Annotated in this window: 43 protein-coding genes (1 of these 43 running past the window's edge); 7 read left to right on the top strand and 36 right to left on the bottom strand. The window is 63.6% G+C overall.

What is annotated here, in order from left to right; translation table 11 throughout:
• Positions 1-743: the 3' portion of a hypothetical protein gene (locus FY258_RS05970; RefSeq protein WP_118104139.1), read on the top strand. The gene continues 304 nt to the left of window position 1, outside the view; the window shows 743 of its 1,047 coding nt (coding positions 305-1,047); its start codon lies beyond the left edge, outside the window; its stop codon occupies positions 741-743.
• An 87-nt stretch (positions 744-830) separates the two neighbouring features.
• Here FY258_RS05970 and FY258_RS05965 read toward each other — a convergent pair whose 3' ends face one another.
• Positions 831-1,295: a helix-turn-helix domain-containing protein gene (locus FY258_RS05965; RefSeq protein ID WP_118104137.1), complete on the bottom strand. Its 465-nt coding sequence runs from the start codon at positions 1,293-1,295 to the stop codon at positions 831-833.
• A 350-nt stretch (positions 1,296-1,645) separates the two neighbouring features.
• Positions 1,646-4,387: a ribonucleoside-diphosphate reductase subunit alpha gene (locus FY258_RS05960; protein ID WP_118104135.1), complete on the bottom strand. Its 2,742-nt coding sequence runs from the start codon at positions 4,385-4,387 to the stop codon at positions 1,646-1,648.
• A gap of 172 nt (positions 4,388-4,559) precedes the next feature.
• On the opposite strand from FY258_RS05960, the gene FY258_RS05955 reads away from it, so the two are divergent.
• Positions 4,560-5,618, top strand: a complete 1,059-nt coding sequence (locus FY258_RS05955) for a ribonucleotide-diphosphate reductase subunit beta (protein WP_118104133.1) — start codon at positions 4,560-4,562, stop codon at positions 5,616-5,618.
• A gap of 9 nt (positions 5,619-5,627) precedes the next feature.
• On the opposite strand, the gene FY258_RS05950 is transcribed toward FY258_RS05955, so the two are convergent.
• The 7 genes from FY258_RS05950 to FY258_RS05920 all read right to left on the bottom strand — a co-directional run bounded on the left by FY258_RS05950 (position 5,628) and on the right by FY258_RS05920 (position 17,454).
• On the bottom strand, positions 5,628-6,668 hold the full coding sequence (locus tag FY258_RS05950) for a hypothetical protein (protein ID WP_147350721.1): 1,041 nt from the start codon (positions 6,666-6,668) through the stop codon (positions 5,628-5,630).
• Between the two features lie 509 nt (positions 6,669-7,177).
• Positions 7,178-9,829: a metallophosphoesterase family protein gene (locus FY258_RS05945; protein ID WP_182279455.1), complete on the bottom strand. Its 2,652-nt coding sequence runs from the start codon at positions 9,827-9,829 to the stop codon at positions 7,178-7,180.
• A gap of 244 nt (positions 9,830-10,073) precedes the next feature.
• A complete protein-coding gene (locus FY258_RS05940) occupies positions 10,074-12,140 on the bottom strand; it encodes an elongation factor G (RefSeq protein ID WP_118104127.1) in 2,067 nt (688 codons plus the stop codon).
• A gap of 292 nt (positions 12,141-12,432) precedes the next feature.
• Positions 12,433-14,817: a tetratricopeptide repeat protein gene (locus FY258_RS05935; RefSeq protein ID WP_118104125.1), complete on the bottom strand. Its 2,385-nt coding sequence runs from the start codon at positions 14,815-14,817 to the stop codon at positions 12,433-12,435.
• A 116-nt stretch (positions 14,818-14,933) separates the two neighbouring features.
• Entirely contained in the window at positions 14,934-15,698 is a 765-nt protein-coding gene (locus tag FY258_RS05930) for an amino acid ABC transporter ATP-binding protein (protein WP_118104123.1), read from the bottom strand.
• 67 nt (positions 15,699-15,765) lie between these two features.
• Positions 15,766-16,419 carry an amino acid ABC transporter permease gene (locus FY258_RS05925; protein WP_118104121.1) on the bottom strand — a complete coding sequence of 218 codons (654 nt, stop codon included), beginning with the start codon at positions 16,417-16,419 and terminating at the stop codon, positions 15,766-15,768.
• Between the two features lie 90 nt (positions 16,420-16,509).
• Positions 16,510-17,454: an amino acid ABC transporter substrate-binding protein gene (locus FY258_RS05920; protein WP_310592058.1), complete on the bottom strand. Its 945-nt coding sequence runs from the start codon at positions 17,452-17,454 to the stop codon at positions 16,510-16,512.
• A gap of 239 nt (positions 17,455-17,693) precedes the next feature.
• On the opposite strand from FY258_RS05920, the gene rlmD reads away from it, so the two are divergent.
• Positions 17,694-18,959: a 23S rRNA (uracil(1939)-C(5))-methyltransferase RlmD gene (gene rlmD / locus FY258_RS05915; protein WP_118104119.1), complete on the top strand. Its 1,266-nt coding sequence runs from the start codon at positions 17,694-17,696 to the stop codon at positions 18,957-18,959.
• A 4-nt stretch (positions 18,960-18,963) separates the two neighbouring features.
• Here the strand turns inward: rlmD and FY258_RS05910 are convergent, their stop codons facing one another.
• The 5 genes from FY258_RS05910 to tilS form a co-directional block, all read right to left on the bottom strand.
• Positions 18,964-20,322: a lipase family protein gene (locus tag FY258_RS05910; protein WP_259324473.1), complete on the bottom strand. Its 1,359-nt coding sequence runs from the start codon at positions 20,320-20,322 to the stop codon at positions 18,964-18,966.
• Between the two features lie 141 nt (positions 20,323-20,463).
• On the bottom strand, positions 20,464-21,267 hold the full coding sequence (locus tag FY258_RS05905; protein WP_118104115.1) for a phosphatase: 804 nt from the start codon (positions 21,265-21,267) through the stop codon (positions 20,464-20,466).
• A gap of 291 nt (positions 21,268-21,558) precedes the next feature.
• The gene (ftsH, locus tag FY258_RS05900) at positions 21,559-23,817 is read right to left on the bottom strand and encodes an ATP-dependent zinc metalloprotease FtsH (RefSeq protein WP_118104113.1); all 2,259 of its coding nucleotides are present in this window, start codon (positions 23,815-23,817) and stop codon (positions 21,559-21,561) included.
• Between the two features lies 1 nt (position 23,818).
• Positions 23,819-24,367 (bottom strand): hypoxanthine phosphoribosyltransferase, encoded by a 549-nt coding sequence (hpt, locus tag FY258_RS05895; RefSeq protein WP_118104102.1) that lies wholly within the window; start codon positions 24,365-24,367, stop codon positions 23,819-23,821.
• A 57-nt stretch (positions 24,368-24,424) separates the two neighbouring features.
• Positions 24,425-25,990, bottom strand: a complete 1,566-nt coding sequence (tilS, locus tag FY258_RS05890; RefSeq protein WP_395858344.1) for a tRNA lysidine(34) synthetase TilS — start codon at positions 25,988-25,990, stop codon at positions 24,425-24,427.
• A gap of 112 nt (positions 25,991-26,102) precedes the next feature.
• Between tilS and FY258_RS05885 the strand changes: the two genes are divergently transcribed.
• A complete protein-coding gene (locus tag FY258_RS05885) occupies positions 26,103-26,987 on the top strand; it encodes an MBL fold metallo-hydrolase (protein WP_182279454.1) in 885 nt (294 codons plus the stop codon).
• Between the two features lie 48 nt (positions 26,988-27,035).
• On the opposite strand, the gene FY258_RS05880 is transcribed toward FY258_RS05885, so the two are convergent.
• Positions 27,036-28,649, bottom strand: a complete 1,614-nt coding sequence (locus tag FY258_RS05880) for an MFS transporter (RefSeq protein WP_259324472.1) — start codon at positions 28,647-28,649, stop codon at positions 27,036-27,038.
• A 163-nt stretch (positions 28,650-28,812) separates the two neighbouring features.
• Between FY258_RS05880 and FY258_RS05875 the strand changes: the two genes are divergently transcribed.
• Positions 28,813-30,648, top strand: a complete 1,836-nt coding sequence (locus FY258_RS05875; RefSeq protein ID WP_118104094.1) for a BglG family transcription antiterminator — start codon at positions 28,813-28,815, stop codon at positions 30,646-30,648.
• Between the two features lie 98 nt (positions 30,649-30,746).
• Here FY258_RS05875 and FY258_RS05870 read toward each other — a convergent pair whose 3' ends face one another.
• The 9 genes from FY258_RS05870 to FY258_RS05830 all read right to left on the bottom strand — a co-directional run bounded on the left by FY258_RS05870 (position 30,747) and on the right by FY258_RS05830 (position 39,638).
• Positions 30,747-32,360, bottom strand: coding sequence for an amidohydrolase (locus FY258_RS05870; RefSeq protein WP_118104092.1), 1,614 nt, complete (start codon positions 32,358-32,360; stop codon positions 30,747-30,749).
• A 6-nt stretch (positions 32,361-32,366) separates the two neighbouring features.
• Positions 32,367-33,977 (bottom strand): MFS transporter, encoded by a 1,611-nt coding sequence (locus FY258_RS05865; protein ID WP_118104090.1) that lies wholly within the window; start codon positions 33,975-33,977, stop codon positions 32,367-32,369.
• A gap of 393 nt (positions 33,978-34,370) precedes the next feature.
• Positions 34,371-34,868, bottom strand: a complete 498-nt coding sequence (locus tag FY258_RS05860) for a hypothetical protein (RefSeq protein ID WP_259324471.1) — start codon at positions 34,866-34,868, stop codon at positions 34,371-34,373.
• Positions 34,869-35,114: 246 nt separating this feature from the next.
• Positions 35,115-35,546, bottom strand: a complete 432-nt coding sequence (locus tag FY258_RS05855) for an Hsp20/alpha crystallin family protein (RefSeq protein WP_118104086.1) — start codon at positions 35,544-35,546, stop codon at positions 35,115-35,117.
• Positions 35,547-35,737: 191 nt separating this feature from the next.
• The gene (locus tag FY258_RS05850; protein WP_118104084.1) at positions 35,738-36,448 is read right to left on the bottom strand and encodes a cytidylate kinase-like family protein; all 711 of its coding nucleotides are present in this window, start codon (positions 36,446-36,448) and stop codon (positions 35,738-35,740) included.
• A 118-nt stretch (positions 36,449-36,566) separates the two neighbouring features.
• Positions 36,567-37,205: an amino acid ABC transporter permease gene (locus FY258_RS05845; protein WP_118104082.1), complete on the bottom strand. Its 639-nt coding sequence runs from the start codon at positions 37,203-37,205 to the stop codon at positions 36,567-36,569.
• A 3-nt stretch (positions 37,206-37,208) separates the two neighbouring features.
• A complete protein-coding gene (locus tag FY258_RS05840; protein ID WP_118104080.1) occupies positions 37,209-37,994 on the bottom strand; it encodes an amino acid ABC transporter permease in 786 nt (261 codons plus the stop codon).
• Positions 37,995-38,891, bottom strand: coding sequence for a transporter substrate-binding domain-containing protein (locus FY258_RS05835; protein WP_182279453.1), 897 nt, complete (start codon positions 38,889-38,891; stop codon positions 37,995-37,997).
• Between the two features lie 15 nt (positions 38,892-38,906).
• Entirely contained in the window at positions 38,907-39,638 is a 732-nt protein-coding gene (locus tag FY258_RS05830) for an amino acid ABC transporter ATP-binding protein (RefSeq protein ID WP_118104078.1), read from the bottom strand.
• Positions 39,639-39,795: 157 nt separating this feature from the next.
• Here FY258_RS05830 and FY258_RS05825 point away from each other — a divergent pair, with 157 nt between their 5' ends.
• The gene (locus tag FY258_RS05825) at positions 39,796-40,740 is read left to right on the top strand and encodes a zinc dependent phospholipase C family protein (RefSeq protein ID WP_118104076.1); all 945 of its coding nucleotides are present in this window, start codon (positions 39,796-39,798) and stop codon (positions 40,738-40,740) included.
• Positions 40,741-41,291: 551 nt separating this feature from the next.
• Here the strand turns inward: FY258_RS05825 and FY258_RS05820 are convergent.
• The 5 genes from FY258_RS05820 to serS all read right to left on the bottom strand — a co-directional run bounded on the left by FY258_RS05820 (position 41,292) and on the right by serS (position 48,519).
• Positions 41,292-42,356 (bottom strand): type IV toxin-antitoxin system AbiEi family antitoxin domain-containing protein, encoded by a 1,065-nt coding sequence (locus tag FY258_RS05820; RefSeq protein WP_118104074.1) that lies wholly within the window; start codon positions 42,354-42,356, stop codon positions 41,292-41,294.
• Between the two features lie 487 nt (positions 42,357-42,843).
• Positions 42,844-44,076: a DUF362 domain-containing protein gene (locus FY258_RS05815; RefSeq protein ID WP_182279452.1), complete on the bottom strand. Its 1,233-nt coding sequence runs from the start codon at positions 44,074-44,076 to the stop codon at positions 42,844-42,846.
• 105 nt (positions 44,077-44,181) lie between these two features.
• Complete coding sequence (locus FY258_RS05810; protein ID WP_118104072.1) at positions 44,182-45,738, bottom strand: Mur ligase family protein; 1,557 nt, start codon at positions 45,736-45,738, stop codon at positions 44,182-44,184.
• 152 nt (positions 45,739-45,890) lie between these two features.
• Positions 45,891-47,075, bottom strand: a complete 1,185-nt coding sequence (locus FY258_RS05805) for an FprA family A-type flavoprotein (protein ID WP_006723865.1) — start codon at positions 47,073-47,075, stop codon at positions 45,891-45,893.
• Positions 47,076-47,226: 151 nt separating this feature from the next.
• Complete coding sequence (serS, locus tag FY258_RS05800; protein ID WP_118104070.1) at positions 47,227-48,519, bottom strand: serine--tRNA ligase; 1,293 nt, start codon at positions 48,517-48,519, stop codon at positions 47,227-47,229.
• Between the two features lie 172 nt (positions 48,520-48,691).
• Between serS and FY258_RS05795 the strand changes: the two genes are divergently transcribed.
• Positions 48,692-48,862 carry a DUF6724 family protein gene (locus FY258_RS05795; RefSeq protein ID WP_182279451.1) on the top strand — a complete coding sequence of 57 codons (171 nt, stop codon included), beginning with the start codon at positions 48,692-48,694 and terminating at the stop codon, positions 48,860-48,862.
• A 113-nt stretch (positions 48,863-48,975) separates the two neighbouring features.
• On the opposite strand, the gene FY258_RS05790 is transcribed toward FY258_RS05795, so the two are convergent.
• From FY258_RS05790 to acpS, 7 genes are all read right to left on the bottom strand, one after another.
• Positions 48,976-50,349, bottom strand: coding sequence for an IS3 family transposase (locus FY258_RS05790; protein ID WP_220396018.1), 1,374 nt, complete (start codon positions 50,347-50,349; stop codon positions 48,976-48,978).
• A gap of 103 nt (positions 50,350-50,452) precedes the next feature.
• A complete protein-coding gene (gene tsaD / locus FY258_RS05785; RefSeq protein ID WP_118104068.1) occupies positions 50,453-52,888 on the bottom strand; it encodes a tRNA (adenosine(37)-N6)-threonylcarbamoyltransferase complex transferase subunit TsaD in 2,436 nt (811 codons plus the stop codon).
• 54 nt (positions 52,889-52,942) lie between these two features.
• On the bottom strand, positions 52,943-53,452 hold the full coding sequence (gene tsaE / locus FY258_RS05780) for a tRNA (adenosine(37)-N6)-threonylcarbamoyltransferase complex ATPase subunit type 1 TsaE (RefSeq protein ID WP_118104066.1): 510 nt from the start codon (positions 53,450-53,452) through the stop codon (positions 52,943-52,945).
• Between the two features lie 2 nt (positions 53,453-53,454).
• Positions 53,455-54,135, bottom strand: a complete 681-nt coding sequence (locus tag FY258_RS05775; RefSeq protein ID WP_118104064.1) for a uracil-DNA glycosylase — start codon at positions 54,133-54,135, stop codon at positions 53,455-53,457.
• Between the two features lie 48 nt (positions 54,136-54,183).
• Positions 54,184-55,335: an alanine racemase gene (gene alr, locus FY258_RS05770; protein ID WP_118104062.1), complete on the bottom strand. Its 1,152-nt coding sequence runs from the start codon at positions 55,333-55,335 to the stop codon at positions 54,184-54,186.
• The gene (locus FY258_RS05765; protein WP_118104060.1) at positions 55,335-56,942 is read right to left on the bottom strand and encodes an NAD(P)H-hydrate dehydratase; all 1,608 of its coding nucleotides are present in this window, start codon (positions 56,940-56,942) and stop codon (positions 55,335-55,337) included. The genes alr and FY258_RS05765 overlap by 1 nt, the downstream gene beginning before the upstream one ends.
• A gap of 5 nt (positions 56,943-56,947) precedes the next feature.
• Entirely contained in the window at positions 56,948-57,508 is a 561-nt protein-coding gene (gene acpS / locus FY258_RS05760) for a holo-ACP synthase (protein ID WP_118104058.1), read from the bottom strand.
• Positions 57,509-57,671 lie beyond the last annotated feature (163 nt).

Below are 57,671 nucleotides of genomic sequence, written 5' to 3'. Positions count from 1 at the left end.
CACCCAAAGACAAACGGGGACCTTCACCGTTGGGCAAGACCGTGCGGGCAATTGTCATCTTCGTCGTCTTGGCGAACTTGCTGCCCGCCTTGCTCTACGGCATAGGCGGCCTCTTCTCGAACCTGACATCCGAGACGGATTCCCCCGAACTCATCGAGCCGGAAGAGCCCTCGTACGACGGTCACGACCCGAGCCCCGGAATCGACATGGACTCCCTGGATGACGATGAGCGTGCTTGCGTGCAGATCTGCGATGCCTACCTGCAGGCCATCGCCAGCGAGCAGAGCCCCGAGCGCACGGCGATCATCGATGGCCTTAACCAGAGCATGGTGGAAACCACCGGCTACACCTGCGATGAACTTGGCATCGACGCGAACGCCTATGCGGATTGGGCGCTCTCCAATTTCAGCTACCGGATCGACTCCTGCTACGCACACACCGACGAGGGCACCGCGAGCCTGTACCTCTACACTTGGGGACCCGACCTCCTCGACATGCGCGCCACGCTGCGGCAGAGCGTCTACAGCTATATCAGCGAGCTGGACACTGACGAGGCGGGGACCAAGCGGCCCCTCGCCGAGAACGAGCAGGCGCATGTGCGCGAGCTGTTCGCCGAGGCAATCGAGAACGCCGAGATGGACTCCGAATCCTTCCTCGGGTTCCAGCTGGCCTTTGAAGACGGCACCTGGGTCCTCGACCTCGATCAGGCGCAATACCAACTTGGCATCCCCTTGGGGTACTAGAACCGGCGCACATGAAAAAGGGCGAGCACCCCAAAGGATGCCCGCCCTTGAAATCTGGCGTATCCAGACCGTCTCCGGCCCCTCGACCTACTCCTCGGCCTGACCGCCCTGAGCCCGTTCGCGCTCGACACGCTCGGCCTCGGCGCGCTCGCGCTCCAACTGCTCGCGCACATGACGCGGCTTGACGCCGCGCGGCTTGTTGACCAGAGCTTCCTCACCATGGGCACGGTACTGACGACACCAGGTCTTAACCGACGACTCGCTGGGGATGCCGTGCTTGATCATCACTTCACGCACGCTCATGCCGTTCTCCAAACGGTCCTTGACCGCAGAAAGCTTGAGCTCGAACGGATACACGCGATGCGTGGCCCCCGCGTTCATCACCGCGACCTTGCCACCGGCCGCATAGGAGCGTGCCCACTGACGTGCCGTGGCATCGGGGATACCGAGCTTCGATGCAAGGGCACGATGCCCCGCACCGGTTGCAAGAACCTTTACCGCCTGTCGGCGTACCTTGGCGTCATACGCGCGTCCTGTTTTCTGCTCGGCCACGAATCTCACCTCTCGACGTGCTCACAACCTCGGCACAGCTCTTAACCACAGCCCTGCTCGGCAATCTCGCACAGTATAGCCGTTAGAACAAAAATCCCACCTGTAAAACAGGTATATCGAAAACCGCACATAGTTAGTACGGGCGTCTTTTTATAGACGCATGTTACCCATTTCCGATTGACACGCATACGGAAACTTGACAAACACACACTTGATATCTACCCCGGTACGTGCTGGGCCGTGCACGCCACCGCTCGCTCAATATAAACCCCCTATCGATACGCGCAACCCCCGCGGGGCCGGATATGGGTCCGCGGGGGTCGAGCGCGCTCATGCGATACATGGAGGCTTTATGCCGAACAGGACTCGCACTCCTCCACTTCCAGGGATTTGCTGCGCACGTAATAAATCGTCTTCACGCCGCGACGCCATGCCTCGAGGTAGAGATTGAGCACCTGACGCAACGTGTAGTCATTCGTAATGTAGAGGTTCATCGACTGCGCTTGGTCGATATGGCGCTGACGCACGCCCGCGGCGCGCACGCTCCATGTCTGCTCGATATAGTGCGCCGGCTTGTAGTACCAATACGTACGCGGCGAAAGCTCCGGCGCCACGCGCGGCAGCATCGAGCCTTTCTTCTCCTCCAAGAAGAACTTGCGCATGATCGGGTCGATGCCCGGCGTGGTTCCCGAGAGAATCGAGGTCGAGCTCGTAGGCGCAATCGCCAGAAGATAGGCGTTGCGCACGCCATTGCGCGCCACCGCCTCGGCCAGCTCGCCCCAATGCTCGGCGCCCATCGCGCCCTCGCGCACCCCGGCAACCTCACCAGACAAGGAACAGTACCCGCGCTTGGCAAAATATGCACCCGTCTGCCAATCGCTACCCTCGAACAGCCCGTAGGCCCCACGCTCCTCCGCCAGGCGCTCGCTAGCACGAATCGCATGGTAGTTGATGCGTTCAAACACCTCGTCGGCAAAGGCCAGGTGCTCTTCGCTCTCCCACGAGATCCCGCGACGGGCAAGCATGTGGTGATAACCCGAAACGCCCAGGCCGATCGAGCGATAGCGATGGTTGGTGATGCGCGCATAGGGCAGCGCATAGAAATTCAGGTCGATGACATTGTCCAGCGCACGGACCGCGGTCTCGATCACGCGGCCCATGGTTTCGTCATCCTCGACGGGAAGGCGGCCGAGCGAGAGGCTCGCGAGGTTGCACACCACAAAATCGCCCGGGCGCGTGGTAGTCACCACGACCGTATCGCCGTCCTCGGTCACAACCTCGCGCGCCACCTCCTCGATCGCGCTTGTATTCTGCGCGATCTCGGTGCAGAGGTTCGAGCAGTAGATCACGCCCTCATGCCCATTGGGGTTCGCGCGATTCACGGCGTCACGCATGAAAGCGAACGGGGTGCCGGTCTCCACGGCGCTCTTGAGAATGAGGCGCACCAGGTCCTTGATAAGAATGCGGCGCTTGGAGATGCGAGGGTCGGCCACGCAATCGCGGTAGCGGCGCTCCCACTCATCGCCATAGAAATCTTCGAGCGCATAACCCTTGACCTGCAGGATGTCATGCGGGCACATGAGGTGCCAGTCCTGGTCGAGGCTCTCCTCGGCCATGCGCCAAAACAGGTCCGGATAGCACACGGCTGGAAAGACATCGTGCGCCTTCATGCGGTCGTCGCCGTTGTTCGTTCGCAAATTCAGAAACTCGGGCAGATCACGGTGCCAGGCATCCAGATACACCGCCACGGCGCCCTGGCGCATACCCAGCTGATCGACCGCCACGGCGGTGTCGTTGATCACGCGGATCCAGCGGATCACGCCGCCCGCAACGCCCTCGAAGCCGCGGATGGACCCGCCGGTTGCGCGCACCTTGCCCAGGTACACGCCCATGCCGCCGCCGTATTTGCTCACCTGGGCAAAATTGTCGATGCTGCGATAGATACCCACGAGGCTGTCCGGCACCGTGTCGATAAAACAGCTCGAGAGCTGATGATCGGGCTTACGGGCATTGCTCAGCGTGGGCGTGGCCATGGTCACCTCAAGCTTGCTGAGCATATCGTAGAACCGCTTGACCCACGCAAGGCGCTGCGTCGGCTCCTCGTTCATGGCGAGATGCAACGCGATACCGAGGAACATCTCCTGTGGGCTCTCCAGGGGCGTATGGTCGTGCGCGCGGATTACGTAACGGTTGATAAGCAGGTCGAGGCCTGAATATGCGAACAGCTCATCGCGCTCGGGCACCATGAAGGCCGCCGCCTCCTCAAGTTCCGAGACGGAATAGGAGGCAAGGATGTAATCGCCGTACAGACCGCGCTCGGTGAGGTGGCGCACCAGCTCCCCGAACGATACGATGCCCAGCTCGCGACGCGTGACGGTAAGACGACGCATAAACGAAAGGTCCAGGAGGCGCGCGGCGATCATCTCCCAACGTGGGGCCTCCTGACTGGTGAGTTCAACGGCCGCACGGATGAGCGCGCCGAGGCGCGCGTCGGCATCCTGGCCGGCACCCGTGAGGGCGCGGAATCGAGCAGAGAGCATGGCCAGGTCGTAGGCAGGATCGTCAAAGTCGCGCTGGATACGGGTGAGGGTGCGGTCGAGGTCCTCGGCAAGGTGGTCCTTCGGCGCGGCAGCAGCGTCGTCATCCGCGGCGGATGGGGCGCCGGCCGGCACGAGGCCATCTTCGTATGCGATTCCCCCGCCTAAACCGGCAACGGCACGCGCGAGCTCGACACGAACCGCGCGCTTTTCGGCCCGCTCATGGCGGTAGAGGATGTAACTTTTCGCCACCTCGAAATGGCCGCGCTCCATGAGCGCGCGCTCAACCAGGTCTTGAACCCCCTCGACGCAATCGACGGCATCACGAGCCATGGCCTGTTCAATGCTGGCGAGAAGTGCCTCCAGCTCGTCGATAGACACCGCCGGCGCAGATGCCCCATGCCCTGCAATCAGGCCCCGGGCAGCGGTCTGCTCGTCAGCCACGTCTTCAAAGGCACGCCTCATCGCCTCGACGATCTTCGCCCCGTCGAAGCGCTCGCTGCGGCCGTCCCGCTTCTTTATGAACCCCACATCCGGGGTGCCGGTCTCCGTCATTGCCTCTCCCTGCTATCTGTGTGCGCAAACGCAATATCTGGTGTTTCTCTCGGCTTCGATGCCGATATGTTGATGGTTAGCATAGCCTAACTGTTTCTTGTTTTGTATCGTATACTAAAAGCCCAAAGGCACGCATGCAGACCAATCCATCCCGTCCTGAAAGGGCGATACCATGACCCTCACCGACAACCAAGCCCTCGTCAAAAAGCCCCTCTTCAACCCCAACGGCGACCTCGACGTGCGCGACCGCCGCATGATCGGCGGCAACACCACGAACCTCAACGACTTCAACAACATGAAATACCCCTGGGTGTCCAGCTGGTACCGCCAGGCCATGAACAACTTTTGGATCCCCGAGGAAATCAATCTCACCCAAGACGTCAAGGACTACCCGCGCCTGAGCGAAGCCGAGCGCGCCGCGTACGACAAGATCCTCTCCTTCCTGGTGTTTCTCGACTCGCTGCAGTCGGCCAACCTGCCCAACATCGCCGAGTACATCACCGCAAACGAGGTGAACCTCTGCCTGTCCATCCAGGCGTTCCAGGAAAGCGTGCACTCACAGAGCTACTCCTACATGCTCGACACCATCTGCGACCCGGCCAAGCGCAACGAGATCCTCTACCAGTGGAAAACCGACGAGCATCTGCTCGCGCGCAACACGTTCATCGGCAACTTGTACAACGAGTTTCAAGAGCACCGCGATGCCCGCACGTTCCTGCGCGTCCTCATGGCGAACTACATTCTCGAGGGCGTGTACTTCTACTCCGGCTTCATGTTCTTCTACAACCTCGCGCGCATGGGCAAGATGCCCGGCAGCGCGCAGGAGATCCGTTACATCAACCGTGACGAGAACACGCACCTGTGGCTGTTCCGCAGCATCATCCTGGAGCTGCAAAAAGAAGAACCGCAGCTGTTTTCCAACGAGAATGTGGCGATGCTGCGCGAGATGCTCGAGGAGGGCGTACGCCAGGAAATCGCCTGGGGCAGGTACGTGCTGGGAGACGCGATTCCCGGCCTCACGGGCGACATGGTTGAAGGCTATATCAAGTACCTGGGCAATCTTCGTTGGAGCTCTTTGGGATTCGGCCAGCTCTACGAGGGGTATCGCACTGAACCCGCGGACATGGCATGGGTGAGCCAGTACTCGAACGCCAACATGGTGAAGACCGACTTCTTCGAAGCGAAGAGCACCGCCTACGCCAAAAGCACCGCACTGGTGGACGACCTGTAAGGGCGGAGCTCAAGCCATCTCCCCGAGCGCGCAAGCCTCGTCATCCGCGACTCCGCTTTCGGCCAAATACCTCCTGAGCACGAACCGCCGCAGCTCCTCCTGCCGCTTCAAGAAGTCCGAGTCCACGCGCACCTGCCGATGCCCCGACCTGCGCTCGATAGCCCTCATCAGTCTTCCAAAGGCCTCCCCATCAAAAAATGACTGACGAGTGATCGTCATCATTCGATACCCCATCGCCTCCAGAGCGTTCGCCCTCTCGACATCAACTGCGATTTGGCCCTCCTCCTCATGCAGAATTCCGTTGTATTCCAAATCAACCTTCGCTTGCGGAAGATACGCGTCGCATTCGAAGTGCGAACGCCTTGTCAGCAGGCGCGCCTCCCCCGCCACCTCGATGCGAAAAGCCATCTCAAGACTCTCAATCCCCTCACCTCCAAACCTCCTGGGAAACAGGAGCATCAGAAAAAACGCCGTCTCCATCGGGGAACGCGCCCCATCACGCACAAATCTGAGCGTCCGCCGCAGGTTGTTCACACCCCGTTGACCCACGGCCTCCGCGCAAAGCCGGCGCACATCGTCGACGCAGACGAGTGGCTCACGCGAAACCATGGCACCACCATTCGGCGGCACCGCGTAGCGCCCACACGCCTCCATCAGGCATTCGGCGAGCTCGCGCCTGGGAATCGACCCTGCCAACTGCTGCAAGCACAGCAACGGCGAAACGACAAAGATCCCCTTATCGAGCCGGAGCAACCCGCCGGGCGGTATCGGATACGGCCAAACATGCGCTGAGACGCCATGACCGGACCTTCGATCACACGCGCGAAGAACCGAGACGTCCATCCTGTCCAGATGCTCGTACGGGATACCGCGCGCGACGAGAAGCCTTCGCGCCCGCTCAACCAGGCACATATCGACCGGCCCCGGTGCCAATGTCTGGAACTCAGCAGGCAGCGAGCCACGTACATCACGCGGGTTCAGTGGCGTCTGATGCAGCGCCCAAGCAGTTCTATGTGACAACACGAGGCTCATGTCTGCATCTTCGATCACGAGCCTCGCATCGTTGGAGACAATTTTGAAAAGTGCCGCGTGACCTGTGCTTGCAGCTGTTCTCAATCTGTCCAGCGCGGGCAGACGGAGACCAGATTCAGATCAGTTCCAGGTAAGGCCCGTGGATGATAGGCCGTGCAAGGCTGGAGGCGTGCGCGGCAGACCCGTGGATGATGAGCCGCGTGCGGTTGGAGGCTATGCACGATTGGAACTTATGCACGGTTTCGAAATTTGGGGTGTTAGCGGTCCGTCATTTCCGCAGGTAGAAGCGTCGACAAAATGGAGCTTGTGAACGAATCGTTCACAAGCTCCTACAGCGGCAGATAAATCGTGCACAGCCTCCAATCGCGCATAAACTCAACGCTGGCCCAGGTTCCTCGGTGTCCGGGCTAAGCCGATTGCGGAGCACATCTCGCAACTCACCGGACCAAACTCCTCGGCATTCGAGATAAGCCCCTTGCCGCGGAAACCGAAATGGATAACGGAGCTTGCACCCGTGCACGCTTTGCCTAAAGCTCCTCGGCGTCCCTGGAATCAGTCGCCTCGTCACGCGAGCCGATATGGAACGCGGCGGCGAGGGCGCCGAGACCCATCAGGGCAGCCGTGGCGAAGCTGTTGGGGTCGCCGGTTTGGGGGAGCTTGCCTGCAGCAGGCCTGCTGCTTCCGGCTCCGGAGCCGGTAGAGCCACTATTGCTGCTACCGCCATTGGAGCCGCTGCCAGCAGCACCGCCACCAGTTGAGCCGCCGTTACTGGAGCCGCTGCCGCCAGTGGAGCCACCATTACCGCTACCGTTGCCGGAGCCGCCACCAGCGGAGCCGCCGTTACCGCTGCCGTTGCCGGAGCCGCCGTTACCGCTGCCGTTGCCGGAGCCATTGCCGCCGCCGTTGCCAGAACCGCTGCCATCGCCATCGCCGTCACCGCCGCCGTTGCCGCCGCCGGGCTTCCAGTCGGGATCGACCAGGCCGGTCGCCAGCGTATTCACGCGGTCACCGAGCTGGTTCTCATCGTGCGTGAGGGAGTACAGCGCGCCGTGCGCCAACTCGGCAAGCGTCGGGATATTGGGGATCATGTTGCCAGGGGTCTCTCCCAGCAGGCCAAAGATCGCACTGAGGTCCTTGATGGTGCCGAGCGCGATATCGATCGCGATGTTGCCCTTCTCCTTGACCAGCAGGTCCTTGAGGTTGATCTTGATCCCCTTCAGCAGCGCGTTGAGCTTATCCAGGACCGCCCTGTCGTTGATGGTGGCGCACAGGAAGCTCGTGAGCGAGCCGTCGGCGACCGGAGCACCCTCGGCATCGTCACCGGTGAGCTTGATCTGGGCGGTCGCGGTCTCGACCCACGCGGGGCAGGTCTCGTCGCCGTGCAGGTGGTCGCCGTAGGCGAACTTGATGAGGTCGAAGAGGCTGTTGGCCCCGTCGGCGACCTTCTGGTTGACCAGGGTCTCAACCAGAGTGCGCAGCAGATCGAGGACCTGATCTTTGCCGCCGGAAACCAGCAGAGAGTCGAGGCCCGCGTAGACGGGGGTGAGGAACTTGGCGAGCGACTCGGCGCTGATGTAGTAGGACCAGCCTGCGGCAGCTGCCATGGGCTCGCTCACGAGAGCGCTCTGGACGGCAGCCATGGTGGCGGCGTCGAGCGTGAGCACATAAGGCTCCACGCCGGCCGTCGCCTCCATCTTCTGGACCATAACGCGCTGGTTCTCGGGATTCGCCCAAATGCCCGCACTCCCGAGAATCGGGATCTCGATGATGAACGCCTCCTCGGCGCTCTGGGGCAGCATGCCAAAAACGGCGCCGAACAGCGCGCCATCAAGTGCGGCAGCGGTGCCGTCACCGATACCGAGGCCACCGGCGAGCTGGGCCAAGAGCGGTTTCACGCCACCGTTGGCCGCGGCCTGATCGAGCATCGGGGCAACCAGGGCGTCGGCGATCATGGTCTTAACCACGTCGACCGTCAGCAGGCGCTCATGGCCGTACTCCTCGATGTTGGGAATGCGGGTCACGGAGCCGCTGTCGAAGTCGGTGTAATCGACGGAACCAAGCGAATGGCTCTCGAGCGCAAGCGTGGCTCGCACGTTCGCGGTGCCCTTCTCACGCTCCCAACCGAGCGTCGCGAAGCGGATGTCGCTCGGATAGGTCACGGTGGCGCAGGTCTCGATGTCGAAGAGGGTGTTGCCTGCCTCGGTGGTGATGCTGGCGATGTCGTTGGCGTGCATATGGCCGGTGAACACCGCAGAGACGCCGGCATCGGCGTAGCGGCGCTGGCACTCCTCGTAATTGTCGACCAGATACTCGCCCATGAGCGTCGGCTCCATGGAGAAGTGCGGGACCACGCCGTGGTGCTGGGTCACGAACACGATGTCGCCGGCGGCACGAGCCTGTTTGGCCTGACTCTCGATCCACTGCAGGAGCTTCTCGCCCACCACGCCCGACGTGACATGCTCGTCCACATCAAGGCCGTTCTGGTCGGTTGAGTACTTGCAGGAGTCGACGGCAATGAGGGTCACGCCCTTGGCGGGACGGACCACGTAAGAGAGGCTGCCGCCCTTGGAGCCGCCCTGATCGAACATGGCGATGGCGTCGTCGTAACCGCAATCGGCGTAGAGCTCCTTGAATGCGAGGGGGTCGACCAGGTCGGTGTGCTCGGCAGACCCGCCGGAGAAGTCGCGGCCGTTCAGATCGTTGTTGATGTCGTGGTTGCCGTTGATGACGGCGAATTGAGCCTCCTTACCCGCGGCCTTGAGCCGCTTTTTGGCGTCGGAGAGCATCGCGTGAATGTCCTGATGGCAGGCGAGCTCACCGTCCTTGGTGAGGTCGCCGGAAAGAATCACCAGGTCGGGCTGGTACGCCACGATCTCATCCATGGCCTTTTTGATGATGCCGCCGGACTCACGGAACATCTTGCGGTCGGAGTGCTCGGCGATCGTGAAGTCCGGGCAGTCCGAGTACAGGCGCTTGGAGAAGAAGTGCGTATCGGAGAGGTGGGCGATCTTGATCTGGTTCGGGTAATCCGCAACCACGGGCGCCAAGGCGGGCTCGTCGGCGTAGGCGGCCTCGGGCGCGACCATAGCGGCGGCGGTCACACCCGCGCCGGCGATCGAGAGGGTCACGAACCCGCGGCGCGAGATTCCAGTGCGGTCGGCGCTGTGAGAATGCGGCATGCTGCTCCATCCATTCGTGTACATATGCCCCATTAATCCTCGAGCCCACGTATCAGAGGGCCGCAACGACCGCGTTAGACTCATACGAAACCGTGTAAGGAACTGAATAGGCGGACAACAAACAACCGCCCTGCATGTAAAGGACCGGTATGCCTTTCGACATACCGGTCCTTACGCATCAAACTTCGGGCGAACTGCGCCCAGTGCGAAAGGCGGAGCGCGATCCGCTCGCTCCGAACGTGATCTACCTACCCTGAGCGCGGTTGTGCTCGAAAATCTCGACGAGCTTTTGCTGCACGTCATAGGGAACCTGCTCGTAGCCGGCCGGCTCCATCGTAAAGTCACCGGTGCCACGTGTGAGCGAACGCAGACGCGTGGCGTAGTCCACGAGCTCGGCGTAGGGCACCGTGGCGGTTACCACGGTCTCACCGCGGTCATTGGAATCCATGCCGGTCACGCGGCCGCGGCTGGCGGACACATCGCCCATCACCGCACCGGCGTAACTCTCGGGAATCGTCACCGTGATGTTCTCCATGGGCTCGAGCACCACGGGATCGGCGTCCTCGCACGCCTTCTTGAGGCCGATGCGCGCGGCCGTGCGGAAGGCCATCTCGTTGGAATCGACCGGATGATAGGAGCCGTCATAGCAAGCCACGCGAATGCCGGTGAGCGGGTAACCCGCGATCACGCCGTCCTTCATGGTCTCCTGAACGCCCTTGTCCACGGCGGGGATGAGCGCGCGCGGGATGCGACCGCCCACGACCTCGTCGACGAACTCGTACTCGGTACCGTCGAGCAGCGGCTCGACACGCAGGTAGCAGTCGCCGAACTGCCCTGCGCCGCCGGTTTGCTTCTTATGACGGCCCTGGGCGGAGGCCACGCGACGGATGGTCTCACGATACGGAATGCGCAGCGGAACGATGTGCGCAGCGACCTTGGTGCGATCCTCAAGACGGTTGAGCAGCACGGACACCTGAGCCTCACCAACAGCCGAGATCACGGTCTGGGCCGTCTCCTCATCGCGATCGATGCTCATGGTCGGGTCAGCCTCGCAAGCCTTCTCGATGAAGGTGAACAGCTTGTCCTCGTCGGAGCGATTCTCGGCCTCGATGGCGATGCGGTACTGGGAGTTGGGGAACTTGAACGCAGCGGCCTCGACCTTGCCGGTCACGGAGAGGGTATCGCCCGTCTCGGCGGCCATCTTGGGAACGACCACGATATCGCCCGCATAGGCGTGACCGACCTCGGTCATCTCGCGGCCGCACATCACGTACAGGTGCGCCAGGCGCTCGCCCTTGCGGGTACGGGCGTTGACGAGTTCCATGCCCGGCTCGATGGTGCCGGTGAGCACCTTGAGGAAGGACAGGCGGCCCTGCTGGGCGTCGTTCAGGGTCTTGAAGTCGAAGACCACGGGGCGATCGTCCTCGGAGGAGATCTTCAAGGTGTCACCGTCGATGAGCGGCATCTCGCCGTAGTCGGTGGGCGCGGGGAAGTAGGTGGCGACATCGTCCATGAGGGAGTTCACGCCTTGCTCCTTCACGCAGGAACCGGCGAACACGGGGACGAACAGACGGTGCGCGATGGCCTTGGCGAGCAGGCCCTCGACCTCCTCCTGGGTGAGGGACTCGCCCTCGAGGTACTTCTCCATGAGCTCGTCGTCGGCCTCGGCCACGAGTTCGCAAAGCGTCTCATGCGCGGCCTCGGCGGCAGCGCGGAACTCCTCGGGGATCTCGGTCTCGGTCTGCTTGGTGCCGTCGCAATGACGGGCCTTCATGCGGACGAGGTCGATGATGCCGTTGAAATCCTCGCCGATGCCCCAAGGCAGCGTGACGGCGCCCAAGCGCATGCCAAAGCGTTCGCGCAGCATGTCGAGGCACATATCGAAGTCGGCGTTCTCCTTGTCCACGCGATTCACGAACACGGCGCGGGCGAGGCGCAGGTCCTCGGCGGCGTACCAAAGCTTGACGGTGGTGGGCTGCGGGCCCTCAGCGGCGTCGACCACGAACAACGCGGTCTCGCACACGCTCATGGCCGCGTAGGCATCGCCGATGAAATCGGGATAGCAGGGGGCGTCGAGCACGTTGATGCGCGCGCCCTTCCAGTCGATCGGGGCGATGGCAGTTGAGATCGAGAACTCGCGCTTGACCTCTTCGGCGTCGTAGTCGAGCGTGGGCTTGGTGCCGTCATGGCCGCCCAGGCGGGCGGTCTTGCCGGAAAGGTGGAGCATGGCCTCCGCGAGCGAGGTCTTGCCCACCCCGCCTTGGCCTACGAGCACCACGTTCCTCACATTGCCAGTCTTGGGTGCACCCATGGGACACCTCCCTTTCCCAGCGCGAGATATTCGCGCCGAAAATGCGTGCGAGGTGCCTTGTGCATCCCCGCACGACAGCCGTATGGCCTGAGCCTACCCCCGCGCGGGGATGCAATTGCACGCCCATCGGCAAGCGTGGGCACGGGCGCCGCGGGCGGCTTGCGTGGAAACGTCTCACTTGGGGACAGACGCGAATTACGCCCACCAACAACATGACGCCGGCCGCCCCTCATCTGGGCGGCCGGCGTTGCCGTGGCGAAATGACTCAATTTGTACCTGTCCCCAATTGGGGCTATTGCACGAGGGAGCGGCGGACCGAGGCGAGCACGTCGAAGCTGTTGGGCGCGACGTCCAAACTCGAGAGGAAGTGCACGAGCGAATGCGCCGCGTCGAACATGCCGGCATCGACCAGGGCGATACCCGCCTTGGCGGCCATCTCTCCCAGCTGCGGCACGGGCGCCACCGGGACGCCGTCGGCACGCAGGAGGGCCCGAGCCTCGTCAAGGTCCGGACGACGGCTCAGGTGGCTCTGCTGCATGAGCTCCTGCATCTCGGACTGCGCCTCGCCGTAGAAATACGTGCCAGGCTTCACCATGGTGTAGCAGGCCAAGCCGAGTGAGGGATCGCCGCCCTGCCAGAAGTAGAAGCCCAGGCGGTAATACGCGCAGGCGATATCGGTGGGGTCGGCGGCGACGGTCAGGCCATCCAGGAGCGCGCGCACCGCGTCCTCCATGCGATCGGCCTCGCGCAGGGCGAGGGCCAGCGAATGGTAAGCCGTGAAGGAGGTCGGGGCAAGGTGGACGAGTTCCTCGCCCAGGCGAATCGCGTCTTCGAGGTTGCCCTGCTCGCGATAGATGCGGCACAGCATCGAACGCGCGTCGAACATGGTGTCGGGAATCTTGCGGAAACGCGTCTGCGGGCCGTCGTCGTGCTCGCTCACGATAATGCGCGAGATCATGTTCACGCAATACAGCGGCCGGGCCGCGCTCTCCTCGAGCATCTCGGCGGCATCGTAAGCGGCGATCAGGTCGGCCAGCTCGCTGGCAACGGGCGCCTCCTCCTCGGGTGCCGAGGCCTCGCGGATACGGTCGGAGATCTCGCGATAGCGGTCGCGCAGAGGATCGTCGCCCGTGTCGAAGATATCGAGATCGCACACGAGGTCCGCACGCAGGGGCTCGACCAGGGAGGCCGGCAACGGGCGCGCGTCCTCGGCCATCTTGACCAAGCGGTCGGGCAGGGGTGCCTCAATCGGCTCGATGGGCAGCAGCGCGCCCAGCTCGCCCGTCTCCATGTGCAGCGTACGAGGCGAGAAGGCCTCGATAAGCTCCCCCGGCGAAAGCGAAGCGTCGAGAATAGCGCCGGACTGCAGGGCGGGCACAAGCTGCATGGTGAACAATTGGCGGCTGAACCCGAGTGAAACGATCGCGGGCCCGTCGATGCTGCGCTCGCGCACCGTCACGACCGCGCGCACCACCCCGACGCCCGCTCCGAAGGCTACCGCCGCAAGCGTCATGGCAAGACGCAGTGAATACGCGGCGCGTGCGTCGTTGCGCTCCGCTTCGCTTTGGAAGGGGAACGCCCCGGCCACGGGAACGGTCGCCTGAACCGCGAACACGCCGGAAGCGGCATCGCAGGTGAACACGTAATCGAAATTGAAGGGCGCACGCAGGCCCTCTGCCGCCGCCGCGAAGCGCGTGCGCAGGTCCCACTCGCCGCCACGGCTCGCCTGGGCACCGGCGAGCTCCATATAGTCGCTCTTGCGGTCGCACCCGCGCATCAGACGCTCCGCAACCGATGCAAACGAGTGCAGCGACGAGAGTGCGGCACGCTCGCACGCGCCCTCGGTCAGGCCTCCCACCATCGGCGACGAATCTTCGCCCAGGTAATGCTCCGCGAACACCAGGCGGTTGAGCGCACCTTCCACGGCTTGGATGGTATCGATCTGCTCATCGGTGAGCTCGCGTTTGTCACATCCCGTCCAGAACAGCCCCGTCGAGCTCAGACGGCGAATATCGATGTCGTGCGTCGCCGCGATAGGGCGTACGAACTCGGCACCGGCCTGTGCCAGGGAGCGCGAGGCATACCGCTCGAAACCGCTCGCGCCCTCCTTGCCCCCACGATAGACCAGGGCGTCGAGCGCATCGGGATAGGAGGATTCGAGCAAGGTGTCCAGGATATCGGCGACGGTCAGGGTCGGCATCGATTCGCCGTGCTCACGCGGGAGCATCCACTGCGTCAGATAGCAGGCAGCACCCATCACGTCGATGTCGTGTACCCCCGTTCCATAGGGCCCAAGGTCGTTCATGCAGCTGGAAACGGTCAGGCGCCCGTCCTTCTCGCGCTGCGTGAAATGGGCGGCCTTCACGGGCCTGCCCTCGGCGCGGACAAAAAAGAAGATGTCGCCGGTATCGTCCTTGGACATACCGGCGTCGGGGTTGCGCTCGGGCCGCTCCTCGATCGGCTCGTCACACGTGAAGATGGCGCCGCCAATGGCGAGCCATGCATGGATTCTCACCTGGCGACCACTCACCTGTTCGACCAGGTAACCCATGCTCTTCTCAGGCTGGGGCTTGATCGCCTCGGTGATCATGAACACGCGCCTGGCATCCTCACCGGGTATGGACTGGAGCTGCTGCGTCTTGGCGAAGAGGGGCAACTTGAAAAGCTTGTCCGACATGGTCCACACTCCCAATCTCCCGCCGCTCGGGCGGGCTTTTCGGCTTTCCCCATGCTACCAAAGCGCACGGACCCAACCATCCACTCCCGTGAGCGGACCGGAGCGATCGGCTTTCGTCACTTCTCGATGCGAGCGAGAAATGCGCGGGTGCGGCCCTCCCGCGGATTGTCGAGCACCTGCTCCGCCGGCCCCTCCTCAACGATCACACCGCCGTCCATGAACACCACGCGGTCGGCGACCTCACGCGCGAAGTCCATCTCATGTGTGACGACGACCATCGTCATGTCCTCGGCCGCGAGCCCGCGGATCACCCGCAGCACCCCGGCAGTGAGTTCAGGGTCGAGCGCGCTGGTGGGCTCGTCGAAGAAGATGACCTCGGGGTCCATGGCCAAGGCTCGAGCAATTGCCACGCGCTGTTGCTGCCCGCCGGAGAGCTGGCAGGGCACCTTGTCCTCACAGCCCGCAAGGCCCATGCGCTCGATCAGCTCCCAAGCCCGCCGCTCCACCTCGGCGCGGTCGCGACGCTGGACGCGAATCGGCGCGTCCACGATATTGCGCATCACCGTAAAATGCGGAAACAGGTTGTAGTTCTGAAACACCAGGCCGAACCTGCCCCGGGCGCGCTTGAGCACGTCGCCCTTTGCGTACACACTCGTGCCGCCCTCCCCCGGCACGGCCACATCCACCTCGCCGTACGACAGCCCACCGGCGTCGAGCGTCTCGAGCAGCGTCATGCAGCGCAGAAGCGTCGACTTACCACCGCCCGACGGCCCGATGACCGCGACGACCTCGCCACAAGCGACCTCCAGAGAGATGCCGCGCAGGACCTCAACCGCCCCAAAGGATTTACGCGCGCTTTTGATTGAAACGACAGCGGGCATGAGAGCCACCCTTCAAATAGATGCACGGAGCCGCATGCTGCGGTGAACAGGAATTACGGGTTCCCCACTAATCGCGATAGTAGGCGAGGCGCCTCTCGATGGAGCCGAGCACGAGCTCCACTGCGAAGTTGAACGTCCAGTAGATGGCAGCCGCGATGGCGAACGGAACCATGCTCACCTGCGAGGCGACAAGCGCCTTTGCCGTGGAGAACATCTCCCCGACACCGATGGCAAACGCGAGCGACGTGTCCTTGACCAGCGTGATCACCTCGTTGCCGATGGCCGGCATGATTCGTTTGACCACCTGCGGCACGACGATATGCACGAGCGTCTGGAATTTGGAATACCCCAAGACCTCGGCGGCCTCGTACTGCCCGCGTGGGATGGATTGCAGGCCGGAGCGGTAAATCTCGGCGAAGTACGCGGCGTAGTTCACGATGAACGCGAAAATTGCCGCCTGCCACTTCGACGACGGCGTGAGCTGGACGCCAAAGACGTAGAACGGCATGAAATAGATGGCGAACATCTGGAGCATGAGGGGCGTGCCTCGCATCACCGAGATGTAGGCCCGCGCGATGAGGCGCACCGGCGCGAATCGGCACATGCGCAGCGCCACCACCACGACGCCGAGCGGCAAGGCGCCGACGAGCGTGAGCGCGAAGATCTGCAAGCTGGTGATGAAACCCTCGCCCAGCATCTGCATCATGGTCGTGATATCCACCTGAATATCGTCCTTTCCCAACGGACCCGGTACGCACACAAAAGGCGCGCCCGGGCACGTGCACCTCGAGCGCGTCATGCTGAGCACCACTTACTTGATCTGCCAGTTGTCCATGGTCAGACCCTGATCGGCGTACTTGGCGGCGATCTGCTCAACCGTGCCGTCCTCGTACAGTTTCTTCAGCGCCTCGGTCACCTTCTTGGCCGTAGCGGTGTCGCCCTTCTTGAAGCCGACGGCGTAGTTCTCCTCGGAGAGATACTCGTCGAGCATGAGATATGCATCGGGCTTTGCGGACATCTGATAACGGGCAATGGACAAATCGCAGGCCACGGCATCCACGGCGCCCGACTCGAGCTGCATGAAAGCCGTGTTGTACTCGCCGATGGTCTCGAGCGAGGCGAACGTGGCAGCAAGGTCGGCGGCGTCCTTGGACAGCACCTTCTCGGCAGCCGAATCAGCCTGGGTCACCACGGTCTTTCCAGCCAGGCCGGCGCGATCGGAGATCCCGCTGTCGGCACGGACAACGACGACCTGGGCGTTCAGCATGTACGGATCGGAGAAGGTGTAGTCGTCCTCGCGGCCCTCCATGGTAAAGCCGTTCCAAATGCAGTTGATGGCGCCCGACTTGAGCAGGGCGTCCTTGGCATCCCAGTCGATGGGCTCGAGCTGGAGCCCCCAATCGAGTCGATCGGCGACCGCCTGGGCGAGGTCGAGGTCGAACCCGGTGTACTCGCCATCATCGCCCACGTATCCGTAGGGCGGGTAGGCCTGGTCGAAGCCGACAATCAACGTGCCGGTCGCGCTGGCCGAGGTATCCGCTTGCACCTCGGGGGCAGAATCGCCTCCCGCATCACCCGCAGGGGCCCCACCGCAGCCGGCCAACAGCGCAAGTGCCATGGCGGCAGACGCGAACGCCGCCGCTAGCGAGCGGCGTGTCACACCGGGGCCGCGCGCAACCTCGAGGTCCCCCGCGCGAATGGGCTCGGCAACGGAATCGGCGACGGTGTTCTCAAAACGCTTCCCAATCTTCTTCATGATTCTTCCCTTCTGTAGCACTTTACTTAACTAAAGTGGCTTGCGCGACGGTTGGAAGGGTAACACTTTACTGTGATGGAGTACAAGTGGGAACGCGATTATTCATCTTCCCAAAGATGCGGACGCGATAGCGTTGGCGGGCGCATCCGTGCCGGCGAAGCCATCGCGCCCGTACACGCACTTCGCGGCGGGGCTTGGTACTATACCGTGCAGAAGAACGACGACCGAATGGACCAGCCATGGCGAAGAAACCCGCTGCAAAGCACACCGATGCCGGAGCCCCGTGCCCCATCATGCACAGCTGCGGCGGTTGCGCATGGCTCGGCCTGCCCTACCGCAAGCAACTTGCGCGCAAGCATACGGCCATGCGCGAGCTCTTCGAACCGCTTATCGCGCAATTCGACTGGGATGCGCAGGTCGAGCCGGTGCTCGGCATGGGAGCTTCGCGCGAAAGCGGACCCGTGACCGTAGCCGACGCCCCGCTCGCCTCACCGCGGGCGCTCCGCCACAAGGCAGCCACCCCCTTCGCACCCGCCGCGGACGGCTCGGTGCGCGGAGGGTTTTTCGCCCGCGGTACGCACGATATCGTCGACTGCCCCGCATGCGCCGTCGAGGCGCCCGGGGCGCGCGAACTGCTCAACGACGTGGCGCATCTTGCCACCGAACTCGGCATCCCCGCATATGACGAAGACCGCCGCTGCGGGCAGCTGCGTTACGCCGTGCTCCGCTGCGGCTGGCGCACGGACGAATCGATGCTCACGATCGTCACGCGCAGCCTCGAGGTCGAACGCCTCGACGAACTTGCGCACCGCCTGATCGAATCCCATCCCGAACTCGTGACCGTGGCGCAAAACGTCAACCCCCGCGTCACCAACGCCATCCTCGGCGGTCAGACGCGCATCCTTGCGGGCCGCGAGCGCATGACCGATCGCCTCCTCGATTGCACGTTCGAAATCTCACCCGTCTCGTTTTACCAGGTCAACCCGCAGCAGACCGAGGTGCTCTACCAGCTCGCAATCGACGGCATGGACCTCGCCGGCTCCGACGCCGTCCTCGACACCTATTGCGGCAGCGGCACCATCGGCCTTGCAGCGGCGGCAGCGGCGCGCAAGCAGGGGTTCGACATCGCCCTGACCGGCGTCGAGCGCAACCCCGAGGGCGTACGGGACGCCGTGCGCAATGCCGAGCTCAACGACCTGGATGGAACCTCGTCTTTCATCGCCCGGGACGCCACGGAATACATGCTCGAGGCGGCTCGTCGAGGCGACCATGTCGACGTGCTGGTGATGGACCCGCCGCGCGCCGGGTCGACGCCCGAGTTCCTCGACGCGTCATCCTCCCTCGCACCGCGCCGCATCGTCTACATCAGCTGCAACCCCCACACGCAGGTGCGCGATCTTAAGCATCTCGGACGCGCCGGCTATCGCCTTGAGCGCCTGACGCCCGTGGACCTGTTCCCCCACACCGAGCACGTCGAAACCGTCGCCGTCCTCACACGCCCCTGATGTCTCAATTTGTGCCTGTCCCCAATTGAGACTCGTTGGTGACGGACATCCATGCGATGTACGTGCTGGGATAATGGCTGTAGAGGATCCGCACGGGATCGACGTGCGTTGCCAGCAACCGGAATGTCGTGAGCGCGCCAACGGGAGTGACGAGTTCTTCGGCAGAACCCACCGCCGCGGCAATATTGTCGCAAACCGTACGGGCAATGAGCACGTCGGCGGCATCGGCGGAGCATTCCACCCCAACCGACTCGCGATACACCGCGCGCATCTCGTCCTCGAGGCGATCGAAATCCGCACAGCCAGCACTCGGAAGTTCAAGATCGACGCCGTAACGCTCGTATCCCCAGGCCGACAGCGGCAGGTAGGGCATGATGTCCGAAGGGTTGGCGATATTGAAGATGTTGCCGTAGCGCTCCGAGCGCGCATCTGAAGCGAGGGTGGTCGCCGGGGCGGCGAACGTGTAGGCATACACGGGACCGAAGGGCGCTGCGTCACCCGCCTGCGCACGGAGGTCGTCGAGCTCGGCAGCTACGAGGTTCGCGATAGCACCGCCACGGCTATGACCCACCAGCAGAACCGACACCTCTGCACCGAGCGCGCGCGACTCCTCGGCCCAGGAGACGACCTCCGCCCCGATTTCACGCGCAGCGCGCACGTAGCCGCCATGGTCGCCGGTCTCGTCGCGAGACAGATCGAGGTTGCTCAGCCATTCCGACCCGTAGCTGCCCCGCGCACTCACCAGGATGAGGTCGCGCGCAGGGCCGTCGTGCCCGGAACCCAGACGCTTGCGGGCAATCGTGTACGCAGCACCATCGGCATCACCCGTCGCCAGATCAAGCACCTCGTCGACAACTTTGCTGCGATAGCGGTACGACTCGGTGGAAACCTCGCCAAACCCCAGTGAGGCAAGGGCGTTCTCCATATACGGCGGATGGTTCTCACGCGCCTGGTAATAGCCCGACTCCGCGTAGGCGAGCGCGGCAAGTACCGACGATGTTTGGGCGAGCTCATGGTTATAGTCGCCCTCATCGGCGGAAAACCATGCATCGTCCCACGTCACGCGGGCGACCGCCGAACCGTCACCTGGGGCATCAAGACTCGTGTAGGTGAGATTGGTCGCGAAGCGCGCGGGATGCGCGGCCTCGGCCTCGGATGCCGAGCCCTCACTCCCCTGCGCATACGCAGCATCCAAACCGGGCTGCTCCACGGCGCCGCGCCCCGTGAGCTCTTGCGCGCGCCGGGTGGCAAGGACCCCGGCAGACCCGAGCGTCGCCGTCAGGCCCAAGGCAAGCAGGGCGCACGGCAGCCGCCGCAGCATACGCCGCAACACCGACCCACGGCAATCTCTCCGTCCATCCATACGCACCCCTCCTCTCCTCGGGCGAATCGTTCGCCCAAGAATACCAACGGAGCGCGATGCGCATGTGACGAAACCCTTACGTTTCTGTGATGGAAGCATCGAAACGGACCGGCGATCAAAGCCGCGCACAAGCCCCCTGCGTTACCTCAAATCGCGCACACCGGCGGCGGCCAGCTCGCGCAGGAACGGCTCGCGGCCACGGTTCATGATGAGCTCCTCGGGGAAGTGAATCTCCTCGAGCATGCGCTCGACCGTGGGAAACTGTCCGATGCGCGGAGCCACGTGCGCATCACTCGACACCGCCACGCCCACGCCGAGCTCAGCGCAACGCTCCGCGATGGACCGGCACACGCCGTGATAGCGATCGCCCGCCTCGAGAGAATGCTCATTTATCTCGATGAGCTTGTGGCGCTCCTTGGCGCAGGTCAGCACCGTGTCGATATCGTAGGGCAGGCCCGAGCGGCCCGTGTGGCCGAGGATGAACACCTTCTCTTGCTCCAGAGCGGCGACGTACATATCGGTCACCTGGGACACCGACGCCCCCTCGGCGAACGACCCGTCGTGCACGCTCGCAATCACGTAATCCGCATCGCCTGTGGCGCGGTCAAACAGCGTGCGCTCCACGCCCAGGTCACGCCCCGTGATATCGCAATGCACCACGATATCCTGACCGAACAGCGACCCGTCGAGGCCCACCACGTCGGCCTCGCAGCCATGCAGGACCGTGACCCCGTGCCAGGTGCGCGGCCACACGCCCATGTTGATCAAGTACTGGAAGTTGCGCAGGTGCTGCTCGGGATAGAGCATGCCGCTGAAGTGATCGGCCGAGCCGAGGATCTCCAAACCTGCCTCGGCAGCGGCGCGGACGTTCTCCTCGATCGTCGAATAGGCGTGGCGCGAGTACAGCGTATGCGTATGCACATCGCCCATAATCGTATAACCCATCACGGTCCCCTCTCTCAACTCCGGTATTCGTCCATCAGCGACTGCCCGGCAGGCAGCGAATCCACTCTCTCGTTTGAAACATTATCCATGGACCAGGGCATTTGCCTATGCTTGTCTTCTTTTTGACACCCGCCATGTGTCGGATTCCCATAAGCAATTTAGGCCGGCCATAGAGAAAGCCGGTGCAGCCGCAGGCGGTGCGGGTGCACATGTGGGAATTTGGGCCCAGGAAAAAGCAATGTGCTGGCGGGCACATATCGCACCGCCAGCACATTGTGTCACATCGATAAATTACGAATCGCTCCGGGGGCATTCGGCGCCCCCGTCGGGCTCGACATCCGCACCGCACTCGACACCCTCGTCGGGCTCGAGATTTCGATCCCCCGCGACGGCAGCCTGCGCGAACGCGGCGGCCTCTGCGGCGATTTCCTCGTCGCTCTGGCGCGGCTTGGCGCGACGGGCGCGCTCGGCATCCACCACGGCCGGATCGGCACCGTTGGCGGCCGCGTCGTTGCGGGCCTCCTTGGCGGCGACGATATCGCCCTCGCGTTCGAGGTAGGCATCCCACTCATTGTCGAGCAGGGCGGTCACGGCATCGCCCTCGACCGTCTCGCGCTCGAGCAGGACGCGGGCCATGAGGTCCATCTGCTCGCGACGGGCGGAGATGATCTCCACCGCGCGCTCGTGGGCCTCGCGCATGATGCGCTGGACCTCGGCGTCGATGCGGCGCGCCGTCTCCTCGGAGTAATCCTGATGGTCGGCGTAATCGCGACCCAAAAACACCTGGTGCTGCGCCTCGCCGAACACCTGCGTGCCGAGCTCATCACTCATCCCTAAGCGCGTGACCATCTCGCGAGCCATCTTGGTGGCGCGCTCCAGGTCGTTGCTCGCACCGGAGGTGATGTCGTCGCACATGAGCTCCTCGGCAACACGGCCGCCCAGGAACACGGCGAGGTCGTCGAGCATCTCACGGCGAGACTTGAGGAAGTGGTCCTCGGCGGGCAGCTGCATCGTGTACCCGAGCGCCTGGCCGCGGCTGATGATCGAGATCTTGTGCACCGGATCGGAGTTCTCGAGCACATGACCAACCAGGGCGTGACCGCTCTCGTGGTAGGCGATGATGCGGCGCTCGGCCTCGGTCATCACGCGGCTCTTGCGCTGCGGGCCCGCCATGACGCGCTCCATGGACTCCTCGATCTCGTCCATCGAGATGAGGGAGCGGTTGCGACGGGCGGTAAGTAGCGCGGCCTCGTTGAGGAGGTTCGCCAGGTCGGCGCCGGCAAAGCCCACGGTAAGCTGGGCGAGCTTCTCAAAGCTGACATCAGTGTCGAGCGGCTTGTTCGCGGCATGCACGCGCAGGATCTGCTCGCGACCGCGGACATCGGGACGGTCCACCGTGATCTGACGGTCGAAACGGCCCGGGCGCAGCAGCGCCGGGTCGAGGACGTCGGGACGGTTGGTGGCGGCGATGAGGATCACGCTCTCGTTCTCCTCGAAGCCGTCCATCTCGACGAGCAGCTGGTTGAGCGTCTGCTCGCGCTCGTCGTGGCCGCCGCCCAGGCCGGCACCGCGCTGGCGGCCGACCGCATCGATCTCGTCGATGAAGATGATCGAGGGCGACTGCTCCTTGGCGTTCTTGAAAAGGTCGCGCACGCGCGAGGCACCCACGCCCACGAACATCTCAACGAACTCGGAGCCGGAGATGGTGAAGAACGGCACGCCCGCCTCACCGGCGACGGCCTTGGCCAGCAGGGTCTTACCGGTGCCGGGAGGACCGACCAGCAGCACGCCGCGCGGGATCTTGGCGCCGAGCTTGCGGAACCGCTCGGGGTCGGCCAAAAAGTCACGGACCTCCTCGAGTTCCTCAACCGCCTCGTCGATGCCGGCGACGTCCTTGAACTTGACGTTGGGACGCGTGGCCTCGGTCGTCTTGGCGTTCGTCTTGCCGAACTGCATCGCCTTGTTGTTGGCACCGGTCATCTGGCGCATGAAGTAGAACATGACGAAGATGAGCAGGCCGGTGGGCAGAATCGCCACCAGCAGGTTCATCAGCATGTCGGGGTCCTCGGTGTCCACTTTGTACGTGGTCTTGGGGTGGGCGGCCATGAGCTCTGCCAGGGCATCGGAACCCACATAGGTGGAGGAGAAGCGCTCGAGGTTGCCCTCGGTCTTCTTCTCGCCCTCGGGCCAATAGGTGCCCTCGACCGTGCCGTCGAGCACCGTGTAGGTCGCCTCGTCGACGCGGTTGGCCTCCACGGCGGCCACGAACTCGCTCGTGGCGAGCTCGGCGGGCTTGCCGCCCTGACCCGCCCCGCGGCCCAGGTTCCAGAAGAGGGACCCCATGAGGATGCAGGCGATGGCGAGGTAGATGTAGTTGGTGCGGCTCGGGCCGGTCGGGCGGTTGGGACCGCTGGCAGCGGGGCCGCCGGCGGCCGGACCCCCGTTCACGCCACCGGGAGGCGTAGGGCCCCCGCCGTTCGAACCGGCGCCGTCGCCCCCGGCCATGAGGGCGACGGCGCCAGAGGAGCGCTCGTCGTTGCGGTCGGTCATGCTACGCGTAGACCTCCGGCTTGAGGATGCCCACATAGGGAAGATTACGGTAGTGCTCGGCATAATCGAGGCCGTATCCCACCACGAACTCGTCGGGGCAGTGGGTGCCCACGTACTTGGGGTCGATGGCGGCCTGCTTGCCCTCGACGTCCTTCCACAGGAAGGTGCAAACCTCCAGCGAGGCAGGGCCGCGGCTGACGAGATTGGCCATGAGGTACTTGAGGGTGAGGCCGGAGTCGAGGATGTCCTCGACGATCAGGACGTCGCGGTCCTTGATATCGATGTCGAGGTCCTTGATGATGCGGACGGTACCGGAGGACTTGGTGCCGTTGCCGTAGCTGGACACGGCCATGAAGTCGATGGCCAGGTCGGTGTCGATGGCGCGCATCAGGTCGCCCATGAACACGACGGCGCCGCGCAGGACGGCGATGAGGACCAGGTCCTTACCCTTGTAATCCTCGGAGATCTGAGCGCCCAGGCGCTTGACCATATTCGCGATGTCCTCCTCGGAGAACAGGACCTTCTCGACATCAGGATGCATCGTTTCCATGACTTCCCTTTCGCATGCATGTACAAGATGGTTGAAGCATACCCGCATTCGGGGACGCTACACGTCGCCAATGGGACGAATCGTTAATTTTACCAGCATAGAGCTAGTAGGGGTGCACTTGAAGCGCTCGTCCGCACGAACTCCCGCGACCCACGCGATCGCGCCCCCCGGAGAGCTGCGCACAACCGGGACGCCCGCGCGCTCGGCGAGCGGGACGCGGGCCTCGTTGATGAGGTCGGAGAGCTTCTTGCTGCGCCCCTGCATCCCCAGGGGGCACATCACATCGCCCGCCGCCGGGCCGTCCACCCACAGGCGGACGCCGTCCGCCCCTCCCTGGGCGGCCGAAGCCCCCCAGCGCTGGTCCTCGGCGAGTCGCTGCAGGTCGCGCGATGCATATCCCAGCGCCGCAGCGTCGATCACGGCCACCGTTCCGCCACCCGCCTCGGCGCTGAGCCCGCGGGCAAGGCTGACGGCGTCGTGCCCCTCGGGAACGCGGACGAACGCGCTCTCAAGCACCCGACCACCCGCGACGGCCATGGAGCCGGGGACGGGCAGCCAGCCGGTCGCCGCGCGCTCGCGCTCGGTGGGGGTGCGGAAGGAGAGCGTGCCGAACTCGATGCGTGCATCGACGCCCTCGGGCAGGGCGACCGAACCCTCCCCCGCCGCCACGCAGGCGAGCACCGCCTCGACATGGCGCATCTCCAAACGGGCCTCCGGCGCGATCCTTTTCACCGCCAGGCGCACCATGCGGCGGGCGATGGCAACTTCTGCCGCGGCGAGGCGGGCGGCGTCCAGCACAACGAGGCCCGACCCTTCGCGCCGCGTGCAGCTTCGCAGCGCGGTCGCCGCAAGCTGGGACATGAAAGCGTCCTCATCGCCCAGGATGTCGCAGGCCGCGCCCACGCTGCGCGCCACGCCAGGATTGCGCTCGGCGGCGAGCGGCATCAGGCGATGGCGCACGAAGTTGCGCAGGTAGCTCGTATCTCGATTGCTCTCATCCTCGCGCCAGGGCTGACCGGCGACCTGCAGATAGCGCACGAGCTCGCCGTGCGTGCGGTCCATCAGGGGGCGGACGATGATGTTGCGGCGACGCGGAATGCTCGAAAGGCCCGCGGCGCCCGAACCCTTGATGGCGTTCATGAAGAACGTCTCCGCGCGATCGCTCGCCGTGTGCGCGGTGAGGATGCGCGCCGCGGTGCGGGGTGTGCCGGATTGCCGCGAGAGCTCGCGCACGTAGCGGCGCGCCGCGGCGTAGCGCACATCACGCGCGGCCGCCTCGAGGTTGCGCCCGTCCAAATCGGCGAAGTGGGCGTGCTCCACGCACAGGGGCAGCCCCAGGCGCTCGCACAAATCGCGCACAAAGGCCTCGTCGCCGTCGGAGGCTTCGCCGCGAAGATGATGGTTCACATGCAGCACGTGCAGCCGCTCGCGGGCAATGCGGGCGCAGCCGCGCCCGTCGTCGATGTCGAGCTCTCCGGTGCAGGCCATCAAGGTCAACGCCGTTGAGTCCGCACCTCCTGATACCATGAGGACCACCGGCGCCGCGAGGGCTTGCCCCCGTTCGCCCGCTGTGCGCGCATGCGGCGCGTGCCCGGACCCGTATCTTTGTGAAACCGTTGGCATGTATCGCCTTTCGCGACGGGCGGCGGCGATTCTGCCCGTCATTTCCACGCGTGCGGCATCCCGTGCGGCACGCCCATCTCATCCGCCTTGTATTGTACTGATTGGACCAGACATGACCCACTCCGCAAGCGCATCCCCAGCCGAACAGCGTACGCCGGGCGCAGACGCCAAAAACGAGCGTCGGCACGCCTTGCGCCTGCACATCCTCGGCAGCGGCTCGCGCGGGAACTGTGCGCTGGTGGAGGGGCCCGAGGGGTTCATCATGATCGACAACGGCTTTGCGCGCTGCAAGGTCCTCGACCGCATGCACGAGCTGGGGCTCGACGAGCGCGATGTGCGGGCGCTCATCCTCACGCACGAGCACACCGACCATGTGAGCGGCATATCCGTGTGGGTCAAGATTTTCAACGGCCCCCTGTTTGCCAGCGAGGGCACGGTGGATGAACGCAAATACCTCAGCTGCCTCGATTTTGAGACCTTCACGCCCGGGGATGCCCTTGAGGTCGCAGGCGTGCGCATCGAGACCTTCCCCACCTCGCACGACGTGGTGAACCCGGTGGGATTCCGCTTCTCATGCGCGGGCGACGCGATCGGCTACGCCACCGATACGGGCATGCTGCCGCCGCGCGCCATGGAGCTGCTGGCGGATGCGCGCATCCTCGCGCTCGAGAGCAATCACGACACGCAGATGCTCCGCTGCGGCCCCTATCCGCGCCATCTGCAGGACCGCATCGCCTCCGACCGCGGGCACCTCTCCAACGCGCAGGCCGCCGAGGCCCTGCCCGCCCTCGTGAGCGAGCGCACGGAACATGTGGTGGCCATGCACATCTCCCAGGAGAACAACCGGCCGAGCCTGGCGGTGCGAGCACTCGCCGCGGCCCTGGGAGCCGAACTCGACAACGAGCTCGGCTCGAGCGCCACGCTCAAGCGCCCGGGCGATACCGCCGACCTTCACATCCGCCCCGCCGGTCAGAATCGCCCCTTCTCCGTCCTGTAGCACCCGAGGGCGACGGGTCGCCCATAACGGCGCGGCGCGCGGCGGCAGTTACTCTCCCGCCGCGTCCTTGGATCTTTTAGGAAACGTGGTGAACAGGGCGAGCCCCGCGAGCGCGGCGACAGTCGACATCGCGATGGCGCCGGCGTTGGCGCGAACCTCGCGGTTGGCCGCGATCAGCTCACCGGCGACGGGATCGGAAACGCCCATGCCGTCCATGCGGGCGGAGAAGGCCAAGTCGCCCTCATAGGTGTAGACCGTCTGCTCGAGCGCCGTGCGGACGGGCTCGTCGAGGACGGCCGTCGATTCGACGCGCGCATCGAGACCCATGTTCACCGCGATGAGCATGACCGAGCCCATGGCGGCCGAGCCGAGCGCGAGACCGAGGTTTCGCGCCGCGCCCTGGATGCCGCCCGATTGCTGCGCGTCATGCGCGGGGACGGCGGAGGCGACGAGGTTGTTCGACTGCGAGTTCACCATACCAACGCCGATTCCGCCCAACAACGTGCCGAGCACCATTATGGAAGTCAACTCGGAGCCCCGCACGCCAAAGGCCGCCATAATCGCACCGAGGGCGATGGCGATGTAACCGCATCGCACCACGAGCCAGGAATTCACCTGGGGGAACTTGCGGGGGATGCCCATGGCGAGCACGAGCATCGGCACGCCCGAAACGATGCCCAAAAGCGCCGTGCTGGTGCCGCCGAGGCCGACCACGAGTTGGTAGAAGGACGTGGCCACCAGGCCTTGTGCGCCCATGTAGAAAAACGGCAGCGCAATCGCCACGACACCGGAACGAACCTGCGCGCTCTTGATGAAGCTGGAGGGCAGGATGGCGACGTCGTGCTCGCGCTCCATCCACGACTCGACCGGAATGAGCACAATAAGCAGCGCCACGCCCGCGATGACGATGAACGGCGCCGGCGAGAGACCGAAGATGGTGAACGGGGCAGTGGGCAGCGGATCGGCTACGCCCCAGGCGGAGATGCGTGACAAGCCGAACATCACAGCGAACAGCCCCATCGAGGCGAGGGCCGCCCCCACAAGATCGAACTTCTTAGATGCGCGCGGTTGGGAAGCCGGCAGCGCCAGGCTCGCGGCGACGAGCGCACCGAACGTGAAACGGAAGCCGAAATTGTCCACGAGCATGCCAAGCGGGATGGGAACGATGGTCGCCAGGGCAGCGGAGCCCGCGATGACGCCGTAGGCCTGCTTGCGCTTATCCCCCTCAAACAACAGCGGCACCATGCCGAGAACCGAGGGGATCACCAGGCTCGCGCCGACGCCGACCGCAAGGCGACCGCCCCAGATGAGCAGCTCGACCACGGGGGCGAGGGCGGTGACGATCTCGCCGATGACCATGAGTACCATGCCGCCCACGAACGTGCGGCGCCACCCCACCATCAGGCCGAGCAGGCCGCTGGCCAGCATGAAGGTGCCGGCCATGAGGGCATACACAGTATTTGCCAGCTGCACGTCGGCGACCGAGCACCCAAAGACGCTCATCATCTCGGACATCGCGACCGAAAACGCCCCGTTGTCGGCGGAAACGCCCAGCTGCGCCAACGCCAGGACCGCCAGGGAGATCGTGGCCTTGGAGCCGACGGAACCGCCCTGCCCCCGCGCCACCTCGACCCGTTCCTTGCACGCGCACGTGGAACTCATGTCCATCACCATCCAACGGCGCTTTATTCACGCCATAACGAAAAAGTAGGTATCTTCATCATATGAATATCGCTACCATCTATGTGCAGCGAGTTTGCCTGATATGCGGCAAATTCCGCGACATTGGAAACCACCGTCGCGACCATCGGGGGACGCACAAGCCATGAGCATCAATCGCCGGCAGGCAAACCTTCTCAAGACCCTCGTGTCCACCACGAGCTATATACCCACCGCGACCCTCGCCGGAGAGCTCTCGTGCTCAGAGCGGACCGTGCGCAACGACGTCGCGGCCATCAACGCCTTCCTCGAGCAAAACGGCCTCGCCGCCCACACCGCCTCCAAGCGCGGCACGGGTATCCAGCTCAACCCGAGCCCCGCGGAGCGCGAGCGCATCCTCGGCCTCGTCAAAGAGCGCGCACTCGCCATGGACCCAGCGCTCGACCGGTTTTACCGCGGCATCCTTCTACTCATTTGCGACTACAACGGCGATTACACGGTCGAGTCCCTCGCCCGCGCCATCCTCACCAACAAACAGCAGGCCCAGGAGGACATCCGCTCCTGGAACGATATGCTCTACCCCTATGGCGCCCGAATCGAGCGTGGGCATCGCCTCACCGTGGTGGGGCCCGAAGAGCACATCCGCTTCTTCGTCACGCACAGCCTGTTCGAGCTCGCCCCCACCGCCATGAAGCGTCGCGTCGAGCCCCAGCTTTTCGGCGAGGACCGCCAGTTCCTCTTCGACGAGATCGAGGCCGTGGAACGCACCCTCGACTGCCCCTTCACCGATAACGCCCGCCACGAACTGGCCATCTACCTGCAAGTCATGACGCTGCGCATCCGCAAGGGCAAGAGCGTCCCCGCGCGCGCCACCGCCATCCCGCCTGCGTTCGCCGCCATGCTCGGCCGCATCGAAAAGCACTACGGCATAACCTTGGGATCCGGCGAGAAGGCCGTCGTCATCGAGCTGTTCTCGGTCGCCGCGCGCCGCTGGACACCCGACTTCCAAGACACCTACACCCCCGACCGCGAGTCGGCCCACCTCGCCGACGACCTCTTCCGCGCGCTCTCCGACCGATACGGGACGCGCCCGGCATCCCATCTGCGCAAACCCCTCGCCATGCTCTTCGAGGCGGGCATCACGCATCGCAAGCTCGATCGAGCGATCGCCCTGCCGCCCGAGATCTCATGGACCGTGAGGTTCGAGAACATGACGCTGTTCATGCGCCTCGCGCAGCTCATGCGCGACACGCCGAGCCTTTCTTCGGTCGACCTGTACGAAACCGACCTCACGCGCATCGCCATGCTGCTGCTCGATTTCATGGACGGCATCGCGGCGAGCGACACATGGCGCGCCGGCCTCGTGGTGAACTGCGGCGTCGAGCAGGTGCTGTTCGCGCGCGACCGCATCGAGCGCTTCCTGCCATTCATCCGCATCGCCCGCGTGATCCCCGAAAGCGAGGAGGTGGGCGGGAGCACCGCACTCGATGGGCTGGACTTCCTCATTTCATTCGACCCAATCGAAACGGCCCTGCCCGTCGCGGTCATCTCGAGCGCGATCACCGAGCTCGACCGTCGCCATATCAACGACACCATCCTCGCCATCGCGCAACATCGCGCGCAGGGCGACGGGCCCGTCGACGACGACCTCCCCGCGCGGGAGCTGCCCCAGATGGAGGGCGAATCGCTCCGCGATGCCCTGCATCGCGCGCTTACCGAGGAGAACCTGTGGGCGGGCACCGACGAGGAGTTCCGCAAGATCTTCGAGATGTGCTCGTTCACCTGCGGCAACACGCTTATCCTCACGTATTTCTCGCACGAGGCGGGGCGCACGGGAAGCGCGCTCTTCTCCATAGATGCGCAGATCCCCTTCCGCCGGACGCGGCTCACCCATGCCGCCGTGCTCGCCGTGTCAACTTCCGACGAGCGCGCGCTGGGCGCGCTCTCCCAGACCTTCCGCCGCAAGCTGGCAGCGGCCGGGCTCGCCCCCGCGGAGCTGTAACGCCTCATAGAGAGACAAAAAAGACGCCTGGCACGCAACATGCCAGGCGTCTTTCCATGTGAGCTCACAAGCTCAAAAGCGCGAGCGCGCGGGCGGCATTAGGCCTCCCAGACGATCTCGCCCTCCTTGATGGTCTTGAGGACCTTGAGATCGCGCAGGTCGTCGATATCGACCTTGAGCGGGTTGTGCTCCACGACGCAGAAGTCGGCCAGCTTGCCAACCTCGAGGGTGCCCTTGCGGTCCTCCTCGCCGTACTGGAACGCACCGTTCTTGGTGATGCACTCGAGACCCTCGTAGACGGAAATCTTCTGGGACTCGTCCAGCTGGACGCCGTTCTTGGTGACGCGCTTGACCGCGCACCACACGCTCTCGAACAGATTCGGGCGCAGCACCGGGCAATCGGTGTGGAAGGTCGGGCGCAGGCCGAAGTCGAGGGCATCGCGGACCGCGGAGACGCGGCCGCCGCGCTCGGGACCGAAGTTCTTCAGGTGCACGTCGGCCCAGTACCAGATGTGGTTGGTGAAGATGGTCGGGATCATGTGGATCTCGGGCATCTGCTCGTACTGGTCGCGGCGGGCGGTCTGGCAGTGGACCATGACCGGGTGCAGCTCGTGCTTGTTCGGATTCGGGGAATCCTCGAGCGCGCGCTTGTACACGCGCAGGTACTGGTCGGCCGCGGCGTCGCCGTTGGTGTGGGCGAGCAGCTGATAATTGCCGTCGATCGCCTTGCGCATAAAGTCGTAGGCGTCATCGTCGGAGATCGTACCGTAGCCGCAGTAGCCCTCGCCCTCGTCACCGGGCGTGTAAGGCTCGGTCATCCATGCGGTGCGGCCCTGGGGAGAACCGTCGAAGAACATCTTGAGGCCGCCAAAGCGGAAGTGACCGGTGTACTCGTGGCTATCGAACTCCGCAAAGTTCTCGAGCATACCATCGACATCCTCACCGTACATGGGATAGCTCACGACGTCCATCTTGAGCAGACCCTTCTTGGCAAAGCCCGCGAACATGGCCGCGTGGTCGCCCGTGGTGGCACCCTCCTGGCAGGTGGTGATACCGTGCTCCAGGTATACGTTCTGCATCTCGATGATGAGCTTATCCATGTCGAGCTTCTGGCGCGGCTGAACGATTCCGAAGACCGGCCACATGGCGCCCGGTTCCTCGCAGTAACCGTCCGGCGTCACGCCGTCATCCTCGCGGCCGTAACGGCCACCCTCGGGGTCGGGGGTCTCGGCGGTGAGGCCGGTGAGTTCGATGAGCTTGGTGTTTGCCACCAGCATGTGGGAGGAGGCGTGGGTGATCACGACCGGGGTCGCGGTGGACACCTGGTCGAGCACGTGACGGTTGGGGTGACGGCCCTCGGCCAGGCTGTTCTGGTCGTAGCCCACGCCCATAATCACGCTGTCTTCGCCGATATTGTTGCGCTCTGCGAACTCCTTGAGGGCGCCGACGATCTCGTCAAAGCTCTTGCAGTTCTCGAGCTGTGCGGCAACCACATACTGGTTGGAACCGGAAATGTGGCTGTGCGGATCGATAAGGCCGGGCATGAGGCAGGCGCCATCGAGGTCGATCTGCTCGGCATCGCCGGCAAACGCACGGGCCTCGTCGAGCGAACCGGTGAAGGCAATGATGCCGTCCTCGACAACGAGGGCCTCGAACGTGTCGTTCTCGCCCGTCATGGGCAGGAAGTCACCGTTGAAATACAGCTTCTTCATGACGAATTACGCCTCTTCCTTCTTGAAGATCTTGATGGCGGGGGTGGTCAGCAGGCCGGCGAGCACGATGCAGGCGCCCACAGCGTAAGCCATGCGGGTGGAGTTGAAGCGGCAGTCCTGGTTGATCTTGACGAGCTCGGTGCGCTCGGCATCGGTCATGTCGATCTCGGAGAGCTGGGCCTCGAAGTTGGCGTCGGACACGAGAGAGAAGTTCATGTCGGCGAGCTGGGCGTTGACCTCGGGGGAGATCGCGGCGTTGTTGGCGGCCTCGGCCTTCACGGAGTTGGTAATGCCGAACAGCAGGACGGCGCCGAGCAGGGCGATGCCGAGGGCCTGGCCCACGTTGCGCATGGTGGTCTGGATGCCACCGGACTGGGCGGCGTCACGCTCGTTCACGGCCAGGGCAACGACGTTGTTGGCCTGGGAGGACACAATGCCCGCGCCGGAGCCGGCAAGGAAGGCGCCCAGGTAGATGAGCATGCTGTTCACGCCGGTCTTGGTGACGGCCATGGCCATGCAGCCGAGGGCGGAGGCCATGACGATGTAGCCGAGCTGGATGACGCGACGGGGGTTGGCGTTGGGGCAGAACTTGGGGATGCCCATGGAGAAGGCGAAGGTCGGAGCACCGGTCACGATGGAGATGACGCCGACGGTGATGGCGGACCAGCCAGCGACGAGCTGGAGGTAGGGGGCCATGAGGATGGCCTGGACGCCCATGAAGAAGAAGGTGATGGCGGAGGCGGCGAGGCCGGCGAGCACCTGGGGGGTCTTCAGGAAGGACTGGGGCAGCAGGGCGAGACCGTTCTTGGCCTCGACCTTCTTCTCGACGACGACGAGGACGGCGAGGACGATCAGGCCCGCGATGACCATGGGGATGGCAGGGGAGAAGCCGGCGATGGAGGGAGCGCCGGGGAAGGCCTCGACGAGACCCCAAGAGGAGATCTGGGAGATGCCGACGAGGAAGAGGAACAGGCCGAGGCCGGCGAGAGCGACGCCGATGCCGTCGAACTTGAGCTTGCCGTCGTTCTGCTCGATCTCAGGAAGCTTGAAGGAAAGCAGCAGGACGATGGCAAAGTACACGGCGAGCACCAGGAAGGTGACCTTCATGCCGGCGAGCTCCATGACAACGCCGAGCACCAGGGGCAGCAGCGCGGAGAGGCCGGAGGCGGCACCGATGCAGCCGAAGGCGAGCACGCGGTTGGCGCCGTAATAGATCTTGGGAACGAGGCCCAGGACGGACGGGATCATGAAGGAGGCGCCAAAGCCCACAAGGACGCGGCCGCCCCAGATGAAGACCATCATGTTCGGAGCGAAGGCCAGAACGACCTCACCGAGGGCGCACAGGGCGGCACCGATGCGGAAGTTCTTCTTCCAGCCGATGATGGTGCCCATCATGCCGCCGGCGATCATGAAGGCGCCGGCCATGAGGGAGTACACCATGTTGGCGAGCTGGATGTCGGCGACGGTGGCGCCGAGGTCCTGGGTGAGGGCGGTGGCGGCGAGCGACAGGGCGCCGTTATCACCCGAGGTGCCCATCTGGGCGAGAATCAAGACGAGGATCGGGAGAACGAGAAACTTCTCCTTGCCCCCCTCCTTGGCAGCAGCAGTAGACGCCATTGCATCTTCCTTTCTTCTGCGAGAAGGGCCCCTTGCCCTTCCCTTGCACTGACACGCCCCGACCAGATCGCGCGCATGCTCCCATGCGAACCACCGCAGGTCCCCTTATTCCCACGGAAGCGTCCAAATCACGTTCGCGACGTTTGAATCGTCCCGAGAATACGCCGCTCTAAACACACTATCGAGCAGGACGTCTGCCGTAATAACGGCAAAGTGTTGGCGGTTCATCCACGTGCGCTGGCGCGACTTTGCCCGCGGCATGAAAAAGCCCCCACGCGCCTTTCGGCACATGGGGGTCGTGGAAAAGAGGGGCGGGTGTGGGGGCCGCCTCCCTAAGCGCGAGCCACGGCTTCTTCTCCGCGGCCCGCGTGTGGAAAACAATGAGGTCGCGAGTTACTTGGACTCGGGCTCGAAGCCGGCAGTGGTGCGGGTCACGACGATGTAGCCGGACAGGGCACCGACGACGGCGCACATGCAGCCCTTGAAGATCATCATGCCGGTACGGGTGAGGGGCATGGGCAGGAACATGGTGAAGACCCAGGCCAGGGCGCCGGCGACCACGGCCGCGATGATGCCCACGGGGATGGACAGGGTGATGGCGCCGCCGGGGAGCTTGGCGATGATGCCGTTGCGGTCGGCGTCGGCCTTGTAGACGTTCTTGCGCAGGTCCATCTTGGTGAGCGGAACAACGCACCAGGTCAGGATGAGGCCCAGCAGAGCGCCGGTGAGGACGATCTCCTCAACGACCTTGCCGGCGGCGAAAGTCACGTCGGGGTTGGAGGCGTTCATGCCGAAGAAGATCGCCGCGTTGACGATGCCGTTGATGATGCCGTAACCGATGATGCACTTGTTGGCGAGATAGCTCTTGAATGCCTTGGTTTCTGCAGCCATGCTGACCCTTCCCTCTTGGTGTGCCAATTTTTGCGGGACATAGTGTATCGTCGGCATTTATGGCGATTTACCACAACGTTTGCCGTAGTTACGGCAAAGTACGAACAATGTGTGGCCGTTTCATCCATTTTTTCTGTTCCCCGTATGAGAATCGACGGGCATGTCCCTGAGGCGGCGATCGGGCACAAAAACGCCCCGGGAACCCATGGGCTTCCGGGGCGTGACAGGGGCGTTTGACGCAGCGCGCTAGTCGATTGCGATCTTGGTGACGTTCTTCTTCTCCACGAACTTGGGAACCGTGACGGTCAACACGCCGTCGGCGAACGTGGCGGACAGGCCCTCGCAAGCCGCATCCTTGAGATAGACGCCGCGCGTGGCGGAATACGCGGTGAACTCGCGCTGGAGGTAGTTCTTGTTCTTGTCCTCCTCCTTCTCCTCGACGGTCACGGAGATGGACAGGCGGCCCTCATTGAGCTCGACGTCCAAATCGTCCTTGGTGACGCCGGTGAGATAGGCCTTGACCTCGTAGGAATCGCCCTTATCCTCGACGTCGATGGGGAACGCCTTGGTGGCGAGAGCGGTGCGCGGAATGTCCATCATGTCGTCGAAGATGTCGAACAGAGAGTTGGTGGACACGGGGAGGACGCCATAACCCTGACGATACGGAACCATAGCCATACTCGATCACTCCTTCGTGATACGCGTGGGGCACTGTGCCCGCACGCCTCGCGCGCGCCCTGCGGGGTGCGTGCCGTTGTTTGACACTCACGTTATGCCCGCCGCGCGCAAGGCTATTCACGTCTGCGCAAGTTTTTTAAGCGTCACATTGTCATCAAATCTAAGTCTGTCTGACTAAGGTCTATCTCCGCCTATCCGAGGTCCCCGGTTTCGAGCTCGCCGGCGACAACAGGCGCGGGGGCCCGGCCCACCTCGGCGAGCTTGAAGCGATACGCGGCGGCGATCACGTCGACGCACCCCTGGCGACCAAGCTTGGCTCGGTTGACCACGATGTCCTTGCCGTCCGTCATCTTCCACTTGCCAGCGGAGTAGCGCTTGTAAAATGCCTCACGGGCATGCTGCATCTCGCGCACGAGCTTGGCGCCGGCGCGCTTATCCAGGCCGCGCTTGGCGCGCACGATCTCGACGCGGGCATCAAAGGGGGCGGTCACGAGCACCGCGATGTGATTGGGATTGTTGCGGAGCAGGTAGTCGGATAGACGCCCCTCGATAATGCAACTGCGCGTGGCGGCAAGGTCGACGATCACCTGGGCCATCGATTTGAACAAGCGGTCGGAGATGGTGCGCGAATCCGCGCGATCGGGCAGGAACGCCATGAACTCGGCAGCCATGCGCTCGTCGTAGGCGGCCACCTTGTCGAGCGCCTCGCCGCTGCGCGCGGCGGAACGGACCAGCAACTCGTTGTCGTAAAGCGGGATGCCCAACTCCATGGAGAGCATCTTGCCGATCTCGTGGCCTTCGGCACCGTAATCGCGCGCGATAGTGATCACGACGGGCTGACCGGCGCGTGCCTCCTGCGCCGCCGCGATCCTGCGCTCGTGCATATCTTTCAGAAAACCCATTGCTACCTCCCGGGTACGAAGGGTTTGCGTTTGATGGTCAGCGGAAACGGGCCCATGGCGCGCCCGCCGTAGAAAATGCGCCGCCCGCCCTCGTGGGCCGGCGACGCCTCTTTTGGCCCTATGCGGCCGCAACCTTGCGCTGATACCGACGAACCAGCAGCGAGATGCCGAAGTTCAGGGCGAAATACAGCGCGAACACGAAGCCGTACAGCATGAGCACCTGGTCGAGCGAGACGGCATGAGCCATCACGACATTGGTGGTGTACATGAACTCGGCGACGTTGATACCGGACAGGTAGGAGCTGTCCTTGATGACCGTCGTGCACTGACCGAACAGCGCGGGCGTGATGATGCGGAAAGTCTGCGGCAGGATGATGTAGCGCATCGTGGCAAAGAAGCCAAAACCCTGGCTCTGCGCCGCCTCGAACTGCCCAGCGGGCACGGCGTTCAGGCCCGCACGCACGATCTCGGCCATGACGGCGCTCGTGAACAGCGTGAACGCGAGCGTCGAGATGAAGATGTCGATGCCCTGCACGGTGAAGTATATGAACAGGATCCACAGCAGGTTCGGCGTGCAGCGGAACAGCTCGATATAGGCGCTCACGAGCCAGCGCAGCGGACGGGGGCCGTAGCTCTTGATGAGCGCGAGCACCGTGCCCACCACGATGGAGCAGATGATGGACAGCACCGAGATCTCGATGGTCTTGATGAAGCCGCCCAAGATGTAGACGAGGTTCGTCGCGTTGAAAATCTCCATCGGTTACGCCTCCTTTCCGGCGGTCGCAGGTTGTGCGGCACCCTCGGACGAAGACCCCGCCACGTCCGTCACGCCGGGGATGACCTTGGCGCGCGGGCGGGCCTTGCTGCGACGCTCGAGCCATTGGCCGAGCATGGCGATCGGGAAGCAGATGATGAAGTACATGAGGCAGCAGACGATGTAGCCCTGCAGGAACCCGTACAGACTCACGAAGTTGTCGGAGCGGTACATAAGGTCACCGCCGGCCACCAGCGCAAGCACAGAGGTGTTCTTCACCAGGTTGAGCGCCTGGTTGCACAGGGGCGGCAAGATGATCTTGAACGTCTGGGGCAGCACGATGTAGGCGTAGGTCTGCAGACGCGAGAAGCCCTGGCTCTGGGCGGCCTCCATTTGGCCGCGCGGCACGGCCTCGATGCCCGTGCGGATGACCTCGGCCACATACGCCGCGTGATAGAGGCCCACGCCAAGAGCACCCAACGCGAACGGCGCGATGCGCACGGGCTGAGCGGCGCCTGTCACGACCTGCAGGAACTGCGGGCCGGCCATGTACATGAACAGCACCTGCACCGGCAACGGCGTATTCTGATAGAACTCAACGTACACGCGGGAGATGCCGCGCAAGATGCGCGAGCGCGTGGTGGAGAACACGCCGAGCAGCGTACCCAGCAGCAAGGCCAGGGCCAGACCCGCGGCGACGACCTTGAGGGTCACGCCGAAGCCCTCGCAAAACGGCCCCATATTCTCAAATGTCAGCGCCCAGCGCCGGGGGTCGAGCAGTCCTTCGAGCATTTACACCAACCCCCACTTCTCGATCTCGGCATCGAGCCAACCGCTCGCCGCGCAGGTGCGCACGCACTCGTCCACGACCGCGGACAGGTCGCTGCCCTTCTTGGTGGCAACGCCGTAGTTCTGCTCGCCGAACTTCACCTCGGGCTCGAGCAGCTCGACCGTCTCGTTCATGTATCCGGCCAGCGTGGAGCGGTCCATGGCGAAGCAATCGATATTGCCCGCATCCAGCGAGCTCTTGATGATGGGGTATCCCGAGAACGCGAGGAACTCAGGGTGCGCGTCGATGCCCTCGTCCTTGAGCATCTGCTCGATGAGGCCCTGGGTGGTCGCACCCTGGCTCACACCGATGATTCGCCCGTCAAGGTCGGCGATGCGCGTGAAGCCGCTGCGCTTCTTCACCATGAGGCCCACGTAGTCCGTACGGTAGGGCGTGGAGAAGTCCCAGCTCTCAATGCGCTCGGGCGTGATGGTGTAGGTCGCGCACACCACGTCGAGCTGATCGTTGTCGATGAGCGGGCCGCGGGTCTTGGGCGTGACGTCGGTAAAGGAGACGAGCTCGCGCTCACGTGCCTCATCGTAGGTCACGTCGAAGACGGCCGCCGCGATCTGATAGCACAGGTCGATCTCCATGCCCGCATAGGTGCGGGCGGCGGGGTCGTAGTACCCGTATCCCGGAACGTCCTTCTTCACGCCGGCGTTGAGCTGCCCGCGAGCCTTGATGGCGGAGAGCTTGGAACCCGACGCGGCGGGGCCAGAGCCATTCGCCGCGCCCGTCGAGCCGCAGCCCACCAGTGCGCCGGCACCCACCAGCGCCGTCACGGAGGCGAGGGCGCGCAACACCGCTCGACGACTGGGGCAGCCGCAAAGACCCCCCGGCGTATGTGTCAGATTGATCATCTGCATCCCCTCGCCCTAATGCAGGATCTTCGCGAGGAAGTCGCGACAGCGGGGGTTCTCGGGGTTCTCGAAGAAGTGCTCCGGGGAGCCCTGCTCCAGGATGCGGCCGTCGTCCATGAAGATGACGCGGTCGGCGACCTGGCGCGCGAAGCCCATCTCGTGCGTCACGCAGATCATGGTGATGTTCTCCTGCGCGAGCTCGATCATGACGTCGAGCACCTCCTGGACCATCTCGGGATCGAGCGCAGAGGTCGGCTCGTCGAACAGGATGATCGGCTGCTTGGTGCACAGCGCGCGGGCAATGGCCACGCGCTGCTGCTGGCCGCCGGAGAGGTTCTGGGGGAACTCGCCGGCCTTATGCGCCAGGCCGACGCGCTTGAGCGCGACCATGGCGGCCTCCACGGCCTCCTCCTTGGACTTCTTCTGCAGCTTGATGGGTGCGAGCGTGAGATTGCCGAGCACCGTCATGTTGGGGTACAGGTTGAACTGCTGGAACACCATGGAGCTGTACGTGCGGGCCATCTCCAAGTGGTTCTTCTTGGTGAGCGGCGTACCGTCGATGATGACCTCACCGCTGGTGGGCTCCTCGAGATAGTCCACGCAGCGGATGAGCGTTGACTTGCCGGAGCCGGACGGGCCGATGATGACGACCTTCTCGCCCTCCTCGACCGTGAGGTCGATGTCCTTCAAGACGTGCAGATCGCCGAAGTACTTATTCAGGTCGCGGATTTCGATCATATTGGCCATGCGATTCCCCCCTCATTTTCTCGAACAAGTGCCTGTTATACCCCATTTTCCCAGGTAGGCGCAATCTTTGACCCTCAAAACCACTTCAATTGCGCGATTGCGCCGACGCGAGCTGGGCATAATATGCGACAGTTGTACGCACTTCAAAGGAGATCGCATGCCCGCATTGATCACCCATCGCCTCTTCGGCGAGGAGAGCATCGAGCGCCTGCCCGAGGGAATCATCACGAACGAAGACGAGCGCTCCGCCTTCCTGCTGGCCAATCAGGGCCCCGACCCGTTCTTCTTCCGCTTCAGGACGCCGAACATGGGGACCTGTATGGAGCTCGCACGCGCCATGCACCGCAGCCGCATGTCCCGCCAGTTCGCCGCGCTGCACGAAGGCGTCTCGCGCCTGCAACCTTCCGACTCCGGCGTGGGCCGTGCTTGGACGCTGGGCATGCTCTCCCATTACGTGCTCGACCGCAACGCGCACCCCTTCGTCTATGCGCAGCAGTGGGGCATCCAGGAGGCCGACCCCGACCTCACTGGCGCCGGCAGCCAAGTGCACGCCGTGATCGAGAGCGACCTCGACCTGCTCATGCTGCAGCTCAAGCGCAACGGCGCCACCATCGCCGAGTTCCCGCCCGTGGGCGAGGTCTCCAGCAATCCGCGCATCGACAAGGTCGCCGGAGCACTCGTGAGCTTCATGGCAAAGAGCGTCTACGGCATGGATGTTGCCGCCAACGAATACGGCGGGGCCGTGGCAGACATGCAGCTCGTCTACCGCCTGATCGAACCCGCGGGGTCTATGCGCTCCGATGTGCTCGGTCGCCTCGAGGGCCTGGTGAACGACTACTCCCTGCTGCAGTCCCTCGCCCACCGCGTCACCACCGAAACCCCCTCCGCGTGCGGCAACCTGGAGCACAAGCCCTGGCGCAATCCGTTCTCCGAGACTGAGAGCACCGAGGCATTCCCCGATGTCTTTGACCGCGCCTTGAACGATTACGCCCAGGCGGCCTGTCGCTTCATCGAAACCGGCGACATGGGGGCCGTGACCGAGCATGTGAACTATTCCGGACGCCCCCTCGACGCGAACGAGGAGTTCGACCGCGAGGAGTAGGGCCTTCAGAAAGCCCGGTCGGGCGCCCTGAAGACGCCGGGCGTCCGCAAACGGCAGAGCCTATGCCATCTCACCCAGAAGCGGTCGTGATTTGCCTCCGTGCGACAGCCAGGCAAATCACGACCATTTTTATATGCCATCCCACTAAAAAACGGTCGAGAAATGCCACTCCGTTGCAGCCTGGCAATTTCCGACCATTTCCAATCCACTTGCACCAAACATTTGGTCGCGATTCGCCACGCTGTCGCAGCCTGGCGAATCGCGACCGTTTCCGCGCGGTCTCCGACTAAATAATGGTCGCAAAATGCCACGCTGTCGCAGCCTGGCAAATTGCGACCATTCCCACATGCCGCCGAGCTACAAAATGGTCGGAAATTGCTGCGCTGCGATAGCCCGGCATTTCCCGACCATACCTGCGCATCTCCACGCAAACAAACGGTCGCAATATACCGCACCACCCCAATCCAGCGCTTCCCGACAAAACGCCAAATGAGAACGACCGCCATCCCGATCCGCCATTGGCGCAAGGCCCCCGATACGACCGCTCGCGCCTATCGAAGTTCGGCGTACATTGAATACCTCGGTCCAACGGCCGAAGCATCACGCAGCAATGTCAACTCCGGACAAGGTATTCCCCGCGGCACGCCAAACGCATCCAGCAGCTGAATGAGCGGCTTCACCGCCCTCGCCTCAGCGAATGTGAATCGAGCGAGTCTCACATCCAGCGCAAGACGCGACTCCCGCTCCCTCTCTTTACGCAATGCCTCCTGCGTCGACTTTCCTCGCAGCATCTCCGGACTGCTCGTCTTCTCAATCCCGTCAAGTTCGCCACCCACATCCAGGGCGCCCTTCATTTCCCAACGGCAATCAACCCGATACACATACGCAGGGTCAATCCGATCAACGTATTCATACTGTAGCTCTGGCTCTGCCACTCCATTTTCCAGCATGATTGCACGGGCATAAGATTCTCCCCCGTTCTCGCTGAGTGGATTCGCCCAACGCATCACGGTTGCAAAGCGAGCCGTGCCCACACATCCTGGCCAGAGGTTCAAGGCATTTTCAAGTACCTCGTCTCTCGAACAACCACCTCTTCTCAAGGCGGAATCTGCAATAGCCAAGCCCAGCGGAAAGCTCAGAATCCTCACGCAATCGAACACCGTCCGATCAAACGCTGTGACCGCCACACCATCAATCCGCTCAATATCCTCGTCGCGCACTGACAGGGCATGGTAAATCACCCGATAGCCCGATCTCGCCGCCTCGCCCTTTCTCGCAGCGGGACTCGCATGCCGAGCGATCACATGCACCTCGTTTGCAAGCAAATAAGAGGTCTCCAGCCCATGAACAGCAGCCGCCGACGCGAAGCAGAAAACCCACGCGGGATGTAAGTTAGCAAGGCCGCGTATAACGTGGAGAACCCTTTGATTGGCATTCAAGGCGTCCCAATAACCCTGCCTCACAAACAGCCCCGGATGCGGAGAGTCGAGCTGACCCGATAGGACCCGCCTTCGACACGCACGGCGCAAAGCGCCTTCAGGCGCAAATAGGCAGCGGCCGGCCCGTTCGGCTCCGTCTAACAATTGTCCTATCTCATTGTCATTCTTTGCACTCATTTCCAACCCTCCCTTTTGGCAATCTACGGCTTCGGCTTATGCGCCGACAGCTGACTGAACATTAACCGTACCAGGAAGTGTGGACTATTCTTCTATCCCTTATCTAACCAGAAACTGACCGCCCAGCTTAAATTGGCATAACTTTTTACTAACACCCTATAGTCAATCGGTGAGAGCCCCTTATTGGGCGGCAGACGGCACCTTATAGTCGAATCAGGCTCAGCAAAACGGTCGCAATCCACCACTGTGTATCAGTCTGGTGGATTGCGACCATTATCATGTGCCCCGTCATCGGAAAGCGGTCGGGAATTGCCACTGTGCAACAGCCTGGAAAATTTCGACCATTTCCAGCTGCCAGCAAGCAAAGAAATGGTCGCAAAATGCCACGCTGTCGCAGCCTGGCAAATCGCGACCATTCTCGTGTTTCCAAATCCCAGTTTGAAGGTTCGAATCCCAAACTCCAAGTCCCAGGCACCAAGCACCCGGGCTACTTCACCTCGATGAGCTCATAGGCGCTGGTGCCCAAACCGATCTTCTCGCCGTGCTCGATCATGCTCCGCCAGTTGGTGTCGGGGTGCGTCATGTTGAAGTGGTCGTGCTCGCAGTGCTCGGGGACCTCTCCCGCCGCCTCGAGCTTTTCGCGCATCTCGGTGAGCACCGTGTCGGGCATCGCGGGCATGGCGAGCGCCATGTCGATGCACGCCTGATCGATAGCCACGGGATCGAAGCTCGCGAACATGCCGATATCGGGCACGATGGGCGTGTCATTCTCTGGATGGCAATCGCAGTTGGGGCTCACGTCGATGGCGAGCGAGATGTGAAAACTCGGACGATCCTGCACGATGGCCTGCGTGTACTCGGCGATCTTGTAGTTGAGCACGTCGGCGGCGGCATCGTAATCGGGCTCGATGGCATCCTGATTGCACGCGCCGATGCAGCGCCCGCATCCCAGGCAACGATCGTGGTCGATGCGCGCCACGGGAGATTCGACCACACGCCCGTTCTTGAGCGTGCGCTCGCGCGTCGTGGGGAAACTCACGGCGCCATGCGCGCAGATGCGCTCGCACGCGCGGCATCCGATGCACTTGGCCTCATCCACACTCGGCTTGCCAGCCGCGTGCTGTTCCATCTTGCCGGCGCGGCTGCCGCCTCCCATGCCGAGGTTCTTCATACAGCCGCCAAAACCCGCCTGCTCGTGTCCCTTGAAATGCGTAAGCGAGATCACGATATCGGCGTCCATCAGGGCGTGGCCGATCTTGGCTTCCTGCACGTACTCCCCGTTTTTCACCGGAACGAGCGTCTCGTCGGTACCCTTGAGGCCGTCGGCGATGATGACCTGGCAGCCGGTGGCATACGGCGTAAAACCATTCTGGTACGCACAGTCGATGTGCTCGAGCGCGTTCTTGCGGCTGCCCACGTACAGCGTATTGCAGTCGGTGAGGAAGGGCATGCCGCCGAGCTCCTTCACCACGTCGGCAACGGCACGTGCATAGTTGGGACGCAGGAAGGAGAGGTTCCCCAGCTCGCCAAAGTGAATCTTGATGGCGACGAACTTGTTCTCGAAGTCGATCTGCTCGATGCCGGCACGGCGGATGAGGCGCTTGAGCTTGTCGAGTTGGCTCTCGCGTCCGTGCGTGCGCAAGTTGATGTAATACACCTTGGCAGGCTCGGCCATAAGATCGGCTCCCGTGGAAGCGGCGGTGGCAGGCGAATCGGCCATGAGTCCTCTTTCTCTCAGACAAACATCTCGGTCATTCTCGATTGTACGACTGGCGGCCCGCCGGGGAGCCGCCACAAAACCGGCGTTCGGGCGGGCGCAGAGCACCTAGACGTGCTCGCGCTCCCAGTCCGCCAAGGCGCGGCGCAGCTGATCGCCGTCGGGCTCATACGGCTCGCGCACACCGTGGCGAAGCATAAACGGGTCGTTGCCCTTACCCGTCACGATCACGACGGCGGGGCCGTGCGTCTCGTTCACCGCGGTGCGTATGGCCTCGCTTCGATCGAGCACGACCTGCCAGCTCTCGTTGCCCTGCGCGCTCACGGCGCGGGCGATGGCGTCACAGATGAGGGCGGGGTCCTCGGGACCGGGATCGTCCTCGGTAATAACGATGCGGTCGGCGAGCTTTCCGGCCGCCTCACCCATGGTCTCGCGGCGATCGACGCCCTTGCCGCCCGTTGCGCCGAACACCACGGCGAACTCGCGATCGGGATAACTCGCGCGCAAATCGCGCAGGAGCGTCTCCAGGCTCATGCCGTTATGAGCGTAATCGACCACGCCCATGATGCGGCCACTCTCGCTCGGATACAGCTCCATGCGACCGGGTGCGTAGGCCCGGGAAAGGCCCGTCTCGATCGCGTCGGCCGAGACTTCCAGCGCCTCGGCGCACGCGATGGCGCCCAGGGCATTGCTCAAGTTGAACACCGCAGGTGAGGGAATCATGAGCTCGCGGGCGAACCGCGGCGTGCACACCGTCGCACGGATACCGCGCTCGGTGCGGACATAAGACGGCACGAACACATCGGCCGCCGCGTCCTCGAGCGAATAGGTAAGCACGCGCTCGACCGTACGTGAGGCATGGGCGACGGCGAGCGCCCGCTCGGCCACGTCCATGTCGAGATTCACCACGGCCACGCGGCAGCGCTCGAACAGCAGCAACTTGCTCTCGAGATAATCTTCGAGCGTGGGGTGCTCGATGGGAGAGATGTGGTCCTCGCCGAAATTCGTGAACGCACCCACGGCAAAGTCCACCCCGAGCGTGCGGCGGAACTTGATGGCCTGGCTCGACGCCTCCATGACCACGTGCTCGCAACCCACGCTGGCGGCATTGGCGAACCGCCGCTCGAGCTCGAAGGACTCGGGCGTGGTGAGCAGTGAGTCGCCGTGCTCGACTCCGTCATCGTACTCGACTCCCGTCAGCAGAGCCGGAACGGGGCGCCCCGTCTCACGTGCATGCTCGGACAGAATCGAGCGCAGGTAATATGCACTCGTGGTCTTGCCCTTGGTGCCCGTGAAGGCGCACACCTTCACCCGGCCGGAAGGATGGTCGTATGCGGCATCGGCGAGCAGCCCGAGCGCCGTGCGGATATCGTTCACCAGCACGCGCGGGACCTTATGCCCCACCTCATCATCGACCTCATAATCGACCTCGGACACATAGGCAACCGCACCGGCGGCGAGCGCCTGCAGCAGGTACTCGCGCTTGAACGCGGCGCCCTTGCACACGAACAGCGTCCGCGGTACCACGCGCCGCGAATCATCGGTCGCATATGCGATCTCGATCCCACGGGCCTCGTCGCGCACGTCCTCGCGCACGATGCCCGCATCGGCGAGCACATCGGCATACGAACCCAGACTCCTGGTCATCTGCAGCGTATCCACCATTGAAGCTCCTTGTGTACGAACCGCACACCGGTTTTACACCGGGCGGTGATGGATCCGATCACGCACCTGCAAGGCGGTGCTCTGGCAAAAAGGGCGACCCCTCGGGGCCGCCCCTCAAAGACTCGAGACGGGCACGAGTCACCTGCCCGGCATTAGGCGCGGGCGGCCTCGATCATCTTGCGGACGGTGCCCTGCAGCTCGGCGAGGTTCTCCTCGGAAGGCACCCACTGCTGCGCCACGACCGGCACGGGCAGCTGGAACTTGGCGTTCTCGAGCTCGGCGTACACCTGTTTGGGGCCGAGTGGAGCCCAACCGTACGAACCGAACGCCAGGCCGATACGCTGCTCGTTCTTGGGCGAAAGGCCGCGCATGTACGTGAGGAAGCTCGCCACGGTGGGCAGCATGTTGGAATTGAGCGTGGGCGAGCCAACAGCCACGTACTTGGCATCGCACATGTAGAGCATGATGTCGGAGATATGCGTGCTCTTGACGTCGATGAGCTGGGCGGAGATACCCTCGGCGATGAAGGCGTCGCAAATCTCGCGCGCCATGGACTCGGTGGAGTGCCACATGGAGTCGAACACCACGACGGCCTTCTCCTGCGTCTGATACGTGGTCCACTCCTCGTACTTGGCGATAATCTCGTCGATGTGGGAGCGCCAGATGCAGCCATGGCTGGGGGCGATCATCTTGAGCTCGAGGCCCTTGACCGCGGCAAGCGCGCGACCGGCCTGCATGCCGTACGGCCACACGATGTTGGCGTAGTACTTCTTGGCCTGCTTCATGACCTCGCACATATCGTTCTCGTCGTCGAAGCGCTTGGTGGTGGCAAAATGCTGGCCGAACGCGTCGTTGGAGAACAGGATCTTATCGACGTCGGAGTACGTGACCATGTTGTCGGGCCAATGGACCATCGGGGTGGTCACAAAGCTCAGGGTGCGCTCGCCGATGCAGAGGGTGTCACCCGTCTTCACGGGCGTGGCCTCGATACCAAAGTGGGCGCGGAGCTCGTTGACGCCGGCACCGGCGGAAGCGTAGATCTCGGCGTTGGGGGCGATTTTGTGGATCACGGGCAGGGAGCCGGAGTGATCCATCTCGACATGGTTGGTAATGACCACATCGATCTTGGCGGGGTCGACGACCTGCGAGATACGCTGCACGAGCTCATCGGCAAACGTCGCCTTGCACGTGTCGATCAAGGTGATCTTCTCGTCCATGATGAGGTAGGCGTTATAGGTGATGCCGCGCTCGGTGGTGTAGCCGTGGAACAGGCGCTCGTTCCAATCGATGCCGCCAACCCACCAAACCTTCGGCGAGATCTCAATAGCGTTCAGCATGTCGGTTCCTCTCTCCCATGCAACGCGATGTGTTCATCTAAGCATCATATCACGGGCGCAATGCACCACGATGCACCTGCGCCCCATACGCAAGACGCCCGCCCGGATACACGAGCGGGCGTCCATAAGGGTCACCGTGATCTATGCGGCCTTACGCCAGCGGCTCGATGCGCTCGATGCCGCCCATGTAGGGGCGCAGCACCTCGGGCACCGTGATGGAGCCGTCGGCATTCTGGTAGTTCTCCATGATCGCGGCCATGGTGCGACCGGTGGGCAGGCCGGAACCATTCAGGGTGTGCACGAAGCGCTGGCCCTTGAAGTTCTCGGGGTCGCGGTACTTGATGTTCGCGCGACGGGCCTGGAAGTCACCGCAGTTGGAGCAGGAGGAAATCTCCTTGTACGCGTTGTAGCTCGGCAGCCAAACCTCGATGTCGTAGGTCTGACGGGCGGAGAAGCCCAGGTCGCCAGTGCACAGGGAGATCACGCGGTACGGCAGGCCAAGCTGCTGCAGGATGAACTCGGCCTCGGCCACCATGCTCTCGAGCTCGTCATCGGACTCCTCGGGCTTGGCGAACTTGACCATCTCCACCTTGGTGAACTGGTGCTGACGGATGATGCCGCGGGTATCGCGACCAGCAGAACCGGCCTCCTCGCGGAAGCACGGGGTACCCGCGGTGTAGCGCAGCGGGAGCTGGGAGGCGTCGAGCACCTCACCGGCGTGCAGGTTGGTGAGGGCGACCTCGGCGGTGGGGATCAGGAACTGATCCTCGCCGGTGTGATAGGCGTCATCCTCGAACTTGGGCAGCTGGCCGGTACCGTACATGATCTCGCGGTTGACGATGACCGGCGGAATGAACTCGGCGAAGCCGCGAGAGATATGCGTGTTCAGGAAGAAGTTCTGCAGTGCACGGTCGAGCGTGGCGCCGGCGCCGGAGAGCACGGTGAAACGAGCGCCGGAAAGCTTGGCTCCGCGGTCGAAGTCCAGGATGCCGGTCTCGACACCCAGGTCCCAATGGGCCTTGGGCTCAAAGCCCTCGGCGGCGAAGTCGCGGGGCTCGCCCACGCGACGGCGCTCGGGGTTCTCGTTCTCATCCTTGCCCACGGGCGTGACGTCGGCCGGGATGTTGGGGATGCGGGCCATGAAGTCGGAGACCTCGGCGTCGAGTTCGGCACGGCGCGCGCCGAGCACCTCGATCTTCTCGTTGACCTGGCGAACGGCGTCCTTGGCAGCCTCAGCCTCGTCGCGCTTGCCCTCCTTCATGAGGACGCCGATCTTCTTGGACTCGGCGTTGCGGGTGGCCTGCAGGTCCTCGACCTCTGCGATGACGGAGCGGCGCTCCTCATCGAGCGCGAAGAAGCGCTCACGGTCCCAGGAGCCCTGGCGGTTCGCCATGGCGGCGTCGAGCGCCTCGGGGTTCTCGCGAACGAATTTGATGTCGAGCATAGTCCCTCCGTGTTCATCTCTCATAAAATCATCGCCGCGGCCCGGGCGATCTGGGCCACGGCGCGGCGGCTCATCGCGAAGATGCCGCGATGCGATGCATGTTGGTGCAGTGCAAGTATATACTGGTGAGCGTATTTCGCCATGTATTCCAGCAAGAAAGCAGGACAGCGCAATGGATCAGGTCTTCAACTTCCTCTTCGGCACCCGCCTGGGCGTCGGCGTCTTGTTCTTCGCGGGCATCGTCATCTTCGGCATCGTCGCCTTCATCCTGGAAAAGCGCACCCACAAGATGTACGTCGACCGCGGCCCCAAGGGCGATGACGAGGACAGCTTCTGGGACTAGCCCCTCGCGTCACACCGGCCCTTCGCGCCATGACCGACCCTCGCGTCGCAACATGGCCCCCATCAGCAAACTTGAACTGCGCCCCGAAACTTGGACTCGATAAATCATAACCGCTAGGCGGCCTCCCGAAGGGCCTGCTCCCGGAACTCCACCGGGGTCAGGCCCTTCAGCTTGACCTGGCGCCTCACGTTGTTCCAGTGGTGGATGTAGCCCTCCAGGTCCGCCTTGAACGCCTCGAACGTGTCCCAGTCGCGCCCGCGGAGGAACTCGTCCTTCAGGTGGCCGAACATCCCCTCCGTGCATGCGTTGTCCAGGCAGTTTCCCTTCCTGGACATGCTCTGGACGACGCCCATTCCCTTGAGCGCCGCGACGAACTCGGCGTGCTGGTACTGCCATCCCATGTCCATCTGCATGATCGGCTCCGACCACGCCGGCTTCGCCTCCGCCAGCATCGCTAGCATCTCCTCCTGCTGGGCGAGGTCGGGATGCATGGATATCGAGTGGGCCACGATCTCCCTGCTGCCGAAGTCGTAGACGGGCGCGAGGTAGGCCCCGCCGAAGGAGAGCCTGAACTCGGTGACGTCGGTGCCCATCTTCCGCCAGGGGCCGTCCGCCCCGAAGTCGCGGCCGAGGACGTTCTCGAAGGTCTCGCCGACCTCGCCCCCGTAGGAGTTGTACCGGTGGTAGTCGGTCTCGCGGCGGATCCCGCACCTGAGCCCCATCTCGCGCATCATCTTGAGGACCGTCTTGTCGGCTATCCGCTCGCCGTCGACGGCCCTCAGCTCCATCGCTATCTGCCTGTGGCCGACCCCGTTGGGGAGCCTGCCGAAGATCTCGGCGGCCCTGGGGCGCAGTTCGGGCCTGGTGGGCCCCTTGGGGTGCGACAGCGCGTAGTAGTAGGTCGACCCGGGCAGCGACGCCGCCGCCAGCAGGTCGGCCAGGGTGAAGCGCCCCGAAAGCGCGGCTACGGCCGCCGCCCGGTCCCGAGCGGCAAGCCGAGCTCCGCCTTCAGGGCTATCGATTTTTTTTAGGTACGCCACCTGCGCCTCGAGCCTGCGGACCTCGCGCTCGAGCCCCTGCTCGCGGGTCGCCGGCGCGGCCCTCGCGCCCGACCCCCTCGGCCGGCCCTTCGGCTTGGGCCGGAGCGCGTCGGCGCCGCCCTCGCGGTACAGCCTGCACCACCGCTTCAGCGGCGTCGCGCTCGCGATGCCGAAGCGCTCCATCGCCTCGGGCTTGGCCATCCCGCCGTCGACCACGGAGCTGGCCGCGGCGACCTTGGTCTCGAAGTCGTATCTTGCCTGCCTTCCATCCATGGCGAGGAGCCCGTCCCTCCCGGTCGCTCGGTACTTCCCCAGCCAGTCTCTCACGGCCTCGGCGGGAACGCCAAGGGCCCTGGCGACGGATCTGTAGCCGAGCCCCCTCTCGAACATCTCGGCCGCGCGCTCCCTGGTCGACCGGTCGTGCCTCAATCTCAGGTCGATGGACATGAGAAGGCCTCCCATCTCTCGGACTTCTATTTCCTTGTCCAAGAAATGGGAGGCAGTTCAACTCCACGCTGATGGGGGCCTTTTTTTCGTTCGAACCCGTGGCCTACAAGGTCATGTTCGGGTCGGCGTCCACCGTGAACTCGGCGAACTCCCCGCGCAAAAACTTCTCGCGCGCGACCACCGCGATCATGGCGGCGTTGTCGGTGCACGCGTTTTGCGGGGGCACCGTCACGCGGATACCCTGGCGCCCGAGCTTCTCAATCATCATCTGACGCAGATGCGGGTTTGCCGCCACACCACCGCCGATGCAGTACTCGCGCGCACCCGTCTCCCGCAGGGCGCACTTGGCTTTCTTGTACTGCACGTCGAACACGGCGGCCTCGAAGGAGGCGGCCAGGTCGGGCAGGTGAATGGCGCGACCAGCCGCCGTCTCCTGCTCGATGTAGAGCGTGACCGCGGTCTTCAGGCCGGAGAGCGAGAAGCGGTAGTCTCCGCGGCTGTTGAGGGCACGCGGGAAGTCGATGGCCTTGGGATTACCGCCTTCCGCCAAGCGCGAGATGATCGGGCCGCCGGGATATCCGAGGCCCAGCGCCTTGGCGACCTTGTCAAATGCCTCGCCCACCGCGTCGTCGAGCGTCTCGCCCAAGACCTCGTAATCACCCCAGGCGCGTACGTGCACAAGCATGGTGTGTCCACCCGAGACGAGCGTGAAGATGAACGGTGGCTCCAAGTCGGGGGTGGTGAGCTTATTGGCGAACAGGTGCCCCTCGAGGTGATTCACGCAGATGAGCGGTTTGTCGGCCGCAAGCGCAAAGCCCTTGGCGAACGCCACGCCCACCACAAGCGCGCCCACCAGACCGGGCCCCTGGGTCACGCCAACCGCCGCGAGCTCGGCAGGGGTGATGGCCCCGCCCGTCAAACCGAGGCTCTCGGCAGCCTCCTCCAGCGCAGCATCCACCACACCGACGATGACCTCCACGTGCTTGCGCGAGGCGATCTCGGGAACCACGCCGCCAAAGCGAGCATGGAAATCGATCTGGGTCGACACCTGGTTGGCCAACAGGTTGCCCTCGACATCCACGATGGCCACCGCTGTCTCGTCGCAGGAGCTCTCGATGGCGAGGATGAGTTGGCGGCGCTCGATCTCGGCCGCCTCATCGGCCGTGCGCGAGGGCGCCGGCAACGGCCATTCGCGCGCCAAAGCGGCCGTGGGCTCCGGCGATGCGGCGTCCACGGGCAAAACCAGCGGCAGCGGAGCACGCATCACATACGCATCGCGGCCGGCCCCATAGTACCCGCGACGACAACCGATCTGCTCGAATCCCAGATTCGCATAGAGAGCACGAGCGGATTCGTTATCGGCCTCAACCTCGAGCGAAGCACTCGTGCAGCCGAGCATCTGCGCATCGTAGCTCACATGCGCGAGGAGCTTACGCGCGATACCCTCGCGCCTATGTGCAGGCGAAACGGCAACGTCGAGGATCTCGACGTCTTTATCGACCACCATGCCACCGGCAAAGCCGATCAACTCTCCGTTGTCATGGGCGACCCACCAAGAGCGGGCGGCCGCGGCACCTTCGGAAAGCTCAGCCAAGAACAGGTTCGCGCTCCACGGCTCGTGCCCCGCGCCCTCGAAGCACTCGCGCTCGAGCGCGGCCATGGCCTCGGCATCGGCTGCGGCCATGGGGCGCACCTGCAAGTGGCGTCCGGCGAGCTCGTCGGCCACACCGGTGATGCCCGTGTTCACGCTCTCCGCCAGGCCCAAACGACGACGCTCGTTCTCCTCGGCATCGGAAAGGCGCGTGTACACCGGCAGCACCGCCGCCGGGTCCGTGCTGCCCGCAGCGGCCAGGCCTTCGGGACATGCAGCGGCCAGCAGCACACCCTCACCCGTGAGCCACCACAGTTCGCGCGGAAGGGCGCGCGCCATAAGGCCCGCCTCCTCGAACAGCTTGCCGTAGCGCACCAGCCCGTCGCCGGTGAGCTGCAACTCGCCCGCATCGGCGCGCTCGGCCCACTCCTCCACCGCGACCGCGGCCTTCACCACACGCTCGCGCTCGAACATCCGGTGCGGACCCTCATCATCCAGCGTATACAGCGCGGGGTACACCTCACCGCGCATGGCATCCGCGGCAACGCCCACCAGGCCGCGCGTGCCCGCCTTCCAAGCGGTCCATGCACAAGCGTCGAGCGTCGAAGTCCCCATCAGGGGCACGTTTGCACCGCGGGCAAGACCCTTTGCGGTGGAGATGCCGATGCGCACGCCGGTAAAGGAACCCGGCCCACGGCCCACGAGGAACCCCCCCACATCGGACATGGACATACCGGCCTCATCAAGGGCCTCACGCACCGTTTGGATGAGCTCGACATTCGCCCGCCTGCGGCACAGGTGATCACGGGAGGAGAGGACCTCGACCGAGGCCCGCGAAGGCCTGTCATCGAAGAAGACCTCGGGCGTCCACCACGCCACCGCGCAGGAAAGCATGTCCGTGGAGGTATCGATTGCCACGATCAGCGTCCGCAGTTCGTCTAGTTTCATCTCTCTCGCTCCAAGCGTTCAGATCTCAATTGGTGACAGGTACAAATTGAGACATTAGGCAGCGTCGCCCGCGCGCACTACAGCATCGATGGCGGCGGCCAGGCGCTCTGCACGTGCACCGTGGGGCTCGAGCACGATCTCACGCAGGGACTCATCCCCGTCGACGCGCGAGATGATCACGCCTAAGTACTCATCGGTCAGTTCGTCCTGGAACTGCTCGCCCCATTCAAGCAGGCACGCGCCCTCATACCCCAGTACGTCGAAAATACCCGTGTCCTCGAGCTCAAAGGCGTGCTCCAGGCGGTACAAGTCGAAGTGAAACAAGGGAATGCGGCCACCGTCGTGCACGGCCATAAGGGCGAACGTGGGGCTCGTGACGGGATGGCCGTCACCCAGGCCGGCCGAGACGCCCTTGGTGAAGTGCGTCTTTCCCACACCCAGTCCACCCGTCAAAACGAGCACGTCGCCGTCCTCCAGGCAGCCGGCGACCAGCTCGCCCAAGTGCACGGTGTCATCCACACCCGCGCTCGCATACGCGCGCGGGCCCCTATACTCAAGCGCCATGCCTATTCCTCAATCTCAGGAAGTGCGCTGGCGGTGGCGTCATTTTCGGGAGCAGCCGCACGCGCCGCGTTCAGGCCAACATCGACGGGATGCTCCGCCAGGTACGCCCCGAGCATGCGGAAGTCCTCCTCGAGCAGCGCCTGCCACGCCGGGTTGCGCAACGCCGCCGCCGGATGAAACGTCGGCATGACGGTGAAATGACCCATCTGGTGAAAACGACCGCGCAGTTTGGTGATGCCGACCTCGGTCTTGAGCACGAAGTGGCTCGCCGGGTTGCCCAGCGTGACGATGACATCTGGCCAGATACTGCGAATCTGCTCGCGCAGATACGGCGAGCATGCCAACACCTCGTCCGCCTGGGGATTGCGATTCTGCGGAGGACGGCATTTGAGAACGTTGGCGATATAGATGTCCTCGCGTTCGAGGCCCGCAAGGGAGAGGATTCGATTGAGGTTTTCACCGGCACGCCCCACGAACGGCTCGCCCTGCAGATCCTCGTTCTTTCCCGGCGCCTCACCCACAAACATCACGCGGGCGCGCGGATTGCCCACGCCAAAGACGATGTTCGTGCGCGTCTGGCAAAGCTGACACGCACGGCAATCGCCCATGACGGAACGAATCTCATCGAGCGAGACCTCGCGCGGCTTTTGGCCCGTATGTCCGGGAATGTGCATGACACCCATGGTGCTGCTCCCCCTTATCGTTCGAACGCCGCCCACAGGCGGGCGCCGTTACACGTAAATCTTCTCCAAGCGCATGCCAAAACCGCACGCAAGCTCATAGTTGATGGTCCCACAAGCCCGGGCCAGCTCGTCGAGCGTGATCTGCGCATCGCCATCACGGCCCACGATCGTCATCAGATCGCCCACCTCGGCCTCCTGCGTCGGACGCAACGAGGTCTCGGACACGGCAACCATACATTGGTCCATGCAGATGTTGCCGATCTGACGGATGCGCTCCCCGCGGAACAGGACGTCCATGCGATTCGACAGGACGCGCGGCAGGCCATCGGCATACCCGATCGGCAGCGTGCACACCTCAACGCGCGTTCGCGGCACCCGATAGGTGAAGCCATAGCCCACGCCCTCGCCCATGGCCGGATAGCACGTGTGCGTCACGCGCGCGCGGATGCTCATGACGGGCTCGAGCGGAAGAACGGAGGCGGTGCGCTCGCAGGGCTGAAGGCCATAGAGGCCGATTCCAGCGCGAATCATGTCGAAGTGCATCGCGGGATTCAGCACCGATCCGGGCGTGTTGTCACAGTGCACGATACCGGGATCGAATCCGGCCTCGCGCAACGCCGAGATCGCCTCGGTGAAACGCTTGCACTGCAGTTGATGATCCCAGCCATCAGGATCGTCGGCGGTCGCGAAATGAGTGAACGTGCCGTTGCACTCCAAGCCCGCATGGAAGTCTACGCTGCGGCGGAAGTCGACGACCTCCGTGCAATGAACGCCGATGCGGTTCATTCCGGTATTGATGGCTATGTGGTACTTGCCCACTCGGCCGAGCGCCGCGGCGCGCTCACCATAGGCCCAGGCGAACTCGGGCGAGTATACCGAAGGCATGATGTCATACTCGAGCAGAGTGTCGATGGCGCCCTGCGGGGGCTCGCTCAACAGCAGGATGGGCAGCTTCTGCCCCGCCTCACGCAGCGCCACGCCCTCCAGGACAGTGGCAACGGCAAACATGTCGGCACCCGCCGCATGCATCACCTTGGCGCAATTGGCCACACCGTGTCCATAGGCATCGGCCTTGACCACGCAGCACAAGCGCTGGCGCGGACCGACCAGGCTCTTGAACGCCCTCGTGTTCCTGCGCAGCGCCCCGGTGTCGATCTCAGCCCACGCCCAGCGCGTCGGCGGCTCGTGTAGCGTCTGCATTATGCTCCCAACTCGATTCCAGCGTCCTTGAGGGCCTCTTCCTCAACAACTCCCATGGCATCACCGATCGCGTCGATCAAGTCCGTGGCGATCACACTGCGCTCACCCATCGCCGCAGCGGCGATATGTCCCGTAAACGAATGGACGGCGACAGAGTAGGCACACTGCATCTCCCAGCGATCGACCTCACCGTGGCTGACCGCGACATTGCCGGCGATAATTCCCGCAAGCACATCACCGGAACCCGCCGTGGCAAGCGAAGCGGGCCCGCTCTTGGGCAGCAGCACGCGCTCGACACCCACGATTGCAGTTCGAGGACCCTTGGCAACCACCACCATGTTGTCCGAACCGGCGGCCCACAGCAGACGTTGCGCCGCGTCGATCGCCGTGCCCAGATCCTCTACCGGCTCTCCCCCAACCAGACGAGACAGTTCGCGATAATGCGGGGTAAGGATGAGCGGTGCCTCGCGACGATAAACGTCGGGAGTGGTGTCAATACCGCCAATGGCAAGCCGACTCATGCAGTTGAGCGCATCGGCATCAAGGACTAGAGGCACGTCGCTTTTCAGAAGCTCCGTGACCACCTGCATACCGCCGGCTGCAGTCGTCATACCGGGGCCACAAAGGACACAATCGAATTTTCCGGCAAGAACGCGTACGGCCGAACCTGCAGCGGCACCAAATGCGCCGCGCGTGTCGGCTGGGATTCCCACCACGGGAATGCTCGGCAGTGCCATGCGAATGAGATTCGCGCACGGATCGGGCGTGGCAACGGTGACATAGCCTGCGCCCGCACGGGCGGCCGCCTTGGCCGCCATAATCGCGGCGCCAGGATACGCCGAAGAACCAGCGACAACCAATACGGAACCGCGGCTGTATTTGTTCACATGAGCAGGAAGCTCGGGGAAGTACTCGATGAGATCGGCGGGCTCGACGATATCGGCGGCATGCTCGACGTCGTCGATGACCTCATCAAGACGGTCGTACAGCTCTCCGCACAGGATATCACCTGCAAACTCGGGACCCTCGCCGCTATACAACCCGATCTTAGGCGCAAGCATGGTGGCGGTATACGTCGCCTGGACACACGGACCTTCGACCTCGCCCGTTTCCGCATTCAGCCCAGAGGGGACATCAGCCGAAACAACCATCATGTCCATCTCGTTCAGCGTCGGAATCCAGATGGAAAAAGGAGCTCGGACAGCACCGCTGAAACCGGTACCCAGAATGGCATCCACAACGATATCCGCAGGCGCGAGAATCTCGACGAGCTCGTCGCGCGACGGGCCAACGACAACGTTGACATCCCTGCCAGCCGTGCGGCGGGCGACGTGACGAGCAATAGGGCTTTTGATCTCATTGGGCTCGATAGGACTCACGACGTCGACCGTGACACCCTTTTGACTCAGTATATCAGCGGCGACCCAGCCATCACCACCGTTATTGCCAAACCCAACCAGGACCACGGCATGATGCGGATGGGCCTTCATCGCAACGCTGGCGAGGAATTCACCAGCGTATTCCATGAGGGCAGCCTTGGAAGTGCCCTCTTTTTCAATGAGATCTTCGAGGCGAAGCGTCTCCTCGACAGAAAGAACCGGCCTCATACTCGCTACTCCTTATCAGCTTTCAAGATGCTGGGGTCTGGCTCAGAATCACTCTGAGCCAAAATGTCGACCTCGAAATCCTGCACGCGCTCGAGCTCATCGAGCACACTGCGCGCTTCTCGGAACGACTGCGCAATCACCTGACGCTCGGAAATCCTATCCTCTTTGGGCTTAGGTCTTGATTCGGCAGTGATTGCCAACGCGTTGGCAATCGCCAGATCCCCAGTGAAAGACAGGGAAATGGCGACTTCCTGAACACCAAGACGCTCTGCGACCGCCTGAGCACCGCCAGAAAGGACGGCGATAGGCTTGCCATTGGAATCACGTGAGGTACACACATCGTTTCGACCCACGCCCTCTTGGCCAAATCCAGCGCCAAGAGACTTGAGCACAGCCTCGCGTGCAGCAAAACGACATGCATAGTGAGCCGCCGGGCGAGCTGAGGCATCGCAATATGCGCGCTCTTCCTCCGTAAACATTCTCGTGATGAATGAGGGCGTTACATGCATGATGCGCTCCATGCGCGAGATTTCAACGATATCAACGCCGATACCGGCTTCAGCCATGTGCACCTCCCTGCAAAACCTGAGCGTATAACGTTCCTATTGTAGCCATTGAAGATTGCCTTGCGCCTTCAAGAGCACGCAGAGCGGTATGGCACATAAAAAAGGAGCCTTAACGGCCCCATAACCTATCGACATAGCAAAAGAGGGCCCCCGAGGGGACCCC

Source organism: Collinsella intestinalis (genome assembly GCF_902364775.2).
Classification (GTDB): Bacteria; Actinomycetota; Coriobacteriia; order Coriobacteriales; family Coriobacteriaceae; genus Collinsella.
The sequence above is the reverse complement of the archived record's forward strand: the minus strand, read 5'-3'. Positions and strand labels throughout refer to the sequence as shown.

Excerpts from the sequence above, each read along its gene's own strand:
- FY258_RS05960 (WP_118104135.1), bottom strand. The coding sequence starts at position 4,387 with ATGACGGAGACCGGCACCCCGGATGTGGGGTTCATAAAGAAGCGGGAC.
- FY258_RS05955 (WP_118104133.1), top strand. The coding sequence starts at position 4,560 with ATGACCCTCACCGACAACCAAGCCCTCGTCAAAAAGCCCCTCTTCAAC.
- FY258_RS05945 (WP_182279455.1), bottom strand. The coding sequence starts at position 9,829 with ATGCCGCATTCTCACAGCGCCGACCGCACTGGAATCTCGCGCCGCGGG.
- FY258_RS05940 (WP_118104127.1), bottom strand. The coding sequence starts at position 12,140 with ATGGGTGCACCCAAGACTGGCAATGTGAGGAACGTGGTGCTCGTAGGC.
- FY258_RS05935 (WP_118104125.1), bottom strand. The coding sequence starts at position 14,817 with ATGTCGGACAAGCTTTTCAAGTTGCCCCTCTTCGCCAAGACGCAGCAG.
- FY258_RS05930 (WP_118104123.1), bottom strand. The coding sequence starts at position 15,698 with ATGCCCGCTGTCGTTTCAATCAAAAGCGCGCGTAAATCCTTTGGGGCG.
- FY258_RS05920 (WP_310592058.1), bottom strand. The coding sequence starts at position 17,454 with ATGAAGAAGATTGGGAAGCGTTTTGAGAACACCGTCGCCGATTCCGTT.
- rlmD (WP_118104119.1), top strand. The coding sequence starts at position 17,694 with ATGGCGAAGAAACCCGCTGCAAAGCACACCGATGCCGGAGCCCCGTGC.
- FY258_RS05910 (WP_259324473.1), bottom strand. The coding sequence starts at position 20,322 with ATGGATGGACGGAGAGATTGCCGTGGGTCGGTGTTGCGGCGTATGCTG.
- FY258_RS05905 (WP_118104115.1), bottom strand. The coding sequence starts at position 21,267 with ATGGGTTATACGATTATGGGCGATGTGCATACGCATACGCTGTACTCG.
- ftsH (WP_118104113.1), bottom strand. The coding sequence starts at position 23,817 with ATGACCGACCGCAACGACGAGCGCTCCTCTGGCGCCGTCGCCCTCATG.
- hpt (WP_118104102.1), bottom strand. The coding sequence starts at position 24,367 with ATGGAAACGATGCATCCTGATGTCGAGAAGGTCCTGTTCTCCGAGGAG.
- tilS (WP_395858344.1), bottom strand. The coding sequence starts at position 25,990 with ATGCCAACGGTTTCACAAAGATACGGGTCCGGGCACGCGCCGCATGCG.
- FY258_RS05885 (WP_182279454.1), top strand. The coding sequence starts at position 26,103 with ATGACCCACTCCGCAAGCGCATCCCCAGCCGAACAGCGTACGCCGGGC.
- FY258_RS05880 (WP_259324472.1), bottom strand. The coding sequence starts at position 28,649 with ATGAGTTCCACGTGCGCGTGCAAGGAACGGGTCGAGGTGGCGCGGGGG.
- FY258_RS05875 (WP_118104094.1), top strand. The coding sequence starts at position 28,813 with ATGAGCATCAATCGCCGGCAGGCAAACCTTCTCAAGACCCTCGTGTCC.
- FY258_RS05870 (WP_118104092.1), bottom strand. The coding sequence starts at position 32,360 with ATGAAGAAGCTGTATTTCAACGGTGACTTCCTGCCCATGACGGGCGAG.
- FY258_RS05865 (WP_118104090.1), bottom strand. The coding sequence starts at position 33,977 with ATGGCGTCTACTGCTGCTGCCAAGGAGGGGGGCAAGGAGAAGTTTCTC.
- FY258_RS05860 (WP_259324471.1), bottom strand. The coding sequence starts at position 34,868 with ATGGCTGCAGAAACCAAGGCATTCAAGAGCTATCTCGCCAACAAGTGC.
- FY258_RS05855 (WP_118104086.1), bottom strand. The coding sequence starts at position 35,546 with ATGGCTATGGTTCCGTATCGTCAGGGTTATGGCGTCCTCCCCGTGTCC.
- FY258_RS05850 (WP_118104084.1), bottom strand. The coding sequence starts at position 36,448 with ATGGGTTTTCTGAAAGATATGCACGAGCGCAGGATCGCGGCGGCGCAG.
- FY258_RS05845 (WP_118104082.1), bottom strand. The coding sequence starts at position 37,205 with ATGGAGATTTTCAACGCGACGAACCTCGTCTACATCTTGGGCGGCTTC.
- FY258_RS05840 (WP_118104080.1), bottom strand. The coding sequence starts at position 37,994 with ATGCTCGAAGGACTGCTCGACCCCCGGCGCTGGGCGCTGACATTTGAG.
- FY258_RS05835 (WP_182279453.1), bottom strand. The coding sequence starts at position 38,891 with ATGATCAATCTGACACATACGCCGGGGGGTCTTTGCGGCTGCCCCAGT.
- FY258_RS05830 (WP_118104078.1), bottom strand. The coding sequence starts at position 39,638 with ATGGCCAATATGATCGAAATCCGCGACCTGAATAAGTACTTCGGCGAT.
- FY258_RS05825 (WP_118104076.1), top strand. The coding sequence starts at position 39,796 with ATGCCCGCATTGATCACCCATCGCCTCTTCGGCGAGGAGAGCATCGAG.
- FY258_RS05820 (WP_118104074.1), bottom strand. The coding sequence starts at position 42,356 with ATGAGTGCAAAGAATGACAATGAGATAGGACAATTGTTAGACGGAGCC.
- FY258_RS05815 (WP_182279452.1), bottom strand. The coding sequence starts at position 44,076 with ATGGCCGATTCGCCTGCCACCGCCGCTTCCACGGGAGCCGATCTTATG.
- FY258_RS05810 (WP_118104072.1), bottom strand. The coding sequence starts at position 45,738 with ATGGTGGATACGCTGCAGATGACCAGGAGTCTGGGTTCGTATGCCGAT.
- FY258_RS05805 (WP_006723865.1), bottom strand. The coding sequence starts at position 47,075 with ATGCTGAACGCTATTGAGATCTCGCCGAAGGTTTGGTGGGTTGGCGGC.
- serS (WP_118104070.1), bottom strand. The coding sequence starts at position 48,519 with ATGCTCGACATCAAATTCGTTCGCGAGAACCCCGAGGCGCTCGACGCC.
- FY258_RS05795 (WP_182279451.1), top strand. The coding sequence starts at position 48,692 with ATGGATCAGGTCTTCAACTTCCTCTTCGGCACCCGCCTGGGCGTCGGC.
- FY258_RS05790 (WP_220396018.1), bottom strand. The coding sequence starts at position 50,349 with ATGTCCATCGACCTGAGATTGAGGCACGACCGGTCGACCAGGGAGCGC.
- tsaD (WP_118104068.1), bottom strand. The coding sequence starts at position 52,888 with ATGAAACTAGACGAACTGCGGACGCTGATCGTGGCAATCGATACCTCC.
- tsaE (WP_118104066.1), bottom strand. The coding sequence starts at position 53,452 with ATGGCGCTTGAGTATAGGGGCCCGCGCGCGTATGCGAGCGCGGGTGTG.
- FY258_RS05775 (WP_118104064.1), bottom strand. The coding sequence starts at position 54,135 with ATGGGTGTCATGCACATTCCCGGACATACGGGCCAAAAGCCGCGCGAG.
- alr (WP_118104062.1), bottom strand. The coding sequence starts at position 55,335 with ATGCAGACGCTACACGAGCCGCCGACGCGCTGGGCGTGGGCTGAGATC.
- FY258_RS05765 (WP_118104060.1), bottom strand. The coding sequence starts at position 56,942 with ATGAGGCCGGTTCTTTCTGTCGAGGAGACGCTTCGCCTCGAAGATCTC.
- acpS (WP_118104058.1), bottom strand. The coding sequence starts at position 57,508 with ATGGCTGAAGCCGGTATCGGCGTTGATATCGTTGAAATCTCGCGCATG.